General features: G+C 66.2%; 49 protein-coding genes, 1 tRNA gene and 3 pseudogenes. 24 read left to right on the top strand and 29 right to left on the bottom strand.

From position 1 onward, the window contains the following. From C0481_RS08670 to C0481_RS08680, 3 genes and pseudogenes are all read left to right on the top strand, one after another. Positions 1 to 219, top strand: a pseudogene (locus tag C0481_RS08670) (hypothetical protein); the annotation flags it as partial. Between the two features lie 337 nt (positions 220 to 556). Beyond that, a complete protein-coding gene (locus tag C0481_RS08675) occupies positions 557 to 2365 on the top strand; it encodes a nucleoside-diphosphate sugar epimerase/dehydratase (protein WP_293402696.1) in 1809 nt (602 codons plus the stop codon). Between the two features lie 60 nt (positions 2366 to 2425). Continuing rightward, positions 2426 to 3448 carry an NAD-dependent epimerase gene (locus C0481_RS08680; protein WP_293402698.1) on the top strand — a complete coding sequence of 341 codons (1023 nt, stop codon included), beginning with the start codon at positions 2426 to 2428 and terminating at the stop codon, positions 3446 to 3448. A gap of 3 nt (positions 3449 to 3451) precedes the next feature. Here C0481_RS08680 and C0481_RS08685 read toward each other — a convergent pair whose 3' ends face one another. The 3 genes from C0481_RS08685 to C0481_RS08695 all read right to left on the bottom strand — a co-directional run bounded on the left by C0481_RS08685 (position 3452) and on the right by C0481_RS08695 (position 6114). Next, positions 3452 to 3610, bottom strand: a complete 159-nt coding sequence (locus tag C0481_RS08685; RefSeq protein WP_293402700.1) for a hypothetical protein — start codon at positions 3608 to 3610, stop codon at positions 3452 to 3454. Between the two features lie 72 nt (positions 3611 to 3682). Continuing rightward, the gene (locus C0481_RS08690; RefSeq protein WP_293402702.1) at positions 3683 to 4972 is read right to left on the bottom strand and encodes a nucleotide sugar dehydrogenase; all 1290 of its coding nucleotides are present in this window, start codon (positions 4970 to 4972) and stop codon (positions 3683 to 3685) included. A gap of 14 nt (positions 4973 to 4986) precedes the next feature. Continuing rightward, complete coding sequence (locus tag C0481_RS08695) at positions 4987 to 6114, bottom strand: AGE family epimerase/isomerase (protein ID WP_293402704.1); 1128 nt, start codon at positions 6112 to 6114, stop codon at positions 4987 to 4989. Positions 6115 to 6365: 251 nt separating this feature from the next. On the opposite strand from C0481_RS08695, the gene C0481_RS08700 reads away from it, so the two are divergent. Together C0481_RS08700 and C0481_RS08705 are read left to right on the top strand one after the other, a co-directional pair. Continuing rightward, the gene (locus C0481_RS08700; protein ID WP_293402705.1) at positions 6366 to 6623 is read left to right on the top strand and encodes a hypothetical protein; all 258 of its coding nucleotides are present in this window, start codon (positions 6366 to 6368) and stop codon (positions 6621 to 6623) included. Between the two features lie 13 nt (positions 6624 to 6636). After that, positions 6637 to 6879 carry a hypothetical protein gene (locus C0481_RS08705; protein ID WP_293402706.1) on the top strand — a complete coding sequence of 81 codons (243 nt, stop codon included), beginning with the start codon at positions 6637 to 6639 and terminating at the stop codon, positions 6877 to 6879. On the opposite strand, the gene C0481_RS08710 is transcribed toward C0481_RS08705, so the two are convergent. The 9 genes and pseudogenes from C0481_RS08710 to C0481_RS08750 form a co-directional block, all read right to left on the bottom strand. Beyond that, complete coding sequence (locus C0481_RS08710; RefSeq protein WP_293403021.1) at positions 6876 to 8294, bottom strand: oligosaccharide flippase family protein; 1419 nt, start codon at positions 8292 to 8294, stop codon at positions 6876 to 6878. The genes C0481_RS08705 and C0481_RS08710 overlap by 4 nt on opposite strands. A gap of 100 nt (positions 8295 to 8394) precedes the next feature. Further along, positions 8395 to 9585, bottom strand: coding sequence for a polysaccharide pyruvyl transferase family protein (locus C0481_RS08715; protein ID WP_293402707.1), 1191 nt, complete (start codon positions 9583 to 9585; stop codon positions 8395 to 8397). A 91-nt stretch (positions 9586 to 9676) separates the two neighbouring features. After that, positions 9677 to 10372 (bottom strand): exosortase-associated protein EpsI, V-type, encoded by a 696-nt coding sequence (gene epsI, locus C0481_RS08720; RefSeq protein WP_293402708.1) that lies wholly within the window; start codon positions 10370 to 10372, stop codon positions 9677 to 9679. Further along, positions 10369 to 11244, bottom strand: coding sequence for an exosortase V (gene xrtV, locus C0481_RS08725; protein WP_293402709.1), 876 nt, complete (start codon positions 11242 to 11244; stop codon positions 10369 to 10371). The genes epsI and xrtV overlap by 4 nt, the downstream gene beginning before the upstream one ends. Before the next feature lie 3 nt (positions 11245 to 11247). After that, on the bottom strand, positions 11248 to 11961 hold the full coding sequence (locus C0481_RS08730; RefSeq protein ID WP_293402710.1) for a CpsD/CapB family tyrosine-protein kinase: 714 nt from the start codon (positions 11959 to 11961) through the stop codon (positions 11248 to 11250). Between the two features lie 14 nt (positions 11962 to 11975). Continuing rightward, positions 11976 to 13316, bottom strand: a complete 1341-nt coding sequence (locus tag C0481_RS08735) for a Wzz/FepE/Etk N-terminal domain-containing protein (protein ID WP_293402711.1) — start codon at positions 13314 to 13316, stop codon at positions 11976 to 11978. Between the two features lie 27 nt (positions 13317 to 13343). Continuing rightward, a complete protein-coding gene (locus C0481_RS08740) occupies positions 13344 to 14201 on the bottom strand; it encodes an SLBB domain-containing protein (protein ID WP_293402713.1) in 858 nt (285 codons plus the stop codon). Positions 14202 to 14219: 18 nt separating this feature from the next. Next, positions 14220 to 15407, bottom strand: a complete 1188-nt coding sequence (locus tag C0481_RS08745; protein WP_293402714.1) for an outer membrane beta-barrel protein — start codon at positions 15405 to 15407, stop codon at positions 14220 to 14222. A 194-nt stretch (positions 15408 to 15601) separates the two neighbouring features. Next, positions 15602 to 15775: pseudogene (locus C0481_RS08750) on the bottom strand (transposase); the annotation flags it as partial. 194 nt (positions 15776 to 15969) lie between these two features. Between C0481_RS08750 and C0481_RS08755 the strand changes: the two are divergent. From C0481_RS08755 to welK, 5 genes and pseudogenes are all read left to right on the top strand, one after another. Next, on the top strand, positions 15970 to 16293 hold the full coding sequence (locus C0481_RS08755; protein WP_293402715.1) for a hypothetical protein: 324 nt from the start codon (positions 15970 to 15972) through the stop codon (positions 16291 to 16293). Positions 16294 to 16326: 33 nt separating this feature from the next. Further along, a complete protein-coding gene (locus C0481_RS08760) occupies positions 16327 to 17202 on the top strand; it encodes a glycosyltransferase (protein ID WP_293402716.1) in 876 nt (291 codons plus the stop codon). Further along, the gene (locus tag C0481_RS08765; protein ID WP_293402717.1) at positions 17199 to 18128 is read left to right on the top strand and encodes a glycosyltransferase family 2 protein; all 930 of its coding nucleotides are present in this window, start codon (positions 17199 to 17201) and stop codon (positions 18126 to 18128) included. The genes C0481_RS08760 and C0481_RS08765 overlap by 4 nt, the downstream gene beginning before the upstream one ends. A 119-nt stretch (positions 18129 to 18247) precedes the next feature. Next, positions 18248 to 19027, top strand: a pseudogene (locus C0481_RS08770) (DDE-type integrase/transposase/recombinase). A 168-nt stretch (positions 19028 to 19195) separates the two neighbouring features. Next, positions 19196 to 20281, top strand: a complete 1086-nt coding sequence (welK, locus tag C0481_RS08775; protein WP_293402718.1) for a beta-1,4-glucuronosyltransferase WelK — start codon at positions 19196 to 19198, stop codon at positions 20279 to 20281. Positions 20282 to 20375: 94 nt separating this feature from the next. On the opposite strand, the gene C0481_RS08780 is transcribed toward welK, so the two are convergent. The 3 genes from C0481_RS08780 to C0481_RS08790 form a co-directional block, all read right to left on the bottom strand. Beyond that, a complete protein-coding gene (locus tag C0481_RS08780; protein ID WP_293402720.1) occupies positions 20376 to 22409 on the bottom strand; it encodes a right-handed parallel beta-helix repeat-containing protein in 2034 nt (677 codons plus the stop codon). Positions 22410 to 22730: 321 nt separating this feature from the next. Continuing rightward, a complete protein-coding gene (locus C0481_RS08785) occupies positions 22731 to 24761 on the bottom strand; it encodes a right-handed parallel beta-helix repeat-containing protein (protein ID WP_293402722.1) in 2031 nt (676 codons plus the stop codon). 228 nt (positions 24762 to 24989) lie between these two features. Then, entirely contained in the window at positions 24990 to 26111 is a 1122-nt protein-coding gene (locus tag C0481_RS08790; RefSeq protein WP_363223361.1) for an acyltransferase, read from the bottom strand. 130 nt (positions 26112 to 26241) lie between these two features. On the opposite strand from C0481_RS08790, the gene C0481_RS08795 reads away from it, so the two are divergent. From C0481_RS08795 to C0481_RS08805, 3 genes are all read left to right on the top strand, one after another. After that, positions 26242 to 27327: a Gfo/Idh/MocA family oxidoreductase gene (locus tag C0481_RS08795; protein ID WP_293402726.1), complete on the top strand. Its 1086-nt coding sequence runs from the start codon at positions 26242 to 26244 to the stop codon at positions 27325 to 27327. Positions 27328 to 27329: 2 nt separating this feature from the next. Further along, complete coding sequence (locus C0481_RS08800; protein ID WP_293402728.1) at positions 27330 to 28619, top strand: Gfo/Idh/MocA family oxidoreductase; 1290 nt, start codon at positions 27330 to 27332, stop codon at positions 28617 to 28619. A gap of 156 nt (positions 28620 to 28775) precedes the next feature. Further along, positions 28776 to 29666 carry a right-handed parallel beta-helix repeat-containing protein gene (locus tag C0481_RS08805; protein ID WP_293402730.1) on the top strand — a complete coding sequence of 297 codons (891 nt, stop codon included), beginning with the start codon at positions 28776 to 28778 and terminating at the stop codon, positions 29664 to 29666. A gap of 290 nt (positions 29667 to 29956) precedes the next feature. Here C0481_RS08805 and C0481_RS08810 read toward each other — a convergent pair whose 3' ends face one another. After that, positions 29957 to 31537 (bottom strand): O-antigen ligase family protein, encoded by a 1581-nt coding sequence (locus tag C0481_RS08810; protein WP_293402732.1) that lies wholly within the window; start codon positions 31535 to 31537, stop codon positions 29957 to 29959. A 333-nt stretch (positions 31538 to 31870) separates the two neighbouring features. Here C0481_RS08810 and C0481_RS08815 point away from each other — a divergent pair, with 333 nt between their 5' ends. Then, positions 31871 to 33487 carry a right-handed parallel beta-helix repeat-containing protein gene (locus tag C0481_RS08815; protein ID WP_293402734.1) on the top strand — a complete coding sequence of 539 codons (1617 nt, stop codon included), beginning with the start codon at positions 31871 to 31873 and terminating at the stop codon, positions 33485 to 33487. A gap of 274 nt (positions 33488 to 33761) precedes the next feature. On the opposite strand, the gene rfbA is transcribed toward C0481_RS08815, so the two are convergent. The 7 genes from rfbA to C0481_RS08850 form a co-directional block, all read right to left on the bottom strand. Then, on the bottom strand, positions 33762 to 34655 hold the full coding sequence (gene rfbA / locus C0481_RS08820; RefSeq protein WP_293402736.1) for a glucose-1-phosphate thymidylyltransferase RfbA: 894 nt from the start codon (positions 34653 to 34655) through the stop codon (positions 33762 to 33764). Further along, a complete protein-coding gene (rfbD, locus tag C0481_RS08825) occupies positions 34656 to 35570 on the bottom strand; it encodes a dTDP-4-dehydrorhamnose reductase (protein WP_293402739.1) in 915 nt (304 codons plus the stop codon). Next, positions 35567 to 36631, bottom strand: coding sequence for a dTDP-glucose 4,6-dehydratase (gene rfbB / locus C0481_RS08830; protein ID WP_293402741.1), 1065 nt, complete (start codon positions 36629 to 36631; stop codon positions 35567 to 35569). The genes rfbD and rfbB overlap by 4 nt, the downstream gene beginning before the upstream one ends. Positions 36632 to 36726: 95 nt before the next feature. Beyond that, positions 36727 to 38193 (bottom strand): ATP-binding protein, encoded by a 1467-nt coding sequence (locus tag C0481_RS08835; protein ID WP_293402744.1) that lies wholly within the window; start codon positions 38191 to 38193, stop codon positions 36727 to 36729. A gap of 174 nt (positions 38194 to 38367) precedes the next feature. Beyond that, positions 38368 to 41040, bottom strand: a complete 2673-nt coding sequence (locus C0481_RS08840; RefSeq protein WP_293402746.1) for an AMP-binding protein — start codon at positions 41038 to 41040, stop codon at positions 38368 to 38370. A 43-nt stretch (positions 41041 to 41083) separates the two neighbouring features. Continuing rightward, positions 41084 to 41329: an XrtV sorting system accessory protein gene (locus C0481_RS08845; protein ID WP_293402748.1), complete on the bottom strand. Its 246-nt coding sequence runs from the start codon at positions 41327 to 41329 to the stop codon at positions 41084 to 41086. Between the two features lie 291 nt (positions 41330 to 41620). Next, on the bottom strand, positions 41621 to 42391 hold the full coding sequence (locus C0481_RS08850) for a competence/damage-inducible protein A (protein ID WP_293402750.1): 771 nt from the start codon (positions 42389 to 42391) through the stop codon (positions 41621 to 41623). Positions 42392 to 42535: 144 nt separating this feature from the next. Between C0481_RS08850 and sfsA the strand changes: the two genes are divergently transcribed. Then, positions 42536 to 43228 (top strand): DNA/RNA nuclease SfsA, encoded by a 693-nt coding sequence (sfsA, locus tag C0481_RS08855; RefSeq protein ID WP_293402752.1) that lies wholly within the window; start codon positions 42536 to 42538, stop codon positions 43226 to 43228. Between the two features lie 17 nt (positions 43229 to 43245). Here sfsA and C0481_RS08860 read toward each other — a convergent pair whose 3' ends face one another. Then, positions 43246 to 44157, bottom strand: a complete 912-nt coding sequence (locus tag C0481_RS08860; RefSeq protein WP_293402754.1) for a glycosyltransferase family 2 protein — start codon at positions 44155 to 44157, stop codon at positions 43246 to 43248. 211 nt (positions 44158 to 44368) lie between these two features. Here C0481_RS08860 and map point away from each other — a divergent pair, with 211 nt between their 5' ends. The 3 genes from map (at position 44369) to C0481_RS08875 (ending at position 47518) form a co-directional block, all read left to right on the top strand. After that, positions 44369 to 45187 carry a type I methionyl aminopeptidase gene (gene map / locus C0481_RS08865; protein ID WP_293402756.1) on the top strand — a complete coding sequence of 273 codons (819 nt, stop codon included), beginning with the start codon at positions 44369 to 44371 and terminating at the stop codon, positions 45185 to 45187. Positions 45188 to 45267: 80 nt separating this feature from the next. After that, complete coding sequence (radC, locus tag C0481_RS08870; protein ID WP_293402758.1) at positions 45268 to 46017, top strand: DNA repair protein RadC; 750 nt, start codon at positions 45268 to 45270, stop codon at positions 46015 to 46017. 46 nt (positions 46018 to 46063) lie between these two features. Further along, positions 46064 to 47518 carry a tetratricopeptide repeat protein gene (locus tag C0481_RS08875; protein ID WP_293402760.1) on the top strand — a complete coding sequence of 485 codons (1455 nt, stop codon included), beginning with the start codon at positions 46064 to 46066 and terminating at the stop codon, positions 47516 to 47518. 5 nt (positions 47519 to 47523) lie between these two features. Here the strand turns inward: C0481_RS08875 and C0481_RS08880 are convergent. Further along, positions 47524 to 47607 (bottom strand) — tRNA-Leu (locus C0481_RS08880). Positions 47608 to 47732: 125 nt separating this feature from the next. On the opposite strand from C0481_RS08880, the gene C0481_RS08885 reads away from it, so the two are divergent. Beyond that, positions 47733 to 47903, top strand: a complete 171-nt coding sequence (locus tag C0481_RS08885) for a hypothetical protein (RefSeq protein ID WP_293402762.1) — start codon at positions 47733 to 47735, stop codon at positions 47901 to 47903. Between the two features lie 6 nt (positions 47904 to 47909). Here the strand turns inward: C0481_RS08885 and C0481_RS08890 are convergent, their stop codons facing one another. Together C0481_RS08890 and C0481_RS08895 are read right to left on the bottom strand one after the other, a co-directional pair. After that, positions 47910 to 48719: a M48 family metallopeptidase gene (locus tag C0481_RS08890; RefSeq protein ID WP_293402764.1), complete on the bottom strand. Its 810-nt coding sequence runs from the start codon at positions 48717 to 48719 to the stop codon at positions 47910 to 47912. Continuing rightward, complete coding sequence (locus C0481_RS08895) at positions 48716 to 49351, bottom strand: glutathione S-transferase family protein (RefSeq protein WP_293402766.1); 636 nt, start codon at positions 49349 to 49351, stop codon at positions 48716 to 48718. Before C0481_RS08895 ends, C0481_RS08890 begins: the two co-directional genes overlap by 4 nt. Before the next feature lie 111 nt (positions 49352 to 49462). Between C0481_RS08895 and C0481_RS08900 the strand changes: the two genes are divergently transcribed. Continuing rightward, on the top strand, positions 49463 to 50830 hold the full coding sequence (locus C0481_RS08900; RefSeq protein ID WP_293402768.1) for an MFS transporter: 1368 nt from the start codon (positions 49463 to 49465) through the stop codon (positions 50828 to 50830). Positions 50831 to 50890: 60 nt separating this feature from the next. Here C0481_RS08900 and C0481_RS08905 read toward each other — a convergent pair whose 3' ends face one another. Then, positions 50891 to 51157 (bottom strand): hypothetical protein, encoded by a 267-nt coding sequence (locus C0481_RS08905; RefSeq protein ID WP_293402770.1) that lies wholly within the window; start codon positions 51155 to 51157, stop codon positions 50891 to 50893. Between the two features lie 206 nt (positions 51158 to 51363). Between C0481_RS08905 and C0481_RS08910 the strand changes: the two genes are divergently transcribed. The 4 genes from C0481_RS08910 to C0481_RS08925 all read left to right on the top strand — a co-directional run bounded on the left by C0481_RS08910 (position 51364) and on the right by C0481_RS08925 (position 57118). Continuing rightward, positions 51364 to 54324: a TonB-dependent receptor gene (locus C0481_RS08910; protein ID WP_293402772.1), complete on the top strand. Its 2961-nt coding sequence runs from the start codon at positions 51364 to 51366 to the stop codon at positions 54322 to 54324. Positions 54325 to 54417: 93 nt separating this feature from the next. Then, positions 54418 to 55350: a nucleoside hydrolase gene (locus tag C0481_RS08915; protein ID WP_293402774.1), complete on the top strand. Its 933-nt coding sequence runs from the start codon at positions 54418 to 54420 to the stop codon at positions 55348 to 55350. Then, entirely contained in the window at positions 55347 to 56201 is an 855-nt protein-coding gene (locus C0481_RS08920) for a PfkB family carbohydrate kinase (RefSeq protein WP_293402776.1), read from the top strand. The genes C0481_RS08915 and C0481_RS08920 overlap by 4 nt, the downstream gene beginning before the upstream one ends. Then, a complete protein-coding gene (locus tag C0481_RS08925) occupies positions 56198 to 57118 on the top strand; it encodes a 2OG-Fe(II) oxygenase family protein (RefSeq protein WP_293402778.1) in 921 nt (306 codons plus the stop codon). Before C0481_RS08920 ends, C0481_RS08925 begins: the two co-directional genes overlap by 4 nt. A 6-nt stretch (positions 57119 to 57124) precedes the next feature. Here C0481_RS08925 and C0481_RS08930 read toward each other — a convergent pair whose 3' ends face one another. After that, positions 57125 to 57640 carry a DUF1993 domain-containing protein gene (locus C0481_RS08930; RefSeq protein ID WP_293402780.1) on the bottom strand — a complete coding sequence of 172 codons (516 nt, stop codon included), beginning with the start codon at positions 57638 to 57640 and terminating at the stop codon, positions 57125 to 57127. Positions 57641 to 57671 lie beyond the last annotated feature (31 nt).

The following is a 57671-nucleotide window of genomic DNA, read 5'->3' on the forward strand; positions in this document are numbered from 1 at the left end:
AACGGCTCGACCCCGATCGGCGAGAAGTTCACCGTCTCGGGCGCCGTCGGCTATCAGGACGTCGACTACGACGGCGACTACACGACCTGGAACCTCGGCGTCGGCTACGCCCTCACCGACTTCCTCGGCGTGGACCTGCGCTACCACGACACCAGCGAGCACGACTTCGGCGATATCTATGAGAGCCGCGTCGTTCTGGGTCTCAAGGCTGCCTTCTAAAGGCCGCGAGACTTAAGGAAATGGAGAGCCGCCTCGGAGACGAGGCGGCTCTTTTGCTTTACTCCGGGCGGCTACTGCGGGAATTCGGCCACAGGTCAAAAAAACATCGTTCTCCTGCGGAGCGAAACCCTCGCCTTGGAGTTTCATTGGACGGTCGCGTTGACGCGTCTATGTTGCCAACCTTCGGACAGGACGCGGAGCGCGATTCATGGAGCAGATGGCCAATCGGGCTCAGACCATCCTCGCTGACGCCCTGATTGCAGCTTGCGCTTTCTTACTAGCGTACCTGCTGGCGTCGGGTCAGCTCCTGGATACTTTGGGGCCCGACCTCCCTGCATTGAAACTACTTCAGCTGATCGGAATCTATACCGGTCTGGCTGCGCTGTTTTCGACGCTGTTCCGCCGCGAGCTGTCGCCGTGGCGCTACGTCTCGATCCCCGACGCCCTGGTTCTGGCCCGCACGGCCTTCCTGACCGCCGGCGTCTTCCTGCTGATGGTCTTCGTGCTCAATCGCGCCGAAGGCCTGCCGCGTTCGGCCCTGGCCATGGCCGTCATCTTCCAGATGGGCGGCTCGATGGGCGCGCGCCTGATGCGCCGCGCCATGCATGAGCATGCGCTCGACAGCTTCTCTCCGCTCAGGACGATCAGGGACCGCGCGCCGCACGCGCCGTCGCTGCTGCTGATCGGCTCGCCTGCCATGGCTGATTCCTACCTGCGCGACGCCGCCCGTCGGCACGACCAAGCCTGGAACCCGGTCGGCATCGTCAGTCCCGACGCCCGCGACCTCGGCCAACAGGTGCGCGGCGTCTGCGTCATCGAGAGCCTCGCCAACCTCGACGAGGCGCTAACCGACCTGCGCCGGTGGAACCGCTATCCCCGCGCCATTCTGTTCCTCGACGAGCCCGGCCGCCTCAAGGGCCTGACCGCCGACCAGCTTGGTCAGCTGAAGAACGACGGCATTCGCCTGCTGCGTCGTCCCTCGATCGTCGAGCTGGCCCACCACGAAGGCATGCCGCTGCTGCCGATGCGCGAGATCAGCGTCGAGGAACTGCTGGCCCGCGAACCGATCGAGCTGGACCGCGCCGCGGTCGGGGCCCTGATCCAGGGCCGCCGCGTGCTGATCACCGGCGCCGGTGGTTCGATCGGCGCCGAACTCGTGCGTCAGGTCGCCCAATTCCATGCCGCGCACGTCACGGTGATGGACTTCTCCGAAACCTCGCTGTTCGAGATCGACCGCGAGATGGCCGAGACCTGGCCGCAGCTGTCGCGCACCGCCGTGCTCTGCGATGTGCGCAACGCCCACCGCCTGCATCAGGCGTTCCAGCGCGAGAAGCCCGACCTGGTGTTCCACGCCGCGGCGCTCAAACATGTCTCGATGGTCGAGCAGCATCCCTGCGAGGGCGTGCTGACCAACGTCGTGGGCACCTGGAACGTGACCGAAGCGGCCCGCGCCTGCGGCGCCGCCCAGATGATCCTGATTTCCACCGACAAGGCGGTCGATCCGTCGAACGTGATGGGCGCCACCAAGCGCTTGGCCGAGGCGGTCATCCAGGCCCAGCAGGCCGGCGAGGGTACGCGCTTCTCGGCGGTCCGATTCGGCAACGTGCTCGGTTCGGCCGGGTCAGTGGTGCCGATCTTCCGCTCGCAGATCGAACGTGGCGGCCCGGTACGGGTGACGCACGAGAACATCGAGCGCTTCTTCATGACCATCCCGGAGGCCGCCCAGCTGGTGCTGCACGCCACCGCGCACTCGGCCGAAGGCGAAGAAACCAAGCACGCGCGCCTCTTCCTGCTGGAAATGGGCGAGCCGGTGCGAATCATGGACCTGGCCCGCCAGATGATCGCCCTGTCGGGCCACGTCCCGGGCAAGGACATCGAAATCGAGGTGACCGGCCTGCGCCCGGGCGAAAAATTGACCGAGCTGCTGCTGGACGAGACGGAACGCTCCCTGCCCTGCGCGCCCAAGGTCATGGAGGTCGTCTCCTCCTCGGCCCTGCGGATCACCGCCAACCACCTGATCGAGCTGGAAGCCATGGCTCAGGGCGGCGACGTCGAGCAGGTGCGCAGCAAGCTGTTCGACATCGTGGCCCAAGTGCGCGGCGAGAAGCCCTCGACCCCGGCCCTTCGGGTCGTCTCCAGCGCCTGAACCGCGCCTGGGGCGCCGAGCGGACGTGACGCGGCCGCGCCGAGAGTATAATCGGGCGGCATGGCGGTTATCCTGGTCACCGGCTCGGCCGGCTTCATCGGCTCCCACGTCGCGCACCGTCTTCTGGACCGCGGCGATACGGTGGTGGGTCTCGACAATCTCAACGCCTATTACGACCCGACGCTGAAGCAGGCGCGGCTGGCGCGGCTCGAAGCCCGTGAGGGCTATCGCCACGCCGCCATCGACCTGGCTGACCGCGAGGCGATGGCGGCGCTGTTCGCCGAGGCCAAGCCGGAACGGGTGATCCACCTGGCGGCCCAGGCGGGCGTTCGCTACAGCCTCGAGCAGCCGGCGGCCTATGTCGACGCCAACCTCGTGGGTTTTGGGAACATCCTCGAAGGCTGCCGCGCCGTGCAGGCGCAGCACCTGGTGTTCGCCTCAACCAGCTCGGTCTATGGCGCCAACGGCAAGCTGCCGTTCTCGGTGCACGACAGCGCCACCCATCCGATCACGCTCTATGCGGCGACGAAGCTGGCCAACGAAGCCATGGCCCATTCTTACGCCCACCTGTTCGGCATCCCGTCGACCGGCTTCCGATTCTTCACGGTCTACGGGCCCTGGGGCCGACCTGACATGGCGCTGTTCAAGTTCACCAAGGCGATCTTGGAAGACCAGCCCATCGACGTCTTCGGCCAGGGCAAGATGCAGCGCGACTTCACCTATGTGGAGGACATCGTCTCGGGCGTGGTCGCCGCGCTCGATCGCCCGGCGCAAGTCGATCCGAACTGGAACGCGCTGGATCCCGATCCCGCCACCAGCGGCGTGGCCCCGTGGCGGATCCTCAACCTCGGCAACAGCCAGCGGGTCGAGTTGATGCGCTACATCGAGGTGCTTGAAGAGAAGCTGGGCCGCAAAGCCAAGCTGAACCTGCTGCCCATGCAGCCAGGCGACGTGGCTCGCACGGAGGCGGACGTCACCGACACCAAGGCTGCGCTGGACTACGCGCCGTCGACGCCGATCGAGGTCGGGGTGTCGAACTTTGTCGACTGGTATCTCGACTACTACCGGGTCGGCGCGAACTGAGGATCAGCGCCCGCGGGCCTGATCACGCGCAGCAGCCGCCTCTTCCTTGGCGCGGCGCGCGGCCTCGCGGGCGGCGCGGCGTTCGGAGAGGATCGACCAGGCGACCAGGCCGACGATGCACGCCGCCAGGAACGGCAGGGAGAACTGTCCAAGTCGTTCCATCAGGAAGGGCCCCTCACCTCGGCGACGTTGGTCTAGTCGATAACAGGGTTGCGCGCCCTGGCAAGCGGCGCGCTAAAGCCGCAGGTCCGCCGCCCCTTGCGGGAACATCGCCTTGACGTCGTAGAGCACCGCGCCGGGCTTGCCCAAGGCGCGGATGGCCTCGACGCCCATCTGTCGGAACTCGTTGTGGGCGACGGCGACGACGATGGCGTCGTAGGCCCCCTGCTCCAGCGTCGCGACCGGCGCCACGCCGTATTCGGCCTCGGCCTCGGCCGGATCGGCCCACGGTTCGTGCACGTCGACCGCGATCTCGTACTCTCCGAGCTCGCGGACGATGTCGATGACCCGGGTGTTGCGCAGGTCCGGGCAGTTCTCCTTGAAGGTCAGCCCCATCACCAGCACCCGCGACCCACGGACCTGGATTTCGCGACGGATCATCGTCTTGACCAGTTCCTGGGCGATGTAGCCGCCCATGCCGTCGTTGATCCGTCGGCCGGCCAGGATGACCTGCGGATGATAGCCGGCGTCCTCGGCCTTGGAGGTCAGGTAGTACGGATCCACCCCGATGCAGTGGCCGCCAACCAGCCCGGGCGTGAATTTCAGGAAGTTCCACTTGGTGCCGGCCGCGGCCAGCACCTCCTGGGTATCGATATCGAGCCGGTTGAAGATCAGCGCGAACTCATTGATCAGCGCGATGTTCAGGTCCCGCTGGGTGTTCTCGATCACCTTGGCGGCCTCGGCCACGCGGATCGAGGACGCCAGATGGGTGCCGGCCGGCACCACCGCGGCATAGAGCGCGTCGACGAACTGAGCCGCCTGCGGCGTGGAGCCCGCGGTCACCTTGGTGATGGTCGAAAGTCGGTGCTGGCGGTCGCCGGGATTGGCCCGCTCGGGGCTGTAGCCGGCGAAGAAGTCCTCGTTGAACTTCAGGCCCGAGACGGCCTCGATCACCGGCACGCAGTCCTCTTCGGTCGCGCCGGGGTAGACGGTGGATTCGAAGATCACCACCGCGCCCTTGGCGATCGCCCGGCCTACCGTGCGGCTAGCCGACAACAGCGCCGTGAGGTCTGGGCGCTTGTAGCGGTCGATTGGGGTCGGGACCGTGACGATGAAGACGTTGCAGTCTTTCAGCGCCGCCTCTTCGTCGGCGAAGGCCAGGCCAGCCGCCGCAGCCAGCTCCTCAGCCGACGTCTCCAGCGTGCGGTCGTGCCCGGCCTGCAGCTCGGCGATCCGCTCGGCGTCGATGTCGAACCCGACCACCGGATACTTTTCGGCCAGCGCCACCGCCAGCGGCAGCCCGACATAGCCAAGACCGATCACGCCGATCGCGGCCGGCGTGCGGGTGAAAGGGTTCTGCAGCATCGCCGATAGGTCTCCTAGCGTCCGGTCGCCCGGAACAGCTCCGTGCAGGCGCAGAGGATATGGTAGAACGACGTCGCCGGCGCCGGCTCGTCGACGAAGGTTCCGTCGGGCCGCAGCTTGTCGCGCCACGCGCCGGCCGCCGGCGTCTGCAGATAGCGGCGCAGCACCTCGGCCGCCGCGATCTTGCCGGCCTCGTCGCCGAACAGCAGTTCAGCCTTCAGGTGCTCGGTCTGCGGCCAGAGGCGCGCAGTCGCCTCGCGCACCGAGAAATCGTCCCAAAGCTCGTTCATGACCACTTGGCGGGCGGGGTCGATCCCACGCCGGCCAGCGTCATAGAGACCGCGGGCCGCTGCCAGGGCGTCCTTGCGCCCACGCAGTCGGCCCCACTTCTCCAGTAGCCAGGCCCATTCGAACTGGTGCCCCGGCTCGACCAGCCGGCCGTCGTCGCCATCCACCAGCCGCCAGTCGGCGTCGAAGAACTCGCGCAGGAAGCCGCCCTTCGGGTCGATGAACACCCGCAGCGCCATCTCGACGATCTCGTCGGCCATGGCGTCCCAAACGCCCCCGTCGTTCTCGGCCCAGGCCAGCGCACCTTCCAGCAGGTGCATGTGGGCGTTGGCCTGATACGGATACGCGATGTTCTCAACGAAGCCGCCGGCTCGGTTGCGCATCGCATCGAGGCCGTTCAGCACGCCGAGCGCGATTTGGCGCAGATCCATCCGATCCGGATCGACCCGGTGCAGGGTCGCCGTGCCCAGCAGAGCGAACGCCTGGTCGTATAGCATCGGCGTGTCGTCGAGCGGCGCGCCGTCCAGCCCCACCAGGGTGCGGAACAGCCCGTCCGGCCGCAGATAGCGCTCCAGGAAGAAGTCCATCCCATACCAGGCCGCCTCACGCCAAGGGCCGTCCCAACCCATCGCGCCAGCGGTGGCGAAGACGTAGGTCTGGCGACCCTGCACGCGCGCACGGCGCGGCCCCGGCCGCGGCTCGCCGGCGATGCTCAGCGCTTCGTGGTAGCCGCCGCGCTCGCGATCGGCTCCACGCTCCCACCACAGCGGCAGCGCAGCTTCCCGCACCCAGCGGTCGAACCATGCCCCAGCAGCATCGAGGCTCTCGAAGGGGGTTTCATCCCGAGGATCCACGCTCTCGTCCCGTCGCGGCGGCGAATCGACTTTCAACACTTCCAACCTTGTCCTCACACGCCCCTCGATAGCGCGTCGGGGCCTACACGTCATCGCGATTGCGCCGCGGCCGGATATGCGCAGCTTGGGGCGAAATTGCGGGAGCGCGCGCGCGTCGCTCCGCGAGGCCGGAAACCTTGCCTCACGGCTAGGGAGCTAGACTAGGATTGAACGTCCTCGTGGACGCCGTCTGACACCATAGAGGGCTCGATATGCTCGGACTGTTCAACGCCGCCGTCCTCAAGCTCAGACTCTACCTGATGAAGCGGCGCCAGTTCGACAACCTGGCCCTGCGCAGCCTGTTCCGCGAGCGCTACGACATCGACATCGGGATGTACTCCTACGGCTGCTTCGACCAGTGGCGGATGCCAGGCCCTATCCGCATCGGCCGCTACTGCTCGTTCGCCAACACAGTCCGCTCCGCGCAACCACCCGCTGGAGGCCCTGACCACCCATCCGGCGCTCTATGAGAAGAAGTTCGGCGTGGTCGACGCCGACATCACCTGGGACGAACCGCTGATCGTCGAGGACGATGTCTGGGTGGCGCATAACGTGGTGATCCTGCCGAGCTGCAAGTTCATGGCCGCGGCCCTCGACGCCACCCTCTGGTGGGAGCTCGACACTCCCGAACTGCGCCGGCTGGTGCAGAGCCAAGGCGACATGGTCAACAATCCGAGCGTCGCGGCCCTTGAGGCCTGGCGCCGGAACCAGCCGATCAGCGCCTAGCGGCTTGCGGGCTTTAGGGTCCGCAGCAGGCCGACCACTTCGCCGATCGTTTCCCGTTCGCGCAGCGCCACCAGGATGGCGAGGCCGCCCAGCAAGGCGGCTAGTATGGCGGCGGCCGGGTATTGACCGGCGTCGACCGCCGACGCCGCGGCATAGATGGCCGCAAAGGCCACGGCGAAGGCCGCCACGCGATCCCAGCCGTCCCAAGCCGGGAAGCCGACCTGACGGTTGAGCAGCGCCAAGGCGACGATCATGGCGGTGAACTCGCCCAAGATGAAGCCGGCCAGCACGCCAGGCAGACCGCCCAGCGTCATGAAGCCGAGGATCGCCGCGGGCATCGCCACGAGGCGCGCGATATTATTGGTCATCACGATGCGGCTTGCCCCGACACCGAGAGCCACATTGGTCGGCCACAGTCGGATGAACCGCGCGGCCTGCAGCATGCCGATCAAGGCGATCACGGTCGCCGGAAGGTGGAAGGCCTGACCATAGAGCAGGTCGACCGCGGTGGGCGCCACGAGTGCGAAGCCAGCCGCGATGCCGAGCCCCAACAGCACCGCCCGGCCCGCCAGCCGGTCCGCCGCCTGCTTGAGCAAGATCGGGTCGCCCCGAGCGGCCGAGATCACAGGCAGATTGGTGGCCCCAAGAATGCGAATGACCATCGCTGCGGGCGAACTGACGAGCAGCAGAACCGCCGTGTAGTGGCCAAGCGCTGTGACCCCTAGTTGGTGGCCGATCACCACGCGGTCGCCTTGCGATCCGATGAACAGAAGCAAGCCGTTGACGACCAGCGGACCGGCGAACATCATCAGCCGCCTCGCATATTCCTTCGAGTAGCCGATGGCGTAGGGCCGCTTGGCCGTGAGATGCGAGACGATCACCTGCACCACGGCACGCGTGATGAGTCCGTACAGGATCGCCGTGAAATCGCGCGTGTAGTAAGCCGCGACGATGATCGCCGCAGTGCTGGCCAGCTCAGCGAGCGCGATGCCAAGCGCCTCGGGCCGGAAATCATGCGCCCTTTGCACTCGCCGGAAGTCCAGGTGCATCCAGCCGCCGATCAACGGGGCGATCGCCAAGATCATCAGTCCGGAGGCAAGCGCCGGCTCATCATAGATCAGCGCCGTCGGATAGGCGGCTATGAGCAGCCCCAGCGAGATGAATATGCCGCGGCCGACGAAGACCAGCTGAACGAGTTTCTGCACGGTCGGCTTGTCGCCGTCGCGATCTTGAATCAGAAACCGATCACTGCCGTTGTCGCTGATCGACTCAAAGAACGACGACGTCAAAATCAACAGCGCCGCGAGGCCGAGTTGTTCGGGGCCGAGCAGCCGCACCATGATGGTGTAGCGCGCCAACGAGCACACCTGCGCGAGGACCGACGCGGCGACATATGCTCTGGTGCCTTGGCGAATGACTGCGCCCTCAACCTTCGATCAAGCCAACCGCCACTGCGACTGACGTCTCATCTGCACTCACGCCGGGGTTCACCCAGCGCCCCGGCTCGCGCCTCAGTCAGGCCGTGGCCGCCTCGAAAATCCGACGCAACTCCGTCCTGTAAACGCCGAGCAGATTATCCACCTCACGCATTCCGCCCTTGATATCCGCCGCCATTTCCTGCCGCTGATCTAGGCAGTCCTCCAGATACCCAAGCGCCGCCTCCAATTCGACGCCCGAGGTGGGGATCATCCAGTTGTACTCCAGCAAACCGAATAACCCGCTGAACTTTCGGCTGTAGGCCACGGGCACCACCGGCGTGCCCGTGGAAAAGGCTCCGATACAGGCATGCATCCGGCCCGCGACAAGGAAGTCCAGGCTCGAAATATACGATTTAGCGTCGGAAGGATTTGTGAAGTTCCCGACTCGAAGCGTGCTGGGGAATTCCGTCGCAAGTTTGTCCGCGATCCGACCATCGTCGTCCCAGGCATAGGCCTCGGCGGTCGCGTGGGGAACGAGATGCACCTCGACGTCGTCACGTGTCGCCAGTCGGCCGAGGAACCGGCGCATGAAGAGCGCATAGTCGATGCTGAGACCGAAGCGGTTGCGGCCGCTTTCAGCCTCATTGAACAACAGGCCCGACACATTGACGCCTACGCGCAGGCGTGCCCCCCCGCGCTCGCAGCTGCGATCGACGTAGGGCAAGGCGAACGCCACATCCACAGACAAGTTCCCCTTGACCGCCGGAGCCAGGTGACGGAGCACATCGAGCGAGGGCTGATCACGGGTCAGAACGCTGTCGGCCCGCTTCAGAGCCACCGACGCCAATTGGCGATAGGGCGAGCGCGTGAACGGGCCGATCGTCTGCGGAGACAACACGAGCGGCGTTCGCGCGGCAACCGCCTGCATCTTGGTCAGCCACAGGAACATGAAGCGACGCAGGCCGTAGATGTCGGCGAAACTGTCCCCCGCCCCGATGTCCAGGATGCAGTCCTGATCGGCGATGACTCGCAACGCCCCGCTGGGGTTCAGCAAAGTTCTGGTGTCGACGACGAAGAGTTCAGCCTCAGTCGGCGACACGTACGCCGCCCCATCATCGCGCATGCCGATGATGGTGAAACGCGGCGCCAGACCCATTTCCGTCGCGACCGTGCGCGCGATGGCCATGTTCGCCACGGTCAAGGCGCCGACGCCCAGATTTCCGGAGTTCGGCGAATGCCACAGCAGGCCAATCTTGATCGCCTTGTTCCCCATCGCGTCGACTCTCAACTCCAGTACCTCCACAGCGTGACCGTGCGCCGCCCGGGCGTCCCCGCCCGTCATTCGATGGCCCCCGTCCAGGGCGTCCCCGTCGGGGCCGTCAGGCCTTGATGGCGCGCGCTAGTTGCGTCCCGATCAGCGCATTGCGGCGCGATGCCGGGGTCGCGGCCAGTAGCGCGGGCACAAACCGGTCGATCAGGGCGAACGCCGACGCCGCGTCAGAACCCAGCGCCGAGAAGCGCACCAGCACGCCATCGGGGACATAGCCTTCCATCGCGGTCTTCAGGCGCACCGAGCGCTGGTCGCCGGCGCTCTTGGGCAGGTACTCGCCCATGCGAGTCCAATAAGTGACGTACTCTATCCGGTCCGCGCCCTTGGCGACGATCCGGCGGACCGGCAGTTCCGCGCCGCCTGGCAGCGCCATCTCGCCCGCCCGCACCGACTGCAGCTCAAAGCCCAGCGCCGGGTAGCAGGACTCCGGCCGGTGGAGCTGCAGCAGATCGCTCTGAGTGTCGCCATAGGCGATCAACATCATGATCTGCTCGTCGGTCTCCAGGTCGCGATAAATGCGGCTGACCATCTCGCTATACAACGTCGCGGCCAGGCCCTCGGTGTTGGGCTGAACCAGGCCGTCGCTGTCTTCCGAAGACCATTGGCCAAAGCGGACCGGAACGATCGCCTCGATCTTGTCGCCCGACTTCACCAAGCTAAGGCGCTGACGCGGCTTGAGCCCGTAGGAGACCCCGGCGGCGCCCACACAGGCGCCCAGGAACAGCAGTTCGCGACGACCGATCATGCCGCCGCTCCCTTCAGCTTCAGCAAGCGCGACATCAGGTTGTCGACCGCGAAGACCAGCAGCAGGGCCGTGACGAATAGGAAGATGCCGGCCGCCATGTGCAGGAAGCCTTGCGCCACCGCATCGCCAAAGAAGTAGGTCAGCAGCACCAGCACGACGATCCGGATGATGTTGGCCACGATAGCGATCGGGATCACCAGCGCGACGAGAAACAGCGAGTAGCGCCAGGACGCGTTGCGCAGCAGGTAGATGTAGAACAGGCTGATGGCCACCAAGCCGGTGATGGAGTTCATGCCCGAGCAGGCGTCCTCCACCAGCAGCTGGTAGTGACCGATCATCAACGTGACGCCTTCCCGGAACACCGGGATACCAACCGCTTGCAAGCCTTCAGTGGCCGCGAACGAGACGAACAGCTTCAGCGGCGCGGTGATGCCGTCCATGAACCAGCCTGGCGGCGGCACCAAAAAGCCCAGGTAAAGCAGCGGAAACCAGTTGGTCAGCAGCACCCTCAGGCCAAAACAGGCGTAGAGCAGCGAAATGCCGACGCCATACAGGCCGATCACCTCGAGGCTGATGAAGTCATAGGCGCGGCCGAAGATGTAAAGCGCCAGCGACGCGGCCATCGCCGGGATGGTCAGCCAGTCGCTGCCGGGCACCGCCGCAGCCAGCATCTCGTCGCGCTTGCGCCAAAGCAGCCACAGCCCGGTGACCAGCACGATCGGACCGTGCGCGCCGGATTCCTTCGACCAGACCTGTTCGCCCAAGGTGGCGATGGTCGGGATCGCCAGTAGCGCCATACCCAGCGCGACCACCCAAGCGCCGGTGATCGCAAACCGGGAACGCGGCGCATTCTCTGTTACTGCAGAGGCCACCGATCAGCCTTCGTTCATCACCGTGCCGACGATGCGGGCGCGGTCTTCGTTCAGTTGAGCGGCCAGGGCCTGCATGTCGCCGATGAAGCTGCGGTTACGCCGGACCACGATCAGGCTGTAACCGATGACAGTGCTGATGCGGCGCGCATCGGCGCAGCTGTTGGCGGCCGGCGTGTCGATGATCGTCATGTCGAAGTCGCGCAGCTGCTGATCGACCAGGTCCTTGAACCGGTCGCTGGCCAGCAGTTCCTGGGCGTCCGGGGCCGCGCCGCCGGAGAACATCACCGACAGCTCAGGCAGCACCGAGGATTGGATGACCCCATCCAGCGGCTCGTCCGAACTCAGCGCCTGACGCAGGCCGATCACCGGCTTGGCCGGACGGATGAGATCCTGGACGGTCGGGCGGCGGAGGTCGGCGTCGATCAGAAGCGTGTTGACGCCGATCTGGGACAGCGCCACCGCGAGATTGACCGCGGTGAACGTGCACCCCACGCCGATGCTCGGTCCGCAGATCGCCAGGCCCCGGCGGCCGTCGTCGACGTGTTGGGCCATGATGTGGGTGCGCAGGGTGCGGATGGCCTCGGCCTGCTCGCCATGCGGCGCCGACAGGCTCACGACCGACGGCGCGAAGCTCCAGGCGCTCTCCCCGCCCCCGGACAGTCCGGTCTCGCCGATCGAGGCGCCGCCGAGGGGCGCGGCTTCATTGGTCCGAGGCACTTGCGTTTCCTTGCTCATGCGTTCGCGAATTTACGACGCGCCGGCCCGCGGGCCCCGCCGGTCGGCAGCGAGAAGCCCATAAAGGTGCGCGGCTTGCTCGGCCCGGAGATCACGGCCAGCAGCGGCGCGTCGATCACCGCGGTGACATCCTCGGCGCCGCGGACGCGGCGGCCGAACAGCTCGATGAGCAGCGACACCAGCACGCCGAAACCAAGGCCGAAGCCAAGCGCGCCGAACATGATCAGCGGCATGTTGGGGAAGCTGGGGCTCTGCGGGGTCACGGCGCTGCCAAGCGGAACCAGGTTGGTTTCGCCGACCTCGGCCTCCTGGCGCAGTTCGGCGGTGCGGGCGGCGGCCTTTTCGAATTGTCCGCGGCGAAGGTCCACCTCGGCCTGCAGCTGGCGCAGGCGCTCGACCTGGTCGCGCTGACCGATGACCTTGCTCTTCTGGCGCTCCAGGGCGCCGGCGCTGACCGAGTTGGCCCCGGCCATGGCGCCCATCGCCGAGCGTTCCTGCGCAACCTGCTGGGCCATCACGGTGCGTTGCTGACGCATGGCGATCAAGTCGGGATGGTTCGGCCCCAAAACCCGCGAGGCCTGGGCGATCGAGGCGTCGATTTGGGCCAGTTGCAGCGCCGAAGCCGACGGGCCGGCGATCACCGGCGCGGCGCCGGCGGCCGACGCCTGGGCCAGGGCGCTCAGCTTGGCGCTTTCGATGTCGGGGCCGCCGTCCTGCAGCACGATCCCGGTCTGCTTTTCGTAGGCGGTCTTGGCCGCTTCAGCCGAGATCAGGACCGACTTCGCCTTCAGGGTCTGCGCGTCATACCACTCGGCGGTGCGGCGGGCGGACTCGCGGCGGAAGGCCAGGCTGGTGTCGATGTAAGACTTGCGCAGCGCGTCGGCGACGGTGCGCGCGGATTCCGGAGAGTTCGAGGTGTAGCTGATCTCGAGGATGTTGCTGCCCTCGATCAACGAGGCGCCGGTGCCGTCGATGACACGCTGAGCGGCCCAACGACGGAAGTCGCGGTCATCGCCCGGTCCACGCATATCGTACTGGGTGATCAGGTTGGGGTCGTTCAGCCAGCCAAGGTCTTCGACCACCTGGCCCGCGACCCGGTAGTCCTTGATCAGCTCGATCTGGGTCTTGGTGTAGGCCCGCGCGAAGCTGGCCGCGGCGGTGACCTGTCCGGTCACAGGGTCGGGCTTCACCAGGTCGAGCATGACCCGCGAATAGGCCGAGTACCGCGGCGGCACGATCAGCGTGACGATGAACGCGCCAAGCACGCAGCTGACCGTCGCAGCGACGGTCACCCAACGCCGCGCCCAGAGGATTCTGAGGAACTGGATGATGCTCATTGCCTGTCTCCGGCCCCCAAAGCCGTCTTAGAACAAACGCTCGCCGATGACGATCACGTCGCCCGGCTCAACCTTGTCGTCGAGATTGACCTTCAACTTCGTGCCGGCGCGGGTCACCTGCAGGCGCCGATCCGAACCGGCGGGGCCAAGGCCGCCGGCCTTGGCGATCGCCAGGCGATAGGTCAGGCCCGTGGCCACGGCATAGGAGCCGGGCGAATTGACTTGGCCGCTGATGTAGAAGAGCTCGGCCTGCGGGGCGAAGATCTTGTCGCCGGCCCCGACCACCGGATCCTGCGACGGGTCGCCGGTCGCCAGGTCCTTGATCAGCAGGCGCTTCTCGGCGCTGCCGTCGGCCGGCCGCAGGACAATGTAGTCCGCGCCGCTGGCGTTGACGCCGCCGACCCGCGCCAGGATTTCCGACAGGCGGTAAGAGCGGTTGACGGTGACCAGGCCCGGCGAGTTGACCGCGCCCAGCACCGTGACATAGCGGCTCGAATACGAGACTACCTCGACGTTGACGATCGGACTGGCGAAGTAACCGCCAGCCTGCAACGCACCGCGAACCTGCTCGCTGAGCGCCCGGGCCGTGCGGTCGCCGGCGGCGATGCGGCCGATCAGCGGCAGCTGGATGGTGCCGTCGGCCCCGATCCGCGCCCGGGTCTTGAAGTCCGCCCGGCCGAGCACCTCGACATCGACGACGTCGTCAGGGCCCAGGATATAGTCGGGCGACGGCGCCGGCTGCGCATCGACGGCGGCCGTCGACGGGGCGACCGCCGGAGCCATCGCCGGACCTGCCGTGGGGCTGGTCGTCTGCGCCAGAGCGCTCAGCGGCACGGCGAGAGCGGCCCCGAGGGTGACGATCAGTTTGGGCAGGCTATTGCGCATGGTCAGGCCTCAGTCCGATTAAAACGCGACCCCCGCCGACAGGGCGACGACAGTCCGATCATAGGTGTACTGCGGGGCGTTGGCGTCCCGATCCTCGTAACGCGCGTTCAGGGTCCAACGGATCCGCTCGCTTTGCGCAAACGTAACGCCCCCGAACACGGCGTAGCTCTGAGAATCCGTCAGCACCGGGAAGATGGCCGCGAATGAGCCATCCGTTTCGGAGTCCACGAACTCAGTGCCGAGCGACAGTGCAATTCGCGAGCCAAGATCATAGTTGCCCGAGATCCGGTAGTTGGTGTCGATCGTGTAGAGGCCGCCGATGCTGCTCGCCGGCTGGACCGCGCGCGCCATGCTGAACTCCACGCGCGCCCGCGTCGTCGGGCGGTAGGCCAATTGGACGCTCCAGGTCGAACCTTCGAAATCGCTGTCCTGCACCAGGCTGTCGGTCTCGACGGTGGTGTAGCCATAGCTGATCACGCCCTGCAGGCGGCTGCTGATCCGGCGCTCGAAGGACACCCCGAGGGTCGTGGTCTCATAGCCGCTGGCCGAGGTCGGCAGGAGGCGGTTCGGGTAATCGGTGTCGGAATAGCCGGCATAGACCGTCAGCGTTCCCAAAGCGGGACGCGAATAGGTCACGCCGACCGTGCCGTCCCAGGTCTCTGAGTCATTCTGGAACACGACGGCGTTGCTGTTCTCGGACCAGATCTTGTGGGCCGCCGCCGTAATGCCGAGGCCGGTGCCCCGGGTGCACGAGACCGTCGCCCCGAGCGAGCTGCTGTCGATGGCGTTTTGCGAGTCCACCAGGGAGACGGTCTGCGTGTTGGCCTGACCGTGATGGAACGTCCCGCCGAGTTGTCCCTGGCACGGACCGAAGCGCAGGTTGGCCCCGCCTTCAAAATCCAGGTTCTCGGTGTCGAGCTGGGTGTTCTTGTCGTGGAAGTCGTAGCCCACGCTGCCGCGCAGATAGAGCGATTGGCGGCTGACCGGCAGCAGCACGTCGGCCGTCACAGCGGGACTGAAGATGGTGTCCTCGCGCGTAATGCCGCGGAGCGCCGCGGTCGCCGCGTCCGAACGTGAAACGTTGCTGTCGTGCACGACCGTCGCTTGGACGCCGAAATTGATGCTTCGCGTCTCCTGAGCCAGCGCCGGCGTGGTCAACGCCGCAACGCCAAGCAAACCACCGCAGACGATCTTTCCGTAATGCATGCGCGTGCCCCCCAATTCGTAACGCCTTCTGACAGGCCCGAAGCCCATCAGAGAGATAGCGCCCGCGATTTGCGCGTGCACCAACAAAGTAGGCTGAAGTTTGTGAACAATCTGCTGATGAGCAGTTCGGTTAACTAACGCTTCCCAGTGAGCGTCCGGTGAACCCCACCTGGTGAGCCGTCACTGGCGCCGCGCGCCTTCAGGCGCCGGGCCTCCGACACCTCCAGGCCGCCATACCTGGCCTTCCACTTGTAAAAAGTCGGCGAGCTGAGCCCGCGCTTGCGGCACAGGTCCGCCACCGGCATGCCCGCCTCCTGCTCGCGCAGGATCCCGATGATCTGCTCTTCCGTGAACCTTGATCGCTTCATTCGTCCGTCCTTTGGTCGGGCGGACTCTAGTTATTTCTGGCTGAGTTTCAGGGGTCACGTCACCGGACGCTCACTCGAGGTCGAGGTTGCTCACGTAAGCAAAATTTACTAGCGGTGCTGTGTGTCGTGGCACATCATTTGCTTAGTCTGAATCCGGTGTCCAGCACGGAGCTGTTCCGGATAGAGGACGATGTTTGAGTATAGAGGGCGATGTTTGGATTGGGCACAATGCAATCATTCTGCCAGGTTGTCGGCACATTGGACGCGGCGCGGTGATTGGCGCCGGTGCGATCGTCACCCATGATGTCGCCTCCTATTCGATTGTTGTCGGCAATCCGGCGCGAAAGTTACGAGACCGGTTCGAACCGGCGTTGGTCGAAGCCATCGAGGCGACGAAGTGGTGGGAGCTAAGTATCCACGAACTGCGAGAATTGATCGTCCGTGACAGTGAGATTGAGTTCGCCCCAACGGCGGCCAACGTCGGTGCTTGGCAGAATGACCACCGCGCTTTGGGTTAAGGGGGGCGGTCCGATACAATGAGTATGCCGCCAATGAACAGCGCCCCCAAGGTCAGTGTGATTATACCACACTACAGCGACCTAGAACGGTTGGATATTTGTCTGGATGCGCTTCGACACCAGACTCTTTCAAGTGACTTCGAGATCATTGTTGCGGACAACGGCTCGCCAGAAGGTCCCGACGCCATTCGCGCAGTCATATGCGAGCGCGCGAGACTTGTTGTGGTGAGTGAGAAGGGGGCCGGACCTGCCCGAAACGGCGGAGTGGGGGCGTCAACTGCTCCCATTCTCGCCTTTACCGATTCTGATTGTGTTCCCGAGCCAGGATGGCTCGAAGCGGGCCTCGAGGCGCTCGAACGCTGCGATTTCGTGGGGGGGCGCGTGTGTGTGCTGGTTGAGGACCTTCAGCGCATGACAGGGAGCGAAGCCTTCGAAAGAGTTTTCGCATTCGACTTCAAGTCTTACATCACGCGTAAAGGGTTCACTGGCGCGGGAAATCTGTTCTGCAGGCGCGAGATGTTTGACCATGTCGGCGGCTTTGGCGTGGGCGTTTCGGAAGATATCGAGTGGTCTCATCGCGCGCGGAGTATGGGTTACCGCTTGGCGTACGCTCCGCAAGCCGTAGTCGGCCATCCAGCGCGCCATAACTGGAGCGCGCTCTGGTTAAAGTGGCGGCGCGTGAATCTAGAAACCTATGGCCTTTATCGCGAGCGGCAGTTTGGTAAGTTGCTGTGGCTCCTCCGGAGCTTGGCGCTACCGCTCTCAGCCGTGGTGCACACACCAAGGATATTCTTAAGCGATCAGCTGACTTCCTTTGAACAGCGCGGCCGTGCAGTCGGCACGTTGTTCAAGCTCCGGAGCTGGCGCGCTTGGCACGCCATATCTCTATTGGCTCGCACACGTTCATGAACACGCACGTAGCAATTTGCATTGTCGCCTTTCAGAACGCGGAGGACATAAGGAGATGCCTCCGGGCGGTTGAGCAATCCTCGCATACTGCATTCGAGGTGATAATTTGCGAGAACGGCGGGCCCATAGCCTTTGAGCAGCTCAAGGCCTCACTCCCGGAAAAGCTGCGGGGCGGGCAGCCGGTCGAGGTGATTTTAGCGGAACGAAATTTGGGTTTTGCAGGTGGCGTGAACATCTGCATCTCAGCGACGCCCGATGCCGACGCATGGTGGATCCTAAACCCGGATACTCAACCGGATCCCACAGCCCTTGAGCTCAAGGTGGAGCGGCTTGGGCGCGGCGACTGCGATGCCGTCGGGGGGACAGTCTATCTTCCCGATGGGCGGGTGCAGTCGTTCGGCGGCAGATGGCGAGGATGGATGGCGCGGGCCGAATCCATCGGCCACGGTAGCCCAACATCCGCCAAGCCAGATCCACGCCGAATCGAGAAGGAACAAAATTATCTGAGCGGCGCGTCGATGCTTGTTAGTAGGCGGTTCCTTGAAGTTGCCGGCCGCATGCGCGAGGAGTATTTTCTATACTGCGAAGAAGTGGAGTGGTGCTTACGCGCTGTAAGGCGTGGCCTTCGTCTTGGATATGCGGAGGGCGCCATGGTTCTTCATTATGCGGGATCTACTACAGGTTCATACGAGCAAATTCGGAAGAGGCCTAGAACGCCAATATACCTAAACGAACGCAACAAGATGCTAACAACGCGCGACATGTATCCGTTATTATTGCCGGTCGCCGCGATTTCCTCGTTGGCGCTCATTTTCCTACACTTTGGTCGGCGTGCTGCTTGGCGTCAGGTGGCTTATGGACTGGCTGGTTGGGGCGCCGGGTTAGCAAATGCGCGCGGCGTTCCGCACTTTTTGCAGAGAACCTAAGTCTGGATCTGTAGGCAGAGCCGATATTGACCTGCCCCCTTCCTGATCCCGCGTTTTGAGCGAGAGTCCGTCACCTAGAGGAGACGGACGTGAAGTAGAGCAGATTCAACGAGGCGCAGATCATCGGCGTGTTGCGTGAGCAGGAGGCCGGGAGCCCGACGGCGGATGTGTGCCGCGGCGGCACGGGATCAGCAAGCAGACCTTCTACCGCTGGAAGGCCAAGTGCAGCGGGATGAGCGTGTCGGACGCGCAGAAGCTGAAGACGCTGGAGGACGAGAGCCGGCGGCTGAAGAAGCTGCTGGTGGAGTCGATGCTGGACGTGTCGGCGCTGAAGGACCTTCTGGGAAAAAACTGATCGGGCCTGCAGCGCGCGAGGAGGGCCTGCGGTGCCCAGGCGCCGTGGCCGCAAGCGCGCCACCGGCACGCGGGCGCCGATGGCGCTGCCGGTCGGGCCCAATCAGCGCTGGAGCCTGGACTTCGTCGCCGACACGCTGAGCTGAGGCCGGCGCTTCCGGATCCTCTGCATCGTCGACGACTTCGCCCGCGAGGCCCTGGCGCTGGTCGTGGACACCTCGATTGGCGGCCATCGCATGGCCCGCGAGCTCGACGCCCTGATCGCCCGGCGCGGCAGGCCCGCGACCATCGTCAGCGACAACGGCACGGAGATGACCAGCCGGGCCATGCTGGAATGGACCAACCGCACCGGCGTCGACTGGCATTACATCGCGCCGGGCAAGCCGCAGCAGAACGGCTTCGTCGAGAGCTTCAACGGCAAGCTGCGCGACGCCGGCCGCTGCCGCCGACGATGGAGATCAACTATCAACCCCCTGGGCTCTCACAATGATCGAGGGAGCGGCGGGGGGCAGGTCACCGCGAAGGACGCGTTCGACCGTAGGTGACGCCGGCAAGCTGAACTGCGCCGACCGCGTGTGGTCTCCCTACGACAAGAAAAGTTTCGCGGCGGTTTAGCGGCGACTGGCCGACAAATAGCAAGCCACGTAGTAACCCGTCTTTAGATGTCTGAGCGGTAACGAGAGATTTCACGCGTGAACAGTGATGGCGAGACAGTGGCGATTTCAGACGTCGTAGCTGCAGAAGCAGCGCCAGCGAACGGCGCCAAGCCCGTCGGCCGTCGGCTTCGGCTATGTCTGGCCGCCTCGGGCGGTGGTCACGTCCGCCAGTTGCTCGACCTGGAGAGCATCTGGTCGAAGCACGACTATTTCTTCGTCACCGAGGACACTGCGCTCGGCGCGACCCTCGCCGAACGCCACCGCACGCACTTCGTCCCCCATGTCGCCGTCGGCCAGGCGCGACTGGGCGCGCCCTGGCGGATGGTCCGGGCCGGCGTCAGCAACTTCTTCCGCTCCGCTGCGATCATCGCGCGCGAACGCCCCGACGTCGTCATTTCGACCGGAGCCGGAGCGGTGTTCTTCGCGGTCGCCTGGGCCCGCCTGCGTGGCGCGCGGACCGTCGTCATCGACTCTTTCGCTCGCTTCGACCACCCGTCGCTGTTCGCCAGGATCGCCGCCCCGATCGCCCACGACGTCGTGGTGCAGTCCAAGGCGCTGGCGCCGCATTTCCCCAAGGCCAGGGTGTTCGACCCCTTCCGGCTGCTGGACACCCCGCCGCCGCCCAAGAAACCGCTGCTGTTCGCGACCGTCGGCGCCACCCTACCGTTCGAGCGCCTGGTTTCGTCGGTCGCCGAACTCAAGGCGCGCGGCGACCTGGCCGAGGACGTCATCATCCAGACCGGGGTCGGCGCCCCGCGACCGCAGGGTGTCACCGCGGTGGAAACCCTGCCGTTCGACAAAATCCAGGAACTGCTCACCGACGCCGACATCGTGGTCTGTCACGGCGGAACCGGCTCGCTGATCACCGCGCTGCGACAAGGCTGCCGGGTGATCGCGTTCCCGCGGCTGCTGGAGAAGGGCGAGCACTACGACAACCACCAGGCCGAGATCACCAGCGCCTTCGCCGCGCGCGGTTTGATTGAGGTCGCCAACGACGCCGACGAACTCGCCCTGGCGATCGAGCGGATCAAATCCCGGCCGCCGGTGCTGGCCACCACCGATCCCAGCGAGTTGATGGACTATCTCGACGGCGTGCTCGACCAGGAACGCCGCAAGCGCAGGCCGCACACACAAAGAGCGTGACGACCGTTCGGGCCGTCACGCTCTTCGATATTGCAACCGGTCGCTCCGGACCTGGGCATGGCGGCCGGGTCCGGAGCAGTCCGAGTGGGCTGGCTTAGAGTGCGAACTCCGAGCCATCGAGGCTGTGAACGCCCGTCAGCTTGATGTGCAGGTCAGCCACCTTGTCGCCATTCATATCGCCGTAGACGTGAGTTTCGCCCTTGGTGACCTCGTAGCGAAGTTGGCCGGCCTGGCCGCTAAACGCCTTCGTCCCGATGAAGGCGAATTTGTCGTTCGCCGCCGTCTTGGTGTTGGCGTCCAGCTCGCTGAGCAGGATCTTGTCGCCCTGCGCCTTCGAGAAGTCCGTGATCGTGTCGACCGACCCAATGTCAGCCGGACGGAACGCGAAGCTGTCGGCGCCAGCGCCGCCGGTCAGGGTGTCGGCGCCGGGGCCGCCGTCGAGGCGGTCGTTGCCGGCTCCACCGATCAGGACGTCGTTGCCGTCGAGGCCGTTGAGCGTGTCGTTGCCATTGCCGCCTTCGAGACGGTCAGCGCCAGCGTCGCCCAGCAGACGGTCATTGCCGTCGCCGCCCGACAGGGTGTCGTTGCCTTCCCGACCGCGCAGGATGTCATCACCACCCATGCCCGACAGGCTGTCGGCCTTGGTGGTGCCGGTGATGTCGTTGGCCAGCGCGTTGCCGGTGCCCGACGTGGCGCCCTCCCAGAGCCTCAGGTTCTCGACGTTGTCGGCCAGCGTGTGATTGACGTAGGCATAGACTTGGTCGACGCCGCCGTTCGCGGACTCGACGATCTTGTCATCGGCGTCCTTGATCACGTAGGTGTCGTTGCCGGCCCCGCCGATCAGGACGTTGGCGCCCTTGCCGCCGGTCAGCACGTCGTTACCGGCGCCGCCTTCCAGTTGCATGTTCTCCTTGCCGTTGACCGTCAGACGGTCGGCGCCCGAGGTGCCCTTGACCACCGTCAGCGAACCATTGCCCTCGCCCGGACCGGGATCCGGCGTCGGGTCGGGAGTCGGATCCGGCGTGGGATCCGGCGTCGGGGTCGGATCCGGGGTGGGGTCCGGGGTCGGCTCAGGCTTCGGGTCCGGAGTCGGAGCGCCACCCGGCAGCGGGAAGGTCGAGATGTCGCCAGCTTCACCTTCGTGCGCCTTGATCCACGCATTGATCTTGGCGATGTCGGAGGCCGTCAGAGCGCTGATCTTGACGTTGCCGTTATTGGCGGCCGTCGTCGTTTCCGAAAGGATGAAGCTGCCGGCTTCGTTGTTGGTGATCTTGGCGTTGGTCGAGCCCGCGATCCGGATCCACGACGTCATGTCGCCGTAGGGCGCGATGGTGTTGCCATCGACGACCAGGCCGTTGGTGTTGGACACCATGATGCCGTTGTACATGCCGCCAGCGACGACGTTGTCGGTCACGGTCACGTTCGAGTAGGCGAGGCCCGCCTGGTCGGTGATGAAGATGCCTTGAATAATGCCGCCTTCACCACGCGCAATCACGTTGCCGCTGATTACGATGTTCTTCGCCGCAGAGGCCGCGCCGCGGGTCAGGAACTGGATGGCGTCCGGGTGGTCGCCGGTGGCCGGCGCAAAGTCATGGAAGGAGTTGTTGAGCACCTGCACATTCGAGGTGCCGAGCGACATCACGCCGTCCGCGCGCATGTCGTGCATGTTGTTGCCTTCGATGCGCACGCCGGAGCTGTCTATCATGCTGACGCCGTGCGAGAGCTCTTGGAACTCCGAATTGGTCACCGTGACATTCGTGCTGCCACGAATGAGCATGGCGTTTTCATCATCGGCCGGGTTGTTGTTCAACGACCCGTGGAAGTTCATGTTGTCGAACGAGATGTTCTTGGAATTGTTGACCTGGGTGTTCCATACGGTCCACGGATTGCTGTAATCCATGTGCAGGTTCTCGAACGAGAGGCCCTGGCTGTTGGCCACGGTCAGACCCGTCAAGGTCGCTGGATTACCCGCATCCTTCGAGGTGATCGTCACCGTGCCGTCGAAGACAATGCCCTTCAGATTGACATTGCCGTAGTTACCGGCCGAGAGAAGGATGTTGTCGCCCGCCTTAGCAGTCGTAAGAGCGGCACGCAGCGAATCTGCACTATTAACAGTAATATTAGTCACGTAGGGAGACCCTCACTATTGGTGGCCAAGTCCGGTACATCTGAATGCACCAAAGCCACTGAATGTGAGCGACTATCTACATACTCAGATTGCCCCCATCCAGGTGACGGAACGTCGCAACAAACCTGAAATGTCGCTAATTTAGACTGTCACACATCTGTATGGTGACGGTTGATTCGGGGCCGAGACATGTCCTGAATCGGGCAGAATTCGGGCGAAGCCCAACTAATCTTCAGTTTTCCTTGGCGATAACCAAAAGAAAACCCGCCGCTGCAGGGGACGCAGCGGCGGGATAGTGTTCGGAACCGGTTTTCAGCTCACTCAGAGCATGAAGTCGGCGGACGTGAGCTTGGTGACACCCACCACGTTTATCTCGAAGTCGGCGATGCGATCGCCATTCATGTCGCCGTAGACGTGTGCATCGCCGTTGATGACCTGGAACCGCAACTCGCCGGCCTTGCCGCTGAAGGCGCTCGAACCGATGAACGCGAATTTGTCGTTCGCGGCGGTGTTGAGGTTCGCATCCAGCTCGGCGAGGTGAATGCGGTCGCCTTGGGCCGAGGAGAAGCCCTCGATCCGATCAACTCCGACCAGGTGGCCCGGACGATAGATAAAGGTGTCCGCCCCCGAGCCGCCAACCAGGGTGTCGGCGCCGACACCGCCCTCGAGGCGGTTGTTACCAGCCCCGCCGATCAGGATGTCGTTGCCCTCGCCGCCGTACAGGCTGTCATTGCCCGCGCCGCCGTCGAGGCGGTCGTCGCCGGCGTCGCCCTGGAGATGATCGGCGCCGTCGCCGCCATCGAGCGTGTCGTTACCGTCGCGACCGCGCAGGTCGTCGTCGCCGCCCCGCCCTGACAGGCTGTCAGCCTGGGTCGTCCCGGTGATGCCATTGGCCAGGCCGTTGCCGATGCCGACCGTGGCGCCTTCCTGCAGCCTCAGGGTCTCGACGTTGTCGGCCAGCGTGTGATTGACGTAGGAGTAGACAAGATCAGCCCCGCCATTCGCGCCCTCGACGATCACATCGTCACCGTCGCGAATGATGTAGGTGTCGTCGCCCGCGCCGCCGATCAGCGTGTTGGCGCCCGCCCCCCCGGTCAGGACGTCGTTCCCCGCACCGCCCTCGAGCTGCATGTTAGCCTTGCCCTTGACGGTCAGGCGATCATCGCCAGCCGTGCCGGCCAGCACCACCACAGGCCCCTCGACCGGAGCCGGGATCACCGGCGCGGTCGGCGTGGTCGGAGCCGTGGGCGTCGTCGGCGTCGCGGGAACCGTAGGCGTGGTCGGAACCGTCGGCTCGGTCGGCGTCGTGGTGTCGGTCGGAACCGCGGGGTCGTCCAGCATGCCCACCAGCTTGCTCGAAACGCCGGCGTTGGCCGCGAGCCAGGTGTTCAGATTGGCGACCTGCTCGGCGGACAACGCGGTGAAGACGACGTCGCCGGTTTGCGTCAGGCCGGAATTGTTCTGCAGAACGTAGCTCGCCGCCTGGTTATTGCTGAGCTGAGCGTTGGTCGTGTCGCTGACCCGGATCCACGACTTCTGGTCGCCGTAGGAGGCGACGAAGTTGCCATCGATCACCACGCCGTTAGCGCTCGTGACCATGATGCCGTTGTACATCCCGCCGGCCACGACGTTGTCGGTGATCGTGACGCGGTCATAGCCGAGCCCGATCTGGTCGGTGACGAAGACGCCTTGGATGATCGCCCCATCGCCGCGGGTGATCAAATTGCCGCTCACCAGAATGTCGTGAGCCCTCTCCGTGGTCCCGCGGGTCAGGAACTGGATCGCGTCGGGGTGGTCGCCCTCCCCGGGATAGAAGTCCGTGAAGACGTTGCCGATGACCTGGACGTTCGAGGTCCCGGCGCCCATCACCCCGTCCGAGCGCAGGTCGTGGAAGCTGTTGCCCTCGATGCGCACATTGTTGCTGCTCATCATGCTGACGCCGTGGGAGAACTCTTGGAACTCCGAGCCGGTCACCTTGACGCCCTCGCTGTTGCGGATCAGCAGCGCGTTCTGGTCGTCGGCCGGGTTGCCGTTCAGCGAACCATGGAAGTCGAGATTGTTCAGCTCGATGTTCTTCGAGTTGAGGACCTGAGCGTTCCACACCGTCCAGGGGGAGCTGAAGTCCATGTGCAGGTTCTGGAAGGACAGGTTTTCGCTGCCCGAAACCACCAGGCCGGTGAAGGTCGCCGGATTGCCCGGATCCTTCGAGGCGATGGTCACCGTCCCGTCGAACACGAAGTTCTTGATCTGGACGTTCGAGTAATTGCCAGCCTCAAGAAGGATCGTATCCCCAGCCTTAGCTGAATTAAGCGCCGCCGTGAGGGTTTGAGCGCTATTCGCCGTGAGTATCACGATATCTCTCCGCCACCAGATCCGTACAAGGAATTGTATTTCCGAGTACGAGATGCCCCGTTGTGGACTTACGAGTAGCAACCATCGGCTTGAACCGAGCTTAATCAGCTAGGTTAATTGCGCCCTAACCTAAACAATTGGAAACCATATCACGTTCAGACCGCAAACATGACCAAGCGCGCCGACATCAACCTGCCAGGCGGCGCGCCAGTCTTGCCAGGGAGCGAACTAGGCCTGTTGAGCGGCCAAGCGGCGGGCGCTCCGATGCCGACGATAGGCTTCGAGCGCCGGACTCTCGACCAGATGCCAGGAGAGCGCGGCGAGCGGGACGGTCGCCGCCATGGTGACTGCGGTCAGCGCCATGTGCGAGGGCGTCGGCCAAAACGCGTAGATCAGGACCATCACCGGATAGCCGTAGATGTACATGCCGTAGCTATAATCCGGCCACTTGGCTGAGAAGACCCTGCGTTGGGCGGTCAGCAGCCCCAGGCAGAGCACGGCATAGCCGATCAGCAACGCCCGCATGTGCAGGCCGACGCCCAGGGCATGGGCGGCGAGCGTGGCGACAAACAGCGCCCCCAGCGCCCACCAGGAGAGCCGGATGCGCTCGCGGAAAACGTAGGCCGCAATGCCCATCGCGAAGGCCGCCCACAGCCGGTCAAAGGTCTCGATGAGATAGACCGCGCCGTCGCCGGCCAGGCTGCGCGCCAACTCCTGCACCTGCGGAACGTCCCAGACCAGCACCCCAACCAAGCTGAGCGGCAACACCGCCCACTTCATGATCGCCGGCCGCGCCAGCCCCAGCGCGCCCAACAGCGCCAACACCGCATAGCAGCGGACCTCCCAAGGCAGGGTCCAGAGCGAGCCATTCAGAACGCAGGCCTCGCCGCCGCATTCGACGCCGGTCAGGCGGTAGGAGGCCGCCGTGAAGCTCAGGTTGCTCAGAATGAAGCGCGCCGTGTCGCCGCCGAAATACCCCCCCATCGAGGCCGACGTGAAGAAGGCGCCGACCAGAACCGTCAACAGCACGCAAAGCGCCAGCCCAGGCCAGAGTCGCACGAAACGCGCGGTCAGGAAGCGCACCGGACTGCGCAGCCGCAGCAAGCTTGGATAGACGAGAAACCCGCTGAGGAAGAAAAACCCGTCGACAGCATAGGTCGAGATTGTCGCGCCCAGAAAATTACTCAGGTCATCGGCGTTCCGAATGCCCGTCGTCGTGAAGTAGCAATGCGTGTAAATGACCGAAGATGCGAGCAACAACCTCACAGCCGTGAAATTGTTGGCGTCAGCATTTAGACGCTCATCATTAATTCGCATCACAGCGCCCCGCCAAGCTCGCCCCAACCCCATTGGGTCATCCGGGTTCAATGTTAGTGCATGGCTAGCTCTGACGCCACGTTTTGGGCGCCGCGCCAAACCCAGAGCAGGATCATTTGACAAGATTGGATCGCCAGTTGCAAAGGTGAGCCCAGCAGGGGGATTGCTTTTGCAGTCGATTAGGTGGGGAATATTCGGGACCGGCCCAGTCGCCGAGAAGTTTGCGCTGGCGCTCAAAGGCCTGCCCGGGGCGTCCACTGAACTCGTGGCGTCGCGGACCGCAGGCAAGGCCGAGGCATTCGCCGAACGCCATCGGATCCCGATAGCTCGCACGGGCTACGACCTGGGGCCGACCGATCCAGTCGACATTGTTTACATCGCCACGCCGCCCAGCGAGCACGTCGCCCACGCCCTCGCCGCGATCGCCGCCGGCAAGGGAGTCCTGATCGAGAAGCCTTTCGCGGCGACTGGGGCGGACGCAGCGCGCATCATTGAGGCGGCCCGCGCCGCAGGCGTCTTCTGCATGGAGGCGATGTGGACCCGCTTCCTTCCGGCGGTCGCCAAGGCCCGGCGACTGCTGGCGGACGGCGCCATCGGCGAGGTGCGCAGCCTTTCGGCGAGCTTCGCCGTGTCCCAACGCGTTGAGCCCGCGACCTCGCTCTTCAGCAAGGCGAGCGGCGGCGGCGCGCTAGCGCATCGGGGCGTCTATCCCATCTCCCTTGCGATTGACCTCCTGGGCCCCGCTCAACTCGCCAGCGCCACTGCGCGGATCGGCGAAACCGGCGTCGACGAGGATGTCTCGGCGACTTTGATCCACCCGAGCGGGGCCGCGTCACATGTCTACGCTGGGCTTCGCAGCCAAGCGGACAACACCCTGGTGATCCTCGGAGACCACGGCCGCCTCGCATTCCAAGGTCCGATTTACCGCCCCACGGGCGTCGTAATCACTCGGTCCTCTCCGCGCGGCCCCGAGCGGTTCTCTGACGGTTTGATCGCTCGGCTTAAGGAAACGTCGGCGGCGCAAGTCGCGCGGGCGCGCCTGGCTCCCCTGCTCGCCCGGCCTCGCGTGCATGCAGCGCCCTATTTGGGCAACGGGTACGGGCACGAGGCCCTGGCGGCCATGGAGGCGATGCGCGCAGGTGCGCTGGAGCACGCCGGCATGCCGCACGCCGACACCCTCGCCGCGGCCGAACTCCTGGATCAAATTCGAGACAGTTGGCGCGCGACAAGCCGCTTAGAGCAGGGATGACGATGCGGGTTGGGATTATCGGCTGCGGCTATGTGTTCGACCACTACATGTCGACCTTCCGTAACCATCGCGGCCTCGAACTGGCTGGCGTTACTGACGTCGATCGACCGCGCGCCGAGCATGTCGGGCAAGCCTACGGCCTCAAGGTCTATGCTTCGAACGAGGAGCTTCTGGCCGACAGCTCCATCGAGCTGGTCCTGAACCTCACCAGCATCGAGAGCCACTACAACGTCACGCGCGCGGCGCTATTGGCCGGCAAGCATGTCTACAGCGAAAAGCCGTTCACGCCGGACCTGGAGAGCTCTCGAGAACTAATGGCCCTCGCCCGCGAGCGAGGGCTCCGCGTTTCGGGCGCGCCTTCCAACGCCATGTCCGACACGGTGCAGACCATGTGGCGGGCTCTACGAGCTGGCGCAGTCGGCAAGCCCCGGGTGGTCTACGCCGAGTTCGACGACAATCCGGTCTATCTGATGCATCCGGAGACGTGGCGCAGCCGCACCGGGGCCCCGTGGCCCTACGAGCACGAGTACGAGGCCGGATGCACCTATGAGCATGCCGGCTACTATCTCAGCTGGCTTTGCGCGATGTTCGGTCCCGCGCAGAGCGTTTCGGCATTCTCCAGCTGCCTGGTGCCGGACAAGGCGCCGGGCGTGAATCTCGATCCGCCGGACACGCCGGACTTCTCGGTGGCCTGCATCACCTTCCACTCAGGCGTCGTGGCTCGCCTGACGATCAGCATCGTCGCAACGTTCGACCAGCGGATGCGCGTCATCGGCGACGAGGGCGAGCTGTCGGTGAACACCTATCGCGACTACTACTGCCCAGTGCGCCTCGAACGCTATTCCGGCCTCTCCCTCAACGCGCGCAAGGCGCGCTGGGTGCGCGAGAATTCGCTCCTGCAAATGCTACTCGGCGTAGGTGGGCGTTCGGTCCCGCTGCTGTCGAGCGGCCTGCGGCCCTCGTGGCTTCGGCGCTGGAAGAACCCGATCGCAGCGCTCAAGCGCATGCAACTCGGCCAACAAGACAAGAGTGTGGGTGTCGCCGAGATGGCGGCGGCGATTGCGGCCGGGCGCGAACCTTGGCTGAGCGCCGACTTCGTGCTGCACGTGACCGAGTTGACGCTAGCTATTTCGGCTGCGCGAGAAGGCAGGGTCACCAGCCTGGAGACCACATTCGAGCCGCTCAAGCCGCTAGACTTCGCCTCCGACGAACGCCGCCTCAAGCTGCAACTGAAGCCTGGGGTGCTGGCCCGCCTTGTGGAGCCGATCCTAATCCGAATGCACGGCAGCTAGTGCGGCATCTCTACCCGACTGCATCTCGCGCAAATCGGACAGGATCGGGTCCAGGCTTCCTGCCGGCGCTGAAGGGCCGGCAGGATTGACGTGGTCTGCACCTTAGGTCGGTAGTGCCTCCGTGAACACGAACCGCGCCAACGCAGAGCGATCGAAATGAGCATTGCAGCCACATGCGCGACCATTCTCAGCGTGCTCGCCGCCGCCAAGGGTGGTGAGTCCATCGCGCTGAAAGGCGACTGCTCCGCGATCACGATCACCCGCAGCTATCCAAGGACGGTGACCATTCAAGCTGACGGCGCCAGCGTCCGCGGCCTGGCCGTCGTCGGGGGCCAGAACATCTCGTGGCGCGGTGGAACTATATCGGCGCCGCAGGGTGCGCATGGCAGGGGACGCGACGGTTACGGCGTGCTCATCCGCGACGCCGCCAACGTATCGGTCACTGGCGCGCTGATCACCAACGCCAAGAAGAGCGTCGTGCTGGACGGCGCCAGGGACGTGACGCTCAACGACAATCGATTCCAGCACTACGGCGAGGACGGGGTCATCGCGTCAAACACCAAGGGCCTGACGATCTTGCGCAACACCTTTGCCGATCAGATCGGCAAGCCGACCGAATGCAATGTGGCCGGCAAGATCACCCTCGGGGTCAAACGGCGCGACTGCGTCGCGCTCGGCGGCGCCTGGGTGGACGGCTACCACAACGACGCCGTGCAGATGCGCAACGGCGTCGCCGACGCCGTGATCGCCTACAATCGGGTCGAGGGCGAGACCCAGGGCCTCACCCAGATGGACAAGGACGGCGATGCGCCGCTTGAGAACATCCGGATCGAGTTCAACACCATACAAACCGACGGCTATCATCAGATCACCCTGGGCGACTGTAGGTCTTGCTCCATCCGCATGAACACCGTTCAGCGCGCCAAGGGCTCAACGAAGAAGGCGGTGATCCGCGCCCAGGCGGGCGTCTCGGTCTGCGGCAACACCGTGCCAGACATGCCATCGACCGCAGGCCCGCGCTGCAAAGACGCGCCAGCGATCAAGTAAGCCCGGCGCCAATTGGCGGCGAAAGCAGTCGACCATTGATCAAACATCAACACCGCCGCGGGATACCTGCGGTCACGCGCGTTCCGACACCACAGTAGCCATGCACGAGTCCGCCACGTCCATGATCTCGACTGGAGACGCCCTAGCTCTTTGAGCGGAGCCTTCGATCGCTGTATCGCCGCTCGGATGGCGTACGCGGTCGTGGCGCTGCCGTGGAGTATCTGGCCCATAGCTCCTCCCGGTGTGAGCACTCAGCTAAGCTGAGCCCCCCACACACCGGGACTAAACACCTAGGCTCCGGTCCGAGCCGCTACGTCGGGATTCTCGCGGGTCGCGCGGTAGACCATCGCCGTGACAATACCCATCAGCATGAAGATCAGCGGGTGATTGTCCTGCTGGCTGAACACCGACTTGATGACAATGAAGTTCACCAAAGCGATGGCGGCGGGCATAAAGTAGCTAAGTTCGCCCTTGGGGGAGCGGACCGCGTATTTCGCGGCATAATAGGTCGAGGCGACCAACATCCCGTAATAGACGACAAAACCGATCACGCCGTACTCTAGGCCGATAGTCAGATAGTAGGTGTCGATGGTCTGGATGCCGATCGGACTCAAGAAACCCAACGTGTCCCCGCCCGTCCCCGCGCCATGCCCCCAAGGCGCCTTGAGGATCTTGGGGATGCCCATTTCCCACTGCGTCCCGCGCGCATCCGTGCTCGCCGCGGTGTCGCCGCCGCCCCAGACCAGGTTTCGCAGCCGCCCGACGAACATCGTCGCGGCGATAAACAGGGCAAAGATCGCCGGGTAGGCCAGCACGATCGCCGGCGCCAGCAAGCTGGCCTTGTTGGCCCGCCACTTGAGGCCGCTCCACAGCAGCAGATAGAGCATGAACGAGAGCAGGAAGCCCACCATCCCGAGCCGCGAATCGGTGACGATCACGACGTAGAGCATCAGCGGCATGGTCACCGCCGCGGCGACGCGCGTGGCCATGGTCTTCCCGAACATCACGAAGTGCAGGATGAAGGGCGCCGTCAGCGCCAAGAACTCGGCCAGCCCCAGCGGAGTCGAGAAGGTGCTCTGCACCCGATACGTTCCAGTCGCCGACCGTGCGCTGCCGGTCAGCGAGCGGAGCACGCTCTCATCTTCGATCTTGAGGAAGTTCGGAACATAAGGGCCCCACGACGGGCGGCTGACCTTGTACTCAAGGAGCCCCATCAGGCAGACGATGACCGTCACGGCCCAGAGGATCACCGCCCAGCGGTGAACCCGTCCGGGCTTGAGGAAGACGAACGCGCTGGCGAAGTAGATCGATGTCCAGCTCAGTTGCGCGTTGAAGACCCGCTGGATCGAGAAGTCCTTCTGATCAGAGAAGGCGATCGTGACGACCTGGATCAGCACGAAGCCGGCAAGCAGCTTGTAGACCAGCGGCGTCGCGTTGAGCGACTCCTTCAACTGCGCACGGAAATCCGGGGACATCGAGTAGCTGATAGCCAGAATCAGCGCGAGCGGCCCACCGACCAACCGCATCAGCGTGATCCAGGGCAACCCCGGCAACGCGACCGCCAGGTAGTTCGGCCAAAGAAACAGCACGATGAGGAAGGCGAAACTCAGCCCATAGAGCGCGCCGGCCGGCGCAGTCTTCATGTCGGGCAGCGCCCAGACCGTGATCAGGGCCAGCAGAATGATCGGGATGACTAGCTGCTTGATCAGGAACGGCGTCGTCAGGCCGTAGAAGAACCCGAAGAACAGGCAAAAGCCCATGAACGCGAGCAGGAGGACAGCCTGAACCAGACGCCCCGGACCTCGCCGGGTGTAGGGTTTCAGGATGATCGGCCGCGAACTGCGGCTGTCACTGTCGCTCCGGGCCCACATCAGGGCTTCTCCCAGTCGTTTCCAATCCGCCGGCCCTCACGCGCGCCGAAGCTAGGCATTCACAACCTGACGTCCATGAATTAACATTCCTATCAGCGCTCGCTAAGTCGCGAAGGCGTGGCGGCGGCAGGATTTCGGATCCGCCTCCAGGTGGCGTACGGGTAAGTTGCGCCCCGAATTTAAGCATTTGTTAGGTGTGTTCGACCCCCATCAGGTTCGGACGGAGGCGCCAGACCTCCTGCGTCAATATAGCCTCGGTGACCGTTGAGCTTCACCCGCTATGGTCGGTGAGACAGCGGGGGCTGCGACCAGAATAGAGAAGACGCGATCCTCATGGCTGATATCCTGTGCGCTAGCGCCGCCGAACTTACCGCTGCACTTGGCGTCGCCAAGGCTGGAGACAGGATACTCCTGCAAGCCGGCAACTATTCTAACGTTCAACTGAAGAATCTCGTCTTCGACAGCGCGGTCACTATCACGTCGGCTGATCCGGGCAATCCGGCGACCCTGACCGGGCTGACGGTGAACAGCAGCCAGGGGCTGGTGATCAGCAACCTGAACCTCGATTTCAGCTCGCCGTGGACGGTCTGGAACGCCCAGGTCCTCATTTCGAAGGACATTACGCTCGCCAATCTCAGCATTCACGGTTCTTTGAACGGCAACCCGGCCGACGATCAATCCGGGATCCTGATCCGCAACAGCAGCGGCGTGCGCGTCACCGGATCGGAGTTCCAACAGCTCGATCACGGCATCAGCCTCACCGACAGCAGCGACGTGCGGGTCGACAACAATCGCATGCACGACCTGCGCGCCGACGGCATCGTCGCGGTCGGCGCCTCAAGAGTTCAGATCGTCGGCAACTCCTTCACCGACTTCTATCCGGTGAGCGGCGACCACCCCGACGCCATCCAGTTCCTCACCCGCGGCGCGACCGCCCGAGCGACTGACATCGTGGTCAGCGGCAACCTGATCACCCGCGGCTCCGGCGAGGTGATCCAGGGTGTGTTCATCACCGACCAGGTCGGACTCGGCTACGACCGGGTCACCGTCACCGACAACGTCGTAATCGGCGGCATGTACAACGGCATCATGGTCACCAAGACCAACGGTCTGGTGGTCGACGGCAATCTGGTTGTCGGCTACGGCGACATGACCTCCTGGATCCGGCTCAGCGACACGACCAACGCCCAGCTGAGCAACAACCAGGCGATGACCTACGTCCTGGAATCGAACGCCAACCTGTCGCAGACGGGCAATAGCGTCATCGCGGCCCTGCCGGGTGACGGAGCCAACGCGCTCGCCCATTGGATCAAGGGCAGCGACGGCAACGACCACCTCAGCGCCCGCATCGACGGCGGCAGCCGCATCGAAGGCGGCGCCGGCGATGACGTCATCATCGGCCGCGACTACGCCGACTATCTCCGCGGCGGCGACGGCGCCGACAGCATCCTGGGCGGCGGCGGCAACGACGACATCAACGGCAACACCGGCGACGACACCATCAACGGCGGCGCCGGCGACGACTGGGTGTCCGGCGGCCAGAACAACGATCTGCTGCTCGGCGGCGCCGGCGCCGACCTCGTGCTCGGCAACCTCGGCAACGACACCCTCTATGGCGACGCGGGCGCGGACATCGTTCGCGGCGGCCAGCACAACGACGTCATCTTCGGCGGCGACGGCGACGACTGGCTGTCAGGCGATCTCGGGGACGACACTGTCACTGGCGGCGCTGGCGCCGACACCTTCCACATCTTCGCCCAAGCCGGCCTCGACCTGCTCACCGACTTCAACCGCGCCGAGGGCGACCGCGTCTTCATCGGCGACGGCTCGCGCTACACGGTGTCCCAGATCGGCGCCGACGTCGTCATCGACCTGGCGGGCGGCGCACGCATGGTTCTGGCCAACGTCTCGATGTCGTCGCTATCCGACGGATGGATCGTCTCGGCCTGACGCGCAGGCCAAGACGTCTGCCAGGGCGCGGCTCCGCCCTCGCTGCTGCGAACGGCGCACGCCATGCTGGTAGCCCTGCTCTTGGCCCTGGCCGCAGACGCCGCGCCGCAAAGCGCGCCATCCCAGCCGCCGCGTGAGCAAGTCGTTCAAGGCGGGCCGGTCACGGCGCCAAGGTGTTCAACAACCGCTTTTGGAAGCTGCTGCAGAGCGACAACAAGGACATCGACGTCAAGGACCGGCCGAGCCTCAGCCCGATCCGGCCGCCCGCCGCGCCCTAGATCAGCCGCCGGCTCGGCGGGGCCGCCTGCTCGGCGATGTCCAGCAGGTAGCGCCCGTAGGCGGTCTTCTCGAACAGCTTGCCGCGCACGCGCAGCTGGTCGCGGTCGATGAAGCCGTTGATGTAGGCGATCTCTTCAAGGCAAGCGATGTGCACGCCCTGGCGTTTCTGCACGGCGCGGACGAACTCCGAGGCCTCGACCAGGCTCTCGTGCGTGCCGGTGTCGAGCCAGGCGTATCCGCGCGACAGCTGCTCGACGAACAAGTCGCCAGCTTCCATGTAGATGCGGTTGAGGTCGGTGATCTCCAGCTCGCCACGCGCCGAGGGGCGAACTTGCTTGGCGAACTCGACGACGCGGTTGTCGTAGAAGTAGAGGCCGGTGACCGCCTGGCGCGACTTCGGTTCGACCGGCTTCTCCTCCAGACTGATCGCGCGGCCGGTGTCGTCCAGCTCCACGACGCCATAGGCCTGGGGTTGGTCGACCTCGTAGGAGAAGATCGTCGCGCCGTTCTCGCGGGTCGCGGCGTTGCGCAGAAGCTGGCTCATGCCCGCGCCGAAGAAGATGTTGTCGCCCAGCACCAGGGCGGCGCGCTCGTCGCCGACGAAGGACTCCCCGATCAGGAAGGCTTGCGCCAGCCCTTCCGGCTTGGGTTGGATCGCATACTCGATCTTGAGCCCGAAGTTCGATCCGTCCTCGAACAGGCGCCGATAGTTGTCGATATACTCGGGCGACGAGATGATCAGGATCTCTCGGATGCCGGCCAGCATGAGCACCGACAGCGGATAGTAGATCATCGGCTTGTCGTAGATCGGCAGCAGCTGCTTGTTGACCGCCAGAGTCGCCGGATGCAGCCGGGTGCCCGAGCCTCCGGCCAGGATGATGCCCTTCATCTAAAGTCCTTGTTCCTGCTTGGCGGGAAGCAGCGCCTCGACAATGTCTTCCACCGCGGCCCGCCAAGGCCGCGGTTCGATCCCGTAGTCGGCCCGCAACTTGGCGACACTCAGGCGTGAATTGGCCGGCCGGCGGGCCGGGGTCGGATACTCGGCGGTCGTGATGGCTTCGACGCGCGGCGTCGGACAACCGCGCGCGGCCGCCATCTCGAACACTGCCCGCGCCAGCTCGCACCAGCTCGCCTCACCGTCATTGACGAAGTGATAGGTGCCGCGCGGCGCCGTCTGCGGGTTGGCGATCATTCGCCCGGTGATCTTGAGCAGGGTGGCGGCGATATCGGCCGCGCTGGTCGGGCAGCCGCGCTGATCGTCGACGACCCGGATCTCGGGCCTCGTCTCGGCCAGCCGCAGCATCGTCTTGATGAAGTTCGACCCGTGCGGGCTGACGACCCAGGCGGTGCGCAGGATCACATGACGCGGCGCCGCGGTGCGCACGGCCTGCTCCCCGGCCTCCTTGGACCCGCCATAGACGCCCAGCGGCGCCACCGGGTCGGCCTCGGTGTAGATCCCGGGCTTGGAACCGTCGAACACGTAGTCGGTGGACACATGGATCAGCGGGATCTGCGCGGCGGCGCACGCCTGCGCCAGGGCCGCGGGGCCCAAGGCGTTGGCGCGCCAGGCCTCGACGACGTCGCTTTGCGCCCGGTCGACCGCGGTGTAGGCGCCGCAGTTGATCACCGCGGCCCAGGGACGCGAGGCGACCAGCGCCAGGATCGCGTCCGGGTCGCCCAGGTCCAACTCCCCGCGACGGGGCGCCACGACGTTCATCGTCGCGGGCGCCTGCCGGAGAATTTCGATACCGACCTGACCGCTGCCGCCGGTCAGCAGCACGTCCCCGGTGACGGTGGAAGTCATGCGCCGACGGTCTTCAGGCCCAGGCGCTGGCCGGCGTCGCTGCGCGACAGGATCGGGGCCCACCAGCTGTCGTTGTCGAGATACCAGCGCACGGTCTTTTCGATGCCGGTGTCGAAGCTCTCGGCCGCCTGCCAGCCCAGCTCGCGGTCGAGCTTGGTCGGGTCGATGGCGTAGCGATGATCGTGTCCCGGACGATCGGCGACGAAGCTGATCTGATCCTTGTAGGGCTTGCCATCGGCGCGGGGCCGCAGTCGGTCCAGCGCCTCGCAGATCGCATGCACGACCTGCAGGTTGGTACGCTCGGCGCGCCCGCCGATGATGTAGCTCTCGCCCGGGGTCCCGGCCTCGAAGACCCGGGTCAGCGCCCGGGCATGATCGTCGACATACAGCCAGTCGCGGACATTGGCGCCGGCGCCGTAGACCGGCAGCGGCTCGCCGGCCAGGCACTTGACGATCATCAGCGGGATCAGCTTCTCGGGGAAGTGATACGGGCCATAGTTGTTCGAGCAGTTGGTGACCAGAACCGGCAGGCCGTAGGTATGGTGCCAGGCTCGGACCAGATGGTCGGACGAAGCCTTCGAGGCCGAATAGGGCGACCGCGGGTCGTAGGCCGTCGCCTCGGTGAAGAAGCCAGTGTCGCCGAGCGAGCCGAACACCTCATCGGTCGAAATATGATGGAAGCGGAAGGCGTCCTGCGCCTCCCCGTCCAGGCCGCGCCAATAGGCCAGCACCTCCGACAGCATCACGAATGTGCCGATGATGTTGGTCTGAATGAATTCGGCCGGCCCGTCGATCGAACGGTCGACGTGCGACTCCGCCGCCAGGTGGGTCACGATGTGCGGACGGAAGTCGCGCAGGGCCGCGCGCACCGCGCCGGCGTCGGCGATATCGGCCTTGCGGAATCCATAGCGGTTGTCGCCAGCCACGCCGTCGAGCGAGCGCTCGTCGCCGGCATAGGTCAGCTTATCGAGGTTCAGCACCTCATGCTCGGTTTCGGCGATCAGATGCCGGATCAGAGCCGAGCCGATGAAGCCGGCGCCGCCGGTGACAAGAATACGCAAAAACCTACTCCCCCAGAGATCGCTGGCGTCGAAGGCTACTCCATACCGCCTGCACCGCCATTGGCGAAAGGGCCAGGCGCCCTTTCGGTTCCCGATCAGGACCGACCGGCGGCCCTGGGAGCGACCACGGCGGCCGACGTCGCCTTCTCGGCGGGCTTCTCGCTGGCCGTCGCCTTGTCGGTGGTCGGAACCATCGGCTTGTCGGCCGGTGCGTTCGCCTTGCGGCTCTCCAGGAAGCGCTGTTGCGCGGCCAGGATCCACAGATAGGGCAGCACCGCTTCTTCCGAGAAGCGATAGCCGCGGCCGAACTCGTCGTCGTGAGCTTCGAGCAGCACGTGCTTGACCGCCAGCTCCTCGATCGTCGCCTTGAAGTTCGCAGCGTTGGCGGCGCTCGGGTAAAGCGCGTCCACGTCGCGGTCGTCGAAGCGTCCGTTGTTGAAGATCGCCGCGCCGGCCATGACCCCGAGCACATGGCGCACGCCGGTCTTGGCGGCTTGGTCGATCTGGCTCAGCGTGGGCTTGGAGATCCGCCCGCGGAACTCGGTCAGCGCCTGGTCGACGGCCTGCGAGACGTCCTCGATCGCGACGTTGGTGCGTCCCTTGTCGATCGCCGCCAGGCCCGAATGGTGGCTCAGCAGGCTCGCGAGATAGGGCGAACCGTTGGCGACGAAGACGATGAAGTCGGTCGCCGCCTTGTCGTAGGTCAGGCCGCTCAGCTCTTCGCCGTTCTCGACCAGGTGGTTGACCTCGGACGCGCTCATCTTCGGCACCTGCAGGGCGAAGATGTTGCGGCGGATCGACGGGATGTGCTCGACCAGTTCGGTCAGGTCGGCGGCGACGCCGGCGATCACCAGCTGGGTGCGGATCGAGCGGTCCGACAGGTTCTTGATCAGCTCGGCGATGTTGCGGCGGAATTCCGGAGAGTCGCAGACGTCGAATTCATCCAGCACCACCAGCACGCGCGTGCCCGTCAGCTTGGCGAACAGATCGGCGACCAGGCGCGGCGTCAGGGTCGTGACCGGCAGCAGATCGGCCAGGGTGCCGCCGCGCTCAGCCTCATTGGTGGTCGGCGCAAAGCCGCTGTGGAACAGCAGCGGAATGTCTCCGGCCACAGCGCGGAAGATTTCGTCGAAAGTCGAACCGGCGCCGCACGAGCAATAGACCACGATGTAGCGGGCTTCTTCGGCCGCCTGCGTCAGCACGTGGACAAGCGAGGTCTTACCGATCCCGCGCTCGCCATACATGATCACGTGGACGCGCTGATCCTCGATCGAGCGGATCAGCGTGGTCAGCACGTCGGTGCGCCCCGCGAACATCTTGCGGTCGGTGATCGGCTGCGACGGCGTGAACGCACTGCGCAACTTGATCCGCGCGCTCGCGAAACGGTCGTTGAGGCGCGGGCTCAGCTGATCGCCGGCCATCGACTGGAAGCGCGGGAAGGCCGCATCGGGCTGCTTCTTGGCCTGCGCACCGTCGCGCGGCGTCGGCGGCGCGGCGAAGACAAGGTTCGGCTGGGGGTTCGTGGCGGCTTTCGGCTTACGCCCGAAAGAGCGCGCCATCATGCTATTTATCCAACTCACGGCGCCTCCAAGCACCCCATGCTGCGGTGCATCTTCGATATCGACGGTCTACGACCACAGGTATGAACCCGCCACCCGTAAACACGCTGATTGTGGCGAAATCTTAAACCGGTCCGAGTTGAGTCAACGTTAATCGCAGCCTCTGCTCGCCAAGCTTTACTGAACAACTTCCCGTCCCCGCCCAAAGTGGCTCCGGGCGAGCCGCTCCGACACTATCTCCGAGACCTTATAGGCCGCCACGCCCAACACCAGCGACACAGCCAGGATAAGGGGGACGTTGTGGATGTGCGCCACATGCAGGAAGGCATGCACGGGCACCCCATGGGTCAAGTAGATGTAGAAACTCGCCGCCGCGATCAATCCGATGAGACCGTGCAGCACATTGGGCAGGAAGATCCGCGGCGCCCACATGATCAGGCAGGCGGCCCCCGCGAACCAGATGGCGTGGGTCACATTGGACGGATAGCCGAAGTGCTCCCAGATCTCGGGCGGCCCCGCCGCCTGCAGCGCAGCGATCCCAAGACAAGCCACAGTCAGCATCAGCTTACGCGTCGTGGTCGTGGCCCGGTGCAGGCACCAGCCGAACGCTAGTAGATAGAAGACGCTGTCGGGCGTGCGCTCCAACAGATACTCGTGCGGCAGGATCAGCGATGCGATCACCCGGCACGCCAGCGCCCCGGCCAGCAGCGCCAAGCCGAACTCCCACGGCTTTCGCACGGCGAACCGGCGCACCGGCCCGATGGCGAACAGCAGCGCGAGGATCACCATGCATTGGAGCAGCACCTCCAGGAACCAGTACGGCTCCAGGAAACTGCCGAAGCGGCCGAACACGTTGCTGACCAGCAGCAGCGACGGCACGTCGAAGGACTTTTCCGAGATCAGGTAGAGACAGAGGATCGCGTAGTAAGGCGCGATGATCCTCTGGAAGAAGCTCGCCAGCATCGAGCGGCCGCCGCCGTCGTTGAGCCGCGAGCCCTGATAGCGCGAGAGATTGTACCCCGAGAGCAGCAGCAGGACGTGCGCGCTGCCGCCGACGGGCCAGGCCGAGGCGTGCGAGATCACCACGCTCATGATCGCGACCGCCCGGATGGCGACCTCGGACTCGATCCCGCGCAGGCTGAAGGTCCCACGGCTGCGGGTCGTGGCCTTGTCGGCCAGCGCCTGCAGGTCGGCGATGCTGGTCTCTTCCCAGCGCTCGGGCAGGCTGCCCAGCCGCTCCTCGATGTCGAGCGACAGCCGGACATAGCCGAGGGAGTCGCCGCCAAGGCTGACGAAGCTGTCGGCTGGCGTGATGGCCGCGCGCGGGAAGGCATGGTGGAACGCCGCCTCGATCGCCCTCCCCCCGCGTCCGCGCGCCGGCGTCCGGCGTGCGGGCGCGTCGTGCGCGGTCGCGAGCAGCGCCTGGTAGTCCATCTTGCCCGAGCTCAAGGTCGGCAGTTCGTCGTAGCCCACCACCTCGATGACCGAGGCCGGCAGCGAAAACGCCTCGGCCAACCCCTCGGCCACGACCCGCGGCTCGGTCGAGACCACGCCCACCGCCAACAGTTCGTCGTCACCGGTGACGATCGCACTCACGCCCTCGCGGCGCAGATGGGCCTCAACCTCGTCGAAGCTGATGCGTAGGCCGAACAGCTTGGAGAACCGGTTCTTGCGGCCGACGATTCGATAGAGGCCCTGCGCGTCGCGGCTCGCCAGATCACCGGTCCGCAACTCGGAAAGCTCGCGCCCCTTGGCCAGATCCGCCTCGACCAGCGCATAGCCTGACATCACGTTGGCGCCGCGATAGACCAACTCGCCTTGAACCCCGGCGCCGCTCACGACGCCGCCGGCCTCATCGATCAGATGGAACGCGCCCCCCGGGATCGCGACCCCGATGCAGCTTGAATTTTCCAGCAGCAGCTCAGGCGGCACATAGGCCATCCGCGCCGTCGCCTCTGTCTGGCCGTACATGACGAAGAAGCGCACGTCCGCGCCCCGCGCCCATTCGGCGTACACCTGAGCGGTCTCCGGCGGCAGCCGCCCGCCAGCCTGGGTCATCGTGCGCAGCGACGGCAGTTCGCGACGGCGCAGGCCGATCCGCTCGAAAAGTTCGTAGGTGTAAGGAACCCCGGCGAGCGACGTCGCGCCTTCGGCCGTGAAGAAGTCCCAGAACGACTCGTCCACCACCGAGCGCCCGGTCAGCAGGATCGCGCCGCCCGCCGCCAGGTGCGAGTTCACCACCGACAGGCCATAGCTGTAGTGGATCGGCAGGGTGGTGATCGCCCGCTCATCGGGCCCCAAGCCAAGATAGGTTCCGATCGCCGCGGCGTTGGCCTCGATCGAACCCCGATCGAGACGCACCAGCTTGGCCGCCCCGGTCGAGCCGGAGGTCGACAGCAGCACCGCCAGATCCGGATGCAGGTCGCGCGGGCCAGGCGGGCCGGCCTGGATGACCCAGCGTCCGCCGGACCTGTGGTAGCGGATCGTCGGGCGAAAGATCTCGATGGTGCGTTGCAGCTGTCCGCCGCTGTCGGCGCTGGCCATGATCACCGGATGGCCATGGCGCAGGGCGGCGATGTAGGCGACCAGCGGGGCCAGTTCGTTAGCCGCCTCGATCAGCAGCAGATGCCGCCCCGGCGGCAGGCCCTTGGCGAAGTCGTCGGCGCGAGCGGCGAGTTCTTGGTAGCTCAGACGCTCGCCTGCGTCGGTGGCTACCGCCAGAGCTGAGCCATATTCCTCAAGACGCTCGGCGAACGTCGCCATGAGCGGAACGGACGAAGCGATCGTATCGGACGCACTCAACGGCTCAGCCCCCATGTCGGTCTGGTCCGGCCGCGTCGTCAGCCCCATGCCTTGCGCGACCGAAGGGGTACTCCCGAACCGCGAGGTCCGGTCAGAACTTCAAGTTGAACGGCTTCAGAACATAGGCGACGTAAGCAAGCACCGCGACGATGATCGCAAATGCGGCCGCTCCATATCCTTCATTTCCAACATAATTCGCCAACGCGCATCCAATGCACGCCGGCAAATACTGATAGATGTTGTCTTTCGGTTCTTCCTGGGCCGTCGACCTGTGCAGGAATAGGACGATCAAAGCGCCAAAGATCGCGACCGTGACCCAATCGTAGATAGTCTGCAAGACACCAGCCCCTAAACAATACTGTCAAATCCGAGCAGCCGCATCCCTGCACAAATCGGGCCACGCCGGAGATCGTTTTCGGCACGTCAGCCGGATCCGGAACATCGCTACGCGAAAATAACGTACCGATGATGAACCCGGATGGCGCACCGATCCAGCCCTCGGGCGATCGGTTGCGGCAAGAATTTAAGTCCTTGAGCCCGCTCCCCGGACGTCGCGCGGCGCCCATCGCCGGACCTCCAGGCCGCCGGGCGGCGGGCCGGCTCGGTTCGCCCTCGAGCGCGGTCGCCGTCAGGCGTTCTCGACCTCGCGGACGTTGTCGATGCCGGCCGTCTTCAGGGCGGCTACAAGTTCGTCCAGCGCCCGAGCCAGTTCTTCGGGATCGCGGCTGCGCAGCACCAGATTCGAGCCGTAAACGCCGTCGCCGAAGAACGGATAGCTGCCCAGCGACATGTCCGGGTGGGCCTTGGCCACCGCCTCCAGCGGCGCAGCGATGACGCCCTCGCCCGAACCTTCGACCCGCACCGTGCGCGCCACCGTCACCGTCCCGCCGCGCAGGCGCCAGCCCACGTCTTCCAGCATGCCGCGCATGATCGTCGGCACCCCGGCCAGCACGAAGACATTGCCGATGGTGAAGCCGGGCGGCCCCTGGACCGGGTTCTTGACCAACTCGCCGCCGACCGGCACCCGCGCCATCCGGCGGCGGGCGGCATTCAGTTCCACGCCGCCCCAGCGGGCGGTCATCATGGCGATGATTTCGGGATGCTCGATCAGGTCGACCCCGAACGCGGCCGCCACCGCATCGGCGGTGATGTCGTCGTGCGTCGGGCCGATGCCGCCGGTGGTGACCACATAATCGTAGCGTTCGCGCAGGGCGTTCAGCGCCGCGACGATCTCGTCCAGCACGTCCGGCACGGTCCGCGCCTCGGCCAGGTCCACGCCTAGCACGCCGAGATACTTGGCGATATCGCGCAGGTTGGTGTCCTGCGTGCGCCCGGAAAGGATCTCGTCGCCGATGATCAGCACTGCGGCGGTCACCCGGCCGTCCGTCGAACCCGCCATACGCACCTCCGCAACGCCGTCATTGTGTCGCACCTGACTAGTGGCGTCCGCAGGCGCGCACAACCTGTCATGCGAGCCCCGCTTTGCGCAGTCGGCCGCCGGAGTGCTAGCCACGGGCCGCTCGCCTGGCTCAAGGAACATCCATTGGAATTCGCCCAGCCCCTGGTCCGCGGCCGACTGGTCAGCCGCTACAAGCGCTTCTTCGCCGACGTCGTGCTCGACGATGGAACGCCGGTGACCGCCCACTGCCCGAACCCAGGCGCGATGCTGGGGCTGAACGTGCCTGGCCTGCCGGTCTGGCTCTCCAAGTCCGACGATCCCAAGCGCAAGCTCGCCCACACCCTCGAACTGGTGGAGAGCGACGGCGGCATGGTCGGGGTCAACACCATGCATCCGAACCGCCTGGTCGCCGAGGCCCTGGCCGCCGACGCGATCGCCGAGGTCGCCGGCTACGCCGTCCATCGCCGCGAAGTGAAGTACGGCGCCGCTTCGCGCGTCGACTTCCTGCTTGAACACGACGGCCGCCCGCCCTGCTGGCTGGAGGTCAAGAATGTCCACTTGATGAGATCGCCGGGACTGGCCGAGTTCCCCGACTGCGTCGCGGCGCGATCCACCAAACATCTCGGCGAGTTGGAGGAGATGGTCCGCCAGGGCGACCGCGCCGCCGTGCTCTTCGTCGTCCAGCGCACCGACTGCAACGCCTTCGCCGCCTGCGCCGAACTCGATCCCGCATTTGCTAAAGCGCTCGACCGGGTCGCCGCCGCCGGAGTCGAAGTCTACGTCTACGCCTGCGACATCTCTCCTGAACGGATCACCCTGGCGCGGCGGATCGCCTAGCGGGGCGTCGCCCCGGGCTAGTGCGGCGGCGAAAGCCCCCCCGGCTCAGCCGGCCCCGAAGGGGCGGGCCCGTTGGCCGAGGCGCCGAGCCGTCGCCTCACCTTTCGCCATAGCACGCCGCCGGCATCGGGGCCGGTGATCGACTCCGGCAGGTTGGAGATCGGCTGCGGAACCAGCGTGTCGTCGCCCAGGTCTTCGAAACACTCGCTGGTCATCGCCAGCCGCTCGGACCAGTGAAAGGGCTGATCGGCCGGAATGTCAGGCCGCCAGTGCTCGCGCCGCTCGTGGGCGAATTCGCCGCGCGCCATCGGATCGGCTCGGGTCGTCATCCGCCGGGTGATTTGCTCGGGCGACCGGTACATGAATTGGCGAAGGCGGATTGGCCTAGGGTAGATTGGCCCCCAATTCCATGGCGGCAGACTTTCCAGGCCCCACCAATGGCGAATGAAGCGGGCCTCGCTGTAGCCCGCAGGCACATAGTGGCGAAGCACATCGCGCCACGCGCGGCTTCCGTCAAAGCTGGTCGGATCGAGCAGATATGCGGCACGGTCCAGCTCCGTGAACAAGTAGTTATAGCAACTCACCCACACTGCGTTGTACTGGCGCGGCACGCTCGCGAGAAACGTCCGCGGATCCTCGACGTAGCACTCGTCGGCGTCGAGCTTGCACCACCAGTCGCCCTGGCGGGCGCGGTCGCGATAATGGGCGAACACCCGGTCCCGCATGCTGTCGCAGAAGGGGCTCAGGTCCTGTCGAAAGGGCACGATCTTGGGGTTGGTGGCCGCGGCCTCTTTGACGAACTCCCAGGTCCCGTCTTCGCTGCCGTTGTCCAGCACGTAGATGCTGTCGGCCCATTCCGAACCGGTCGCCAGCGTCTGGGCGATGATGTCCAGCTCGTTCTTGACGAGGCAGATCGCATGGATCGCCATTTGCCTACCCCAGCGCCATTAACCATGATCCCGATTGCACAACGGGGCCGTTCGCATTTGGCTCCACGGTGCGTGCTCACGCGGCGCAGTTTGAGCGCTGGGCGGACGCGGCGCGGGCCGGGGTGGAACTCCTGTGCTATGATTGCGATATAAGCGCCCTCGCCCGCCCGCTTGGCGGTGCGACGCTCACGGAAGCCGAAAGAGTATCGCCATGACCGACGTCCTCGACGCGCAGCATCGCACGGGCCAGATCCGCATCCACGGAGCCGAAGGCTTCGAGGGCATGCGCGCCGCCGGCAAGCTGGCCGCCGAGTGCCTCGACATGCTGACCCCGCACGTCGTGCCCGGCGCGGTGACCGAGAAGCTGGACGACCTGGCCCGCGAGTTCATCCTCGATCACGGCGCCATTCCGGCCTGCCTGTTCTATCGCGGCTACGGCAAGACCACCTGCATCTCGCCCAACCACATCGTCTGCCACGGCATCCCGGGCGACCGCGTGCTGCGCGACGGCGACATCGTCAACATCGACGTCACCGTCATCGTCGACGGCTGGCACGGCGACACCAGCCGAATGTACGGCGTCGGCCCCATCGCCCCGCGCTCCAAGCGCCTGATCGACATCACCTACGAGGCGCTTCAGCGCGGCCTGGACCAGGTCAAGCCGGGCGCCCGCACCGGCGACATCGGCCACGCCATCCAGCAGTACGTGGAATCGATGCGCTGCTCGGTGGTCCGCGACTTCTGCGGCCACGGCCTGGGCAAGGTGTTCCACGACGCCCCCAACATCCTGCACTTCGGCCAGAAGGGCACGGGCGAGGTCCTGGCGCCGGGCATGTTCTTCACGATCGAGCCGATGGTGAACCTCGGCAAGTACCAGGTGAAGCTGCTCGCCGACGGCTGGACGGCGGTCACCCGCGACAAGTCGCTGTCGGCCCAGTGCGAGCACTCGATCGCGGTCACCGAGGACGGCTACGAGATCTTCACCGGCTCGCCCGCCGGGATCTTCCAGCCTCCGGTCCAGAGCGCCTGATCTTCGCGCGGCAGGGTTGCGAACCCCCGCCGCTGCACGCCCCCTTGCCAAGTTCGAACAAATGACGAACACTGTTCGCCATGGACGGATCGCGCCACCTCGCCGAGGCTCCGCAGCCTGACCTCTGGTCGGCGCCGCCTGCCCGTTCGGCCAAGCCGCCGCGCCCCCATTTCCACGGCCATCGCGAGCGACTGCGCGAACGCGCCGGCCGCGATCTGGCCGCCCTGCCCGACTACGAGCTGCTTGAGCTGCAGCTCTTCCGCTCGGTCCCGCGCGGCGACGTCAAGCCGCTGGCCAAGGCGTTGCTGGCCCGGTTCGGCTCGCTCGCCGCGGTGCTGGCCGCCTCGCCGGCCGAGCTGCGCAGCGTCGCCGGGGTCGGTGAGACCGTGGCCTTCGACCTCAAGCTGCTTGCCGAGTTCGGACTGCGGGTCGGGCGCGCGGCGGTCGGCAAGCGCCCGGTCATCAGCTCGTGGAGCCAGTTGCTCGACTATGTGAAGCTCGGCCTCGCCCACGCCCCGCGCGAGCAGTTCCGCGTCCTCTTCCTCGACAAAAAGAACCAGCTCATCGCCGACGAGGTGATGAACCACGGCACCGTCGACCACGCGCCGGTCTATCCCCGCGAGGTCGTGCGCCGGGCGCTGGAGCTGTCGGCCAGCGCGGTGATCCTGGTCCACAACCACCCGTCGGGCGACCCGACGCCATCCCAGGCAGACATCACCATGACCCGCGAGGTCGTCGACGCCGCCCGCGCCCTGCGCATCGCCGTCCACGACCATCTGGTCGTCGGTCGCGACGGCGTGGCCAGCTTCCGCGCCCTGGGCCTCGTCTGAAAATCCGCTACAGCTAAGCTTGAAAGAACACCGCCCGGGGGCCGTCATGATCCGCAAGTCTCTTCTCCTCGCCAGCGTCATGGCGCTGTCCCTGAGCGGCGCGGCCGCGGCCCAGACGCCTTCGGCCGAACCCGAGGTCGAACCGCTGGCGGTCGCCTGCCTGGGAGAGGGCGGGGAAGCGATCGAAGCCCGCCTGGCCGCCTGCACCGAGATCGCCGACACGTTCGAGACCCCGGCGGACAGGGCCTGGGGCCTCCAGATGCGCGCCGGAATCCAGAACGACATGGGGCTGCCCGACCGCGCGCTGGCCGACGCCAGCAAGGCCCTCCGCTTGGATCCCAGCAGCGCGTTCGGCTACTTCACCCGGGCTGACATCCTGGCCGACAGCGGCGACTACAAGCTCGCCCTGGCCGACATCGAGCGCGCTGTGAAGCTCGACTCGAAGGAAGCCCTCTTCGTCGGCCTGCGCGCCAAACTGCGTGAAGAGACCGGCGACCGCGCCGGGGCTCTCGCCGACTACAGCCGTGCTATCGAGCTCAACCCCGCAACGTGGGTGTATCTGGTGTCTCGTGCTCACGTGCGGGAGGCGGGCCGGGACCGCGCCGGGGCCCTCGCCGATCTCGACCAGGCCGTCAAAATCTCCAAGAACGATCTGTCCCCGCAGGTCATCAGGGCTGATTTCCTGCTCTACGCCGGCCGCTACGACGAGGCCAAGGCCGGTTACGATCAGGTCCTCGCCAAGCAGCCGGACCACGTCCAGGCCATCACAGGCCTCGCCCGCCTCTACCAGGAGCAAGGCGACTACGCCGCCGCCAAGGGTGAACTCGACCGCGCTATCGCCGCAAGGTCCGATGACGCTGACGCCTTCCTGACCCGGGCTTGGGTGCGATATCGCCTGGGCGACGCCGTGGGCGCACGGAGCGACATGGATCGGGCGGTGGAGCTCGACGCGCAAGACGCCCTGATCGACCGCGCCCGACTGTTCTCCGATCTGAAACAGTACGATCTGGCGTTGGCCGACATCGCGCGCGCCGAAGCGGCGACCCCAAAATCGGCCATGCCTGCGGTCGTGCGCGCTGGAGTGTTCGCCCAGCAGCAAGACTGGGGGCGGGCGATCGCCGAGGCAGATCGCGCAATGAAGCTGGCGCCTGACGACGTCTTCGCCCTGAACGCCGCCTGCTGGATCAGGGGCGAGGCCAAGCGCGACCTCGACCGCGCGCTCAGTTTCTGCACCAAGGCGCTCGCCGTCGCGTCCGACGACTACGTGCCGCTCGACAGCCGCGCCTTCATCCATTTGCGGCGCGGCGACCTTCCGAAAGCGCTGGCCGACGCCGAAGCCGCACTCGCCCTGCGACCGAACGCGGCCGAGACGCTTTATCTTCGCGGCGCGATCAAACAACAACTCGGCCAGCATCCAGAGGCGGAGGCCGATCTGGCCTTGGCGCGAAAGCTGAACCCGAGGATCGAGGAACAGTACGCCGGCTACGGCCTGTTGCTCTAGCGGTTTGGTGCCCCCTCCCGGACTCGAACCGGGACGCCTTACGGCAAAGGATTTTAAGTCCTCTGCGTCTACCATTCCGCCAAGGGGGCGCCGATTGCTCGGTACACGTGATCGCGCGCGCACCGCAAGCGCGCGCCGCGGCGCGCGGAACCTTTGGCGTCCGACTTGCTTAACTTCCTCCTGCGGTCCCGATCCGGGACGCCAGGAGGAGCAGATGGGCGAACTGGCTTACGCGATCGATCCGGCCGACAACGGCTGGCGCTGGCGGGTGTTCGACTTCGAGGGCGAGTTGGTCGCCGGCGGGGTGGAACCCAGCCAAGCCGAAGCAGAATCGGCCGCCGTGGCGCTGTTCCACGACGGCGTCAGCACTGCCGCCGCCATCTAAACGCCCCTACCCTTTCGGCAGCGCGGCCACCGCCTCGCGCAACGCCGCCAGCCGCGGCCCGTCGGCCGGATGGGTCGACAGCACCTCCGGCGGCTGCGGCCGCTTTTCGCCCTCGGCCGCCATCCGCTCGAAGAACCGCACCGCGCCGGCCGGATCCATGCCAGCCCGCTGCGCCAGCTCGACCCCGACCTTGTCGGCCTCCAGTTCGTGGTTGCGCGAATAGGGCAGGATCACCCCGTACATCGCGCCCATGCCCAACGCCCCGGCGATCTCGCCGGCGTGCTCGGCGTACTCGCCATTGGCCAGGATCGCCTGCACCACGTTGACCCCGACCTCGATCGCCATCTGCTGGCTGACACGCTCGGACGAGTGGCGGGCCAGCACATGGCCGACCTCGTGCCCCAGCACGCCGGCCAGTTCGTCGTCGTCCTGTACGAAGTCCATCAGCCCCTTGAACGCCCCGACCTTGCCGTTGGGCAGGACGAAAGCGTTGATCTCGGGCCGGTCAAACACCACGAACTCCCAGGCCAGGTCCGTGCGACCGCTGGCCTCGACGATCTTCCAACCGATCTTCTCCAGCCGCGCCTGCGCCGCTGGATCGACGCCAGCCGGGGTCTGGGCGCGCATGTCGGCCCAGGCCTGGTCGGCCATCTGGGTCAGAGCCTCGTCCGGAACCACCGCGAACTGACTGCGCCCGGTCTGCTCGTTCTGCGAACACCCGACCAGCAGCGCGCCAGCCGCCAGCAGCCCCAGCAGGTTGCGCCGCGACACCGGCGCGGCCTGGCCTTCACGGCCGCAGCCGTAAGTCACGCTCACGCCTCGGCCCGCGCCGCCGCTTCCCATTCGCGAAACGCGGGCGTCGCCAGCAGCCGCGTCGAATAGGCGCCGCAGGTTCCGTCATCGCCATAGTCCGACAGGTGCACGCCATAAGTCCGGAACCGCGTCGCCACCGGGGTGTAGAACGCATCGGCGATCGACCACTCGCCGGCCAGGAACGGCCCGCCCGAGCGGCCAAGCAGATCCGACCACAGCGCGACGATCCGGCGCACGTTCTTCTGAGTGGCCTCCGACAAGGTCGTCACCTTCGGCTCGGCCTCCAGCGCCATCGGGCATTCGCCGCGCAGCGACTGGAACCCGGAGTGCATTTCAGCGGCCGCCGCGCGGGCTAGGGCGCGCAGCGCCGGGTCGTCCGGCCACAGCTTCGCCGCGGGAAATTTTTCGGCCAGGTATTCGCAGATCGCCAAGGAATCCCAGACCGTAAGGCCCCCGTCCTTCAGCGCCGGAACCAGCCCGGAAGGCGAGTGAGGCAGGATCGCCGCCTCGGTGCGTCCCTCGTCCTGGCGCAGCCCGACCAGGGTCTCCGTGAACGGCGCGCCGGTGTGCTTGAGGGCAAGCCACGGCCGCAGCGACCACGTCGACCACCGTTTTGTTCCGATAACCAGTTCCATAGGCCGCTCCATTTCGTTACGTCAGCCTATTGCCCAAGCCCCGGGCGCCTCGTCTAGAGTGGCCCCAACAATAAGAATTCAGTTCCCAATTTTTTGCAGGAAACGCCTTTCATGACCGAGACCGCCGCGCCGTCGGTTGATCCGGCCGCTGCGCCAGCCGCACCCGCGGTCGGCGCAGCTCCCTACTCCGCCTCTTATACCCGGTATGCGATGTTCCTCCTTCTGGGGATCTACATCGTCAACTTCCTCGATCGCGCCGTCGTCAACATTCTGGCCGAGCCGATCAAGAACGACCTCGGCCTCGCCGACTGGCAGCTCGGGCTGATGAGCGGCCTGGCCTTCGCCATCTTCTACACCGTCCTGGGCATTCCGATCGCCCGCATGGCCGAACGCAAGAACCGTCCCATCATCATCGGCACCGCTGTCGCTGTGTGGTCCGGCTTCACCGCCCTGTCGGGTATGGCTCAGAACTTCGCGCAGCTGGTTCTGTTCCGCATCGGCGTCGGCGTCGGCGAAGCGGGCTGCACGCCGCCCGCCCACTCGCTGATCGCCGACTACGTGCCGAAGGAAAAGCGCGCCTCGGCCCTGGCCTTCTACTCGATGGGCACCCCGCTCGGCGGCCTGCTCGGCCTGGTGATGGGCGGCCTGATCGCTGACGCCTATGGCTGGCGGGTGGCGTTCTTCGTGGCCGGCGCCCCGGGCATCCTCTTCGCCCTGCTCTGCTGGTTCACGCTGAAGGAGCCGCGCAAACAGATCGCCCAGCACTCGGCCGCCATCCAGGCGACCCAAGCGACCTTCGGCGAGACCCTGAAGTACCTCGGCACCAAGAAGACCTTCTGGCTCATCGCGCTGGGCGCGGCGATCAAGGCGTTCATCGGCTACGGCCACGCCCCGTTCACCGCCTCGTTCTTCCTGCGCGTCCACGGCGAGGAAGTCGCCGGCCTGGCGTCGGCCTTCAACCTTCAGTCCATCGGCTTCCTGGGCCTGGCGCTGGGCCTGATGGGCGGCACCGCGGGCGCCATCTCGGCCTATCTCGGCGGCCAGATCGCCGACCGCTACGCCAAGAAGGACCTGCGCGGCTACGTGTCGGTCCCGGCCATCGCCTCGCTGCTTGCCGTGCCGATCTACATCATCGCCGTCAGCGTCCCGTCGGCCTCGGTCGCGCTGTGGATCCTGGTCATCAACGGCCTGCTCGGCTCGCTCTGGTACGGCCCGGTCTACGCCATCGGCCAGTCGATCGTGCCGCCGCACATGCGCGCCACCACCTCGGCGATCCTGCTGTTCACGATCAACCTGATCGGCCTGGGCCTCGGCCCGCTGGCGGTCGGCATCCTGTCCGACGTCATGAGCAACGGCTTCGGTCTGGGTTCGGCCCAGGGCGTGCGCTGGGCGCTGATGCTGTCGACCTGCTTCGGCTTCGTCGCGTTCGGCCTCTTCTGGTTGGCCCGCAAGACCATCCGCGAAGAACTGGTCAGCTAAGCTTCTGCGGGGGCGCCGCCCGGCGCCCCCGTCACTTTCGCCCTGCTGGGGGCGGCGGCCTCAGGGTTGCAGGAACACCAGCCAGACCGCGGTCACCGCGAAGATCATCCCAAAAATCAGGTTCAGCCACCGGGCCCGCCGCACCGGCCGCCCCGTCGCCGCCTGGACCAGGAACACCGCCGCCGCCAACGCGCAGCCCGCGCCCGCCAGCCAGAACTTGGCCGGCGGCGGGACGAAGATCGCCGCCGCCACCATCGCCAGCGCCACGGCCCGCCCGATCAGTTCCGGCGCCAGTCGCCCGCCGCTCTTGCCGCCGTCCGCCGCCATCGCCGTCCTCACTGTCTACTAGCCTCGGGTGTGCCACGCCCGGCGTCGGCGGCAAAGTGCAAGGCGGCGGCCGAAACCCTCCCGTGGGCAGCTGTCACCGGACCGTCATCTGTGGCTTCGGCGCCATGGCGGCCCCTCCGCCGATCCCGTAGAATCCGGCCCGAACACCCGCGAGGGTGGAATCGCGCCAAATCCCGAGGGGGGAAATGATCTCCAAGCGTTCCGGCTTGCTCTGTGCAAGCGCCCTGGCCAGCGTCATGGCCATCTACGCCGCGCCCGCCGCGGCCCAGGACACCGAAGTCTCCGAAGTCGTCATCACCGGCTCGCGCATCGCCCGCCAGGACTACGTGTCCGAGAGCCCGATCGTCACGCTCGGCCAGGAGAGCATCACCCAGGCCGGCATGGTGACGGTCGAAAACACCCTCAACCAGCTGCCGCAGTTCGTGCCCTCGAACGGCGCGGGCACCAACACCACCAACTTCGTCTCCACCCCCGGCCAGGCCTACGCCAACCTGCGCGGCCTCGGGCCCACGCGCACCCTGGTGCTGGTCGACGGTCGCCGGATGGTCTCGGGCAACCCCAACGCCGTCGTCGACCTCAACACCATTCCGACCTTCCTGATCGACAGCGTCGAGACCATCACCGGCGGCGCCTCGGCCGTCTACGGTTCGGACGCCATCGCCGGGGTCGTGAACTTCAAGCTCAAGAAGGACTTCGAGGGCCTGGTCATCGACGCCCAGCTCGGCTCGACGACCCGCAACGACGCCGGCCAGCAGAGCTTCTCCATCGGCTACGGCCACAACTTCGCTGAAGGCCGCGGCAACATCTCGGCCGGCGTCAGCTACGACCGCCGCGAGGGCCTGGTGGCCTCCGACCGCGACTGGTCGGCGATCGGCTACTCGGTGCTGACCACCGGCCTCGTCCCCTCCGGCGCGGCGACCATTCCCGACGGCCGCTTCGATCCGTCCTCCAACGCCGGCGGCGCGGCCAACCTGCCGACCCAGGCGGCGATGGACGCGGTGTTCGCCAAGTACGGCCTGGCCCCAGGCAGCGTCGCCCGCGGCGCCAACCTGTCGTTCAACGCCGACGGCACGCTGTTCTCGACCTCGCCGGTGCGCAACTACCGCGGCTATCAGATGCCGGGCTTCGACCCCAGCAGCTACACCTTCAACAGCGCCGACTACCGCTACCTGAACCTGCCGCTGGATCGCTGGTCGCTGTACGCCGCCGGCCGCTACGACCTGACCGACAGCATCGAGGCCTACGGCACGGTCAGCTACACGACCTACGACGTCTCGCGTCAGCTCGGCCCGGCCTCGGCCTCGGACGGCGCCTTCCCCGGCCCGGACATCGTGGTGCCGACCACCAACCCGTTCATCCCGGCTGACCTGCGCGCGCTGCTCGCCTCGCGCGCCAATCCGACCGCCGCCTTCTATCCGCGCCGCGCCTTCACCGAGGTCGGCGGCCGTCTATCGGACAACACCTACGAGACCTACCAGATCGTCGCCGGCCTGCGCGGCGACGTCGGCTTCAAGGACTGGAAGTGGGACGCCTACGCCGCCTACGGCGAGATGAACCACACCGAGAACCAGCACGGCAACGTCAGCCGCGCGGCCATGCGCGAACTGACCTTCGCTCCGGACGGCGGCGTGGCCATCTGCGGCGGCTTCAACATCTTCGGCGCCGGCAAGGTCAGCCCTGGCTGCGCGGCCTACATCGCCCGTGAAGTCACCAACGAGACCAAGATCCAGCAGACCGTGCTGGAAGGTTTCGTCACCGGCTCGGTGTTCGACCTCCCGGCCGGCGCCGTGAAGTTCTCGGCCGGCGCCCAGTACCGCAAGGACGAGGTCGGCTATTCGCCCGACCTGCTGCTGCAGGGCCCCGACATCGTCGGCTTCAACCCGGCCGTACCGATCAGCGGCGATATCTCCTCGACTGAGGCCTACGCCGAACTGCTGGTCCCGATCCTCGCCCAGGCGCCGTTCGCCTACAGCCTCGACCTGTCGCTCGGCGGCCGCATCGCCGACTACAACACCACCGGCACGATCAACGCCTACAAGGCCGACCTCACCTGGCGGCCGGTCGAAAGCCTGATGATCCGCGGCGGCTATCAGCGCGCGGTCCGCGCGCCCAACGTGGCCGAGCTGTTCTCGCCGCAGTCCTTGGGCTTCTCGGGCATCGGCACGCCAGGCCTGGCCACCACCGCGGGCGACCCCTGCGACGTGCGCTCGTCGTTCCGCAACGGCGGCAGCGCCGCGGCGGTCCGCGCGCTCTGCGTCGCCCAGGGCGTTTCGACCGGCATCGTCGACACCTTCCAGCAGGCCTCGACCCAGGTCGAAATCCTCGCCGGCGGCAACCCGGACCTGTCCGAGGAGAAGTCCGACAGCTTCACGCTCGGCGCGGTCTGGACGCCCAAGCTCGACGCCCCGCTGCTGCGCCGCTTCAGCGTCAGCCTCGACTACTACAAGATCGAGCTGGAGGACGTGATCGGGAACCTGTCCGTGCAGACCATCGTCGGCGAGTGCTTCAACACCGGCGGCGCCAACCCGACCTTCGACAATTCCAACTTCTACTGCCAACAGTTCAGCCGCATCCCGAACGGCAACATCACCGGCGTGCTGACCACCCAGGTCAACCTCGCCGCCTGGAAGACCTCGGGCTACGACGCCCAGATCGACTGGGGCTTCGACCTGGCCGACCTCGGCTTGCCGGACGGCGCCGGCGCGCTCGACTTCAACCTGGTGATCTCCAAGCTGGAGAACTTCGAGAAGCAGGCCCGCCCCGGCGCAGCCTTCCTGCAGAGCGCCGGCACCATCGGCGGCGACCTCTCCGGCGGCGCCTATCCGGAATGGAAGTCGGCGATGTCGGGGACCTATTCGGTCGGCCCGGCCAAGGTCACGCTGCGCTGGCGGCACATCGACGCCATGACCGACTTCCGCAACGTGCCGGTGTTCTCGCCGACCGCGGTCAACACGCCCGACTACGACCTGTTCGACCTGACCGGGACCTGGCGGTTCGACGAGCGCATCACCATGCGCGCCGGCGTCAACAACATCGGCGACGAAGACCCGCCCTTCTACACCTCGTACTCCAACTCCAACACCGACCCCTCGACCTACGACGTCCTGGGCCGCCGGTTCTTCGTGGGCCTTACCGCCCGCTTCTAGGCTCTCGGCGACATGATCTTAAGCCCCGCCCGCTTGGGCGGGGCTTTTTTCTGCCCGCTTGCCGAGCTTGCCGTTCCTCCCGAGAATGCCGCCGTGACCAAGCTGATTTTCGATTGCGACCCCGGCGTTGACGACGCCGTCGCCCTCTTCATGGCCTTCGCCGCGCCGCAGGACCTGGAGCTTCTCGCCATCACCACCGTCGCCGGCAATGTCGGCGCGGAGCTGACCGCCCGCAACGCCGCGATCGTCCGCCAGATCGCCGGCCGTGAGGACGTGCCGATCTATGCGGGAGCGGCCGGACCGCTGTACCGGCCGCCCTTCGACGCCGGCGCCTTCCACGGCGAGAGCGGCCTGGGAACCCTGCCGCTGATCGCGCCGGACCAGGGCCTGGCCGGCGGCCGCGCCGCCGACATCATCGCCGAATTGGTGATGTCGCATCCGCCGGGCGAGATCACCCTGGCCGTCACCGGACCATTCACCAACCTGGCCCTGGCCATGCGCCTGGAGCCGGCGATCATCGAGCGCCTGGGCCCGGTCGTGGTCATGGGCGGCGCGCGGCGCGAGGGCGGCAACATCACCGCCTCGGCCGAGTACAACATCTGGGCCGACCCCCACGCCGCCGACATCGTGTTCTCGTCCGGCGCGCAGTGCGTGGTCATGGGGCTGGACGTCACCCTCCAGGTCCGCTCCGACCCGGCCCGCACCGCCGCCATCGCCGCCATCGACACCCCGGCCGCGCGCGCGACCCACAACCTGCTGGAATTCTCCAACGCCCTGGAGCGCGACATCGTCGGCGGGACCGGCGCGCCGATCCACGACCCCTGCGTGATCGCCTACCTGTTGGCCCCGGACCTCTTCACCCTGCGGCCCTGTCAGCTGCAGGTCGAGACCGCCTCACCGCTCACCGTCGGCCACACGGCCGTCGAGTTCCGCTTGCGCGATCCGGCCGCGGCGCGGATTCTTTGGGCCACCCATGCGGACGCCGACGGCGTCTTCGCCCTGCTGAACGACCTGCTCGCCCGATGACCGCGATCACCGTCATAGGCTCGGTCAACCTGGACTTCGTGGCCACCGCCGCGAGCCTGCCTGCGCCTGGCGAGACGGTGACCGGCGCGAGCCTCGCCCGCCATCCCGGCGGCAAGGGCGCCAACCAGGCGCTGGCCGCGCGTCGGCTCGGCGCGGACGTGACCCTGATCGCCCGGGTCGGCGCCGACGGCCTGGCCGAGGAAGCGCTGGCCCTGCTGGCCGCCGAGGGCGTCGACCTCGACCAGTGCGACACCGACGCCGGCGTCGCCACCGGCGTCGCATTGATCGCCGTCGCCGCCGGCGGCGAGAACCAGATCATCGTCGCGCCGGGCGCCAACGCCGCCTTCACTCCAGACCGGCTGACCGGGCCGGTCCGCGAGGCGCTGATCTGCCAGCTCGAACTGCCGCTGGAGACGGTCGCCGCCGCGGTCGCCGAGGCCGGCGGCTTCGTCTGCCTGAACCTTGCCCCGGCCGCGCCGCTCCCGGCGCAAACCCTCGCCCGCGCCGACCTGATCGTCGTCAACGAGACCGAGGCCGCCTTCTACGGCGAAGCCCTGCACAGCCTGCCCGGCCTCGTCGCCGTGACCTGGGGCGCGAAAGGCGCGGGCCTGTTCCAGGGCGGCCGCCAACTGGCCGCCGCCGCCCCGCCGCCGGTCGAGGCGCTCGACGCCACCGGCGCCGGCGACGCCTTCGTCGCCGCGCTCACCCTGGCCCTGCTGGAGGGCCGCCCGCACGAGGCAGCCCTCGCCTTCGCCTGCGCCGCCGGCGCCCTGGCCGCCACCCGGCCCGGCGCCCAGCCGTCGCTGCCGACCCGCGCCGAGGTCGAGGCCCGCCTGGAGACCACCCCATGAGCGTCCCGACCCTCAGCCTCAAGGCCTTCACCCAAGGCTCGCCCGCCGACCGGGCCGCCTTCTCCGACGCCCTGATGCAGGGGCTGCAGCAGTACGGATTCATCATCCTGGCCGACCACGGGGTCGGCCAGGACCTGCTGGAACACGCCTACGCGCACGCCGAAGAAGTCTTCGCCCTGCCCTACACGGTCAAGCGCCACTACGCGGCCGGCATGCGCGGCTACACGCCGTTCGGGACCGAGCACGCCCGCGACTCCGCCCTGCCCGACCTCAAGGAATTCTGGCAGATCGGCCGAGATCCGGCCCCTGGCCTGCCGGCGGAGGACTTCCCACCCAACGTCTGGCCGGCCGAGTTCCCGGCCTTCGAGCGGACCTTCAGCGACCTCTTCGCCGCGCTCGACGAGACGGGCCGCGTCCTGCTCTCGGCGCTGGCGCCGAAGCTCGGCCTGTCGGGCGACTATTTCGACGCCAAGGTCGCGGGCGGCACCTCGATCCTGCGCGTGCTGCACTATCCGCCGGTGCCCGAGGATGCGCCCGACGGCGCCGTGCGCTCGGCCGCGCACGAGGACATCAACTTCATCACTCTGCTGGTCGCCGCCAAGGGTGCGGGCCTGCAGCTGCTCGACCGCGACGGATCCTGGCTGCCGGTCGAGACCGCGCCGAACAACCTGATCGTCGACAGCGGCGACATGCTGCAGCGGCTGACCAACGGCGTCATCCCGTCGACCACCCATCGTGTGGTCAATCCGGTCGGCCCCAATGTCAGCCGCTACTCGATGCCGTTCTTCATGCACCCGGCCTCCGACGTCTCGCTGAAGTGCCTGCCCTCCTGCGAGGGCGACGGCGCCAAGTGGCCGGAAATCACCGCCGGCGAGTTCCTGGCCGAGCGCCTGCGCGAGATCGGCATGGCCAAGTAGCGGTCGTCAGCGCGGCGGCGCGCCGATGAAGTCCATCTTGCCGACCGGCACGCCCTGGCTGCGCAAGATCCCGTGCGCGATCGCCACGTGGAAGTAGAAGTTCGGCAGCGCGAAGCCGAACAGATAATCGTCGCCGCGGAACACATGCTTGTTGTCCGGGCCGAAGTTCAGCTCGACCGTCCGCGCCTCCGCGCCGTCCAGCGCCTTGGGCTCGATCGTCTGCAGATAAGCGATGGTGGCGTCGACGCGCTGGATGAGCTGGTCGAGCGTCGTCTCGGTATCGGGCATCGACGGCGCCGCAACCCCGCTCAACCGCTGGCCCGAAAGCTTGGAGGTGTCGCTGGCCCGCTGCACCTGGCCGGCCAGGGTCAGCATGTCCGGAGCCAGCTGCGCGGCGACCAGCGCATTGGGATCGGTTCCGCTGGCGGCTGCGTGCGCCGCGCCCTTCTGCAACAGGCCGCGCAGCGCGGTCAGCCCCCGCACGAAAACGGGGATCGAGGCTTGGTACATGGTCAGGGACATGGCGCGCTCCAGCGGCAGCAACTCTCAGCGC

It is taken from the genome of Phenylobacterium sp., from assembly GCF_013822795.1.
Lineage (GTDB): Bacteria > Pseudomonadota > Alphaproteobacteria > Caulobacterales > Caulobacteraceae > Phenylobacterium.

Coding starts and splice junctions, on each gene's coding strand:
- C0481_RS08680 (WP_293402698.1), top strand. CDS start 2,426: ATGGCGGTTATCCTGGTCACCGGCTCGGCCGGCTTCATCGGCTCCCAC.
- C0481_RS08685 (WP_293402700.1), bottom strand. CDS start 3,610: ATGGAACGACTTGGACAGTTCTCCCTGCCGTTCCTGGCGGCGTGCATC.
- C0481_RS08690 (WP_293402702.1), bottom strand. CDS start 4,972: ATGCTGCAGAACCCTTTCACCCGCACGCCGGCCGCGATCGGCGTGATC.
- C0481_RS08700 (WP_293402705.1), top strand. CDS start 6,366: ATGCTCGGACTGTTCAACGCCGCCGTCCTCAAGCTCAGACTCTACCTG.
- epsI (WP_293402708.1), bottom strand. CDS start 10,372: ATGATCGGTCGTCGCGAACTGCTGTTCCTGGGCGCCTGTGTGGGCGCC.
- C0481_RS08735 (WP_293402711.1), bottom strand. CDS start 13,316: ATGAGCATCATCCAGTTCCTCAGAATCCTCTGGGCGCGGCGTTGGGTG.
- C0481_RS08740 (WP_293402713.1), bottom strand. CDS start 14,201: ATGCGCAATAGCCTGCCCAAACTGATCGTCACCCTCGGGGCCGCTCTC.
- C0481_RS08745 (WP_293402714.1), bottom strand. CDS start 15,407: ATGCATTACGGAAAGATCGTCTGCGGTGGTTTGCTTGGCGTTGCGGCG.
- C0481_RS08760 (WP_293402716.1), top strand. CDS start 16,327: ATGAACAGCGCCCCCAAGGTCAGTGTGATTATACCACACTACAGCGAC.
- C0481_RS08765 (WP_293402717.1), top strand. CDS start 17,199: ATGAACACGCACGTAGCAATTTGCATTGTCGCCTTTCAGAACGCGGAG.
- C0481_RS08790 (WP_363223361.1), bottom strand. CDS start 26,111: ATGGGGTTGGGGCGAGCTTGGCGGGGCGCTGTGATGCGAATTAATGAT.
- C0481_RS08800 (WP_293402728.1), top strand. CDS start 27,330: ATGCGGGTTGGGATTATCGGCTGCGGCTATGTGTTCGACCACTACATG.
- C0481_RS08805 (WP_293402730.1), top strand. CDS start 28,776: ATGAGCATTGCAGCCACATGCGCGACCATTCTCAGCGTGCTCGCCGCC.
- C0481_RS08810 (WP_293402732.1), bottom strand. CDS start 31,537: ATGTGGGCCCGGAGCGACAGTGACAGCCGCAGTTCGCGGCCGATCATC.
- C0481_RS08815 (WP_293402734.1), top strand. CDS start 31,871: ATGGCTGATATCCTGTGCGCTAGCGCCGCCGAACTTACCGCTGCACTT.
- rfbA (WP_293402736.1), bottom strand. CDS start 34,655: ATGAAGGGCATCATCCTGGCCGGAGGCTCGGGCACCCGGCTGCATCCG.
- rfbD (WP_293402739.1), bottom strand. CDS start 35,570: ATGACTTCCACCGTCACCGGGGACGTGCTGCTGACCGGCGGCAGCGGT.
- C0481_RS08835 (WP_293402744.1), bottom strand. CDS start 38,193: ATGATGGCGCGCTCTTTCGGGCGTAAGCCGAAAGCCGCCACGAACCCC.
- C0481_RS08840 (WP_293402746.1), bottom strand. CDS start 41,040: ATGGGGCTGACGACGCGGCCGGACCAGACCGACATGGGGGCTGAGCCG.
- C0481_RS08850 (WP_293402750.1), bottom strand. CDS start 42,391: ATGGCGGGTTCGACGGACGGCCGGGTGACCGCCGCAGTGCTGATCATC.
- C0481_RS08860 (WP_293402754.1), bottom strand. CDS start 44,157: ATGGCGATCCATGCGATCTGCCTCGTCAAGAACGAGCTGGACATCATC.
- map (WP_293402756.1), top strand. CDS start 44,369: ATGACCGACGTCCTCGACGCGCAGCATCGCACGGGCCAGATCCGCATC.
- radC (WP_293402758.1), top strand. CDS start 45,268: ATGGACGGATCGCGCCACCTCGCCGAGGCTCCGCAGCCTGACCTCTGG.
- C0481_RS08875 (WP_293402760.1), top strand. CDS start 46,064: ATGATCCGCAAGTCTCTTCTCCTCGCCAGCGTCATGGCGCTGTCCCTG.
- C0481_RS08885 (WP_293402762.1), top strand. CDS start 47,733: ATGGGCGAACTGGCTTACGCGATCGATCCGGCCGACAACGGCTGGCGC.
- C0481_RS08895 (WP_293402766.1), bottom strand. CDS start 49,351: ATGGAACTGGTTATCGGAACAAAACGGTGGTCGACGTGGTCGCTGCGG.
- C0481_RS08900 (WP_293402768.1), top strand. CDS start 49,463: ATGACCGAGACCGCCGCGCCGTCGGTTGATCCGGCCGCTGCGCCAGCC.
- C0481_RS08905 (WP_293402770.1), bottom strand. CDS start 51,157: ATGGCGGCGGACGGCGGCAAGAGCGGCGGGCGACTGGCGCCGGAACTG.
- C0481_RS08910 (WP_293402772.1), top strand. CDS start 51,364: ATGATCTCCAAGCGTTCCGGCTTGCTCTGTGCAAGCGCCCTGGCCAGC.
- C0481_RS08920 (WP_293402776.1), top strand. CDS start 55,347: ATGACCGCGATCACCGTCATAGGCTCGGTCAACCTGGACTTCGTGGCC.
- C0481_RS08925 (WP_293402778.1), top strand. CDS start 56,198: ATGAGCGTCCCGACCCTCAGCCTCAAGGCCTTCACCCAAGGCTCGCCC.
- C0481_RS08930 (WP_293402780.1), bottom strand. CDS start 57,640: ATGTCCCTGACCATGTACCAAGCCTCGATCCCCGTTTTCGTGCGGGGG.